Origin of the sequence: Chitinasiproducens palmae (assembly GCF_900095735.1) — a bacterium.
GTDB lineage: Bacteria > Pseudomonadota > Gammaproteobacteria > Burkholderiales > Burkholderiaceae > Chitinasiproducens > Chitinasiproducens palmae.
Map to the genome: position 1 here is coordinate 230,687 of NZ_FNLO01000003.1, position 57,671 is coordinate 288,357.

48 protein-coding genes (1 of these 48 cut by a window edge) are annotated in these 57,671 nt (G+C 67.5%); 21 read left to right on the plus strand and 27 right to left on the minus strand.

Annotated elements, in window-relative coordinates:
* The 8 genes from BLU54_RS06790 to BLU54_RS06825 all read left to right on the plus strand — a co-directional run.
* Positions 1–1,348, plus strand: partial view of a maltotransferase domain-containing protein gene (locus tag BLU54_RS06790; RefSeq protein WP_091906322.1) — the 3' portion only. Its footprint begins 2,021 nt before the window's first position; 1,348 of the gene's 3,369 nt are visible here — the last part of the coding sequence; the start codon falls outside the window, past its left edge; it ends in the stop codon at positions 1,346–1,348.
* A 50-nt stretch (positions 1,349–1,398) separates the two neighbouring features.
* Complete coding sequence (gene treS / locus BLU54_RS06795) at positions 1,399–4,773, plus strand: maltose alpha-D-glucosyltransferase (RefSeq protein ID WP_091906324.1); 3,375 nt, start codon at positions 1,399–1,401, stop codon at positions 4,771–4,773.
* Complete coding sequence (gene glgB / locus BLU54_RS06800; protein WP_091906327.1) at positions 4,766–7,039, plus strand: 1,4-alpha-glucan branching protein GlgB; 2,274 nt, start codon at positions 4,766–4,768, stop codon at positions 7,037–7,039. Before treS ends, glgB begins: the two co-directional genes overlap by 8 nt.
* On the plus strand, positions 7,039–9,240 hold the full coding sequence (gene glgX / locus BLU54_RS06805) for a glycogen debranching protein GlgX (protein WP_091906330.1): 2,202 nt from the start codon (positions 7,039–7,041) through the stop codon (positions 9,238–9,240). Before glgB ends, glgX begins: the two co-directional genes overlap by 1 nt.
* Positions 9,241–9,484: 244 nt before the next feature.
* Complete coding sequence (gene treZ / locus BLU54_RS06810; RefSeq protein ID WP_091906332.1) at positions 9,485–11,314, plus strand: malto-oligosyltrehalose trehalohydrolase; 1,830 nt, start codon at positions 9,485–9,487, stop codon at positions 11,312–11,314.
* Entirely contained in the window at positions 11,311–13,671 is a 2,361-nt protein-coding gene (gene malQ / locus BLU54_RS06815) for a 4-alpha-glucanotransferase (RefSeq protein ID WP_091906334.1), read from the plus strand. The genes treZ and malQ overlap by 4 nt, the downstream gene beginning before the upstream one ends.
* Before the next feature lie 7 nt (positions 13,672–13,678).
* Positions 13,679–16,594, plus strand: coding sequence for a malto-oligosyltrehalose synthase (gene treY / locus BLU54_RS06820; protein ID WP_091906337.1), 2,916 nt, complete (start codon positions 13,679–13,681; stop codon positions 16,592–16,594).
* Positions 16,595–16,813: 219 nt separating this feature from the next.
* Positions 16,814–17,611: a sensor histidine kinase gene (locus BLU54_RS06825; protein ID WP_235837823.1), complete on the plus strand. Its 798-nt coding sequence runs from the start codon at positions 16,814–16,816 to the stop codon at positions 17,609–17,611.
* A gap of 183 nt (positions 17,612–17,794) precedes the next feature.
* Here BLU54_RS06825 and BLU54_RS06830 read toward each other — a convergent pair whose 3' ends face one another.
* The 23 genes from BLU54_RS06830 to BLU54_RS06940 all read right to left on the minus strand — a co-directional run bounded on the left by BLU54_RS06830 (position 17,795) and on the right by BLU54_RS06940 (position 41,859).
* The gene (locus BLU54_RS06830) at positions 17,795–18,985 is read right to left on the minus strand and encodes an O-succinylhomoserine sulfhydrylase (RefSeq protein ID WP_091906339.1); all 1,191 of its coding nucleotides are present in this window, start codon (positions 18,983–18,985) and stop codon (positions 17,795–17,797) included.
* A 274-nt stretch (positions 18,986–19,259) separates the two neighbouring features.
* Positions 19,260–20,804, minus strand: a complete 1,545-nt coding sequence (purF, locus tag BLU54_RS06835) for an amidophosphoribosyltransferase (RefSeq protein ID WP_091906341.1) — start codon at positions 20,802–20,804, stop codon at positions 19,260–19,262.
* A gap of 103 nt (positions 20,805–20,907) precedes the next feature.
* The gene (locus BLU54_RS06840; protein ID WP_091906683.1) at positions 20,908–21,417 is read right to left on the minus strand and encodes a CvpA family protein; all 510 of its coding nucleotides are present in this window, start codon (positions 21,415–21,417) and stop codon (positions 20,908–20,910) included.
* Positions 21,418–21,453: 36 nt separating this feature from the next.
* Positions 21,454–22,281 carry an SPOR domain-containing protein gene (locus BLU54_RS06845; protein WP_091906343.1) on the minus strand — a complete coding sequence of 276 codons (828 nt, stop codon included), beginning with the start codon at positions 22,279–22,281 and terminating at the stop codon, positions 21,454–21,456.
* Positions 22,282–22,446: 165 nt separating this feature from the next.
* A complete protein-coding gene (folC, locus tag BLU54_RS06850; protein WP_091906345.1) occupies positions 22,447–23,766 on the minus strand; it encodes a bifunctional tetrahydrofolate synthase/dihydrofolate synthase in 1,320 nt (439 codons plus the stop codon).
* A gap of 449 nt (positions 23,767–24,215) precedes the next feature.
* On the minus strand, positions 24,216–25,088 hold the full coding sequence (gene accD, locus BLU54_RS06855) for an acetyl-CoA carboxylase, carboxyltransferase subunit beta (RefSeq protein ID WP_091906347.1): 873 nt from the start codon (positions 25,086–25,088) through the stop codon (positions 24,216–24,218).
* Positions 25,089–25,255: 167 nt separating this feature from the next.
* Positions 25,256–26,146 carry a tryptophan synthase subunit alpha gene (gene trpA / locus BLU54_RS06860; RefSeq protein WP_091906349.1) on the minus strand — a complete coding sequence of 297 codons (891 nt, stop codon included), beginning with the start codon at positions 26,144–26,146 and terminating at the stop codon, positions 25,256–25,258.
* Positions 26,133–26,948, minus strand: a complete 816-nt coding sequence (locus tag BLU54_RS06865; protein ID WP_235837824.1) for a DNA-methyltransferase — start codon at positions 26,946–26,948, stop codon at positions 26,133–26,135. Before BLU54_RS06865 ends, trpA begins: the two co-directional genes overlap by 14 nt.
* A gap of 40 nt (positions 26,949–26,988) precedes the next feature.
* Positions 26,989–28,182, minus strand: a complete 1,194-nt coding sequence (gene trpB / locus BLU54_RS06870) for a tryptophan synthase subunit beta (protein ID WP_091906353.1) — start codon at positions 28,180–28,182, stop codon at positions 26,989–26,991.
* Between the two features lie 39 nt (positions 28,183–28,221).
* Positions 28,222–28,878: a phosphoribosylanthranilate isomerase gene (locus BLU54_RS06875; RefSeq protein WP_091906355.1), complete on the minus strand. Its 657-nt coding sequence runs from the start codon at positions 28,876–28,878 to the stop codon at positions 28,222–28,224.
* Positions 28,875–29,786: a tRNA pseudouridine(38-40) synthase TruA gene (truA, locus tag BLU54_RS06880; RefSeq protein ID WP_170845054.1), complete on the minus strand. Its 912-nt coding sequence runs from the start codon at positions 29,784–29,786 to the stop codon at positions 28,875–28,877. The genes BLU54_RS06875 and truA overlap by 4 nt, the downstream gene beginning before the upstream one ends.
* 2 nt (positions 29,787–29,788) lie before the next feature.
* A complete protein-coding gene (locus tag BLU54_RS06885) occupies positions 29,789–31,222 on the minus strand; it encodes a type IV pilus assembly protein FimV (RefSeq protein WP_091906357.1) in 1,434 nt (477 codons plus the stop codon).
* 2 nt (positions 31,223–31,224) lie between these two features.
* Complete coding sequence (asd, locus tag BLU54_RS06890; protein WP_091906359.1) at positions 31,225–32,346, minus strand: aspartate-semialdehyde dehydrogenase; 1,122 nt, start codon at positions 32,344–32,346, stop codon at positions 31,225–31,227.
* Between the two features lie 237 nt (positions 32,347–32,583).
* On the minus strand, positions 32,584–33,657 hold the full coding sequence (leuB, locus tag BLU54_RS06895; RefSeq protein WP_091906361.1) for a 3-isopropylmalate dehydrogenase: 1,074 nt from the start codon (positions 33,655–33,657) through the stop codon (positions 32,584–32,586).
* A 78-nt stretch (positions 33,658–33,735) separates the two neighbouring features.
* A complete protein-coding gene (gene leuD / locus BLU54_RS06900; protein WP_091906363.1) occupies positions 33,736–34,386 on the minus strand; it encodes a 3-isopropylmalate dehydratase small subunit in 651 nt (216 codons plus the stop codon).
* Positions 34,387–34,405: 19 nt separating this feature from the next.
* Complete coding sequence (gene leuC, locus BLU54_RS06905) at positions 34,406–35,815, minus strand: 3-isopropylmalate dehydratase large subunit (protein ID WP_091906365.1); 1,410 nt, start codon at positions 35,813–35,815, stop codon at positions 34,406–34,408.
* A gap of 232 nt (positions 35,816–36,047) precedes the next feature.
* Complete coding sequence (gene gltA / locus BLU54_RS06910; RefSeq protein ID WP_091906367.1) at positions 36,048–37,373, minus strand: citrate synthase; 1,326 nt, start codon at positions 37,371–37,373, stop codon at positions 36,048–36,050.
* Between the two features lie 28 nt (positions 37,374–37,401).
* A complete protein-coding gene (locus BLU54_RS06915; RefSeq protein ID WP_091906369.1) occupies positions 37,402–37,674 on the minus strand; it encodes an FAD assembly factor SdhE in 273 nt (90 codons plus the stop codon).
* Between the two features lie 7 nt (positions 37,675–37,681).
* The gene (locus tag BLU54_RS06920) at positions 37,682–38,386 is read right to left on the minus strand and encodes a succinate dehydrogenase iron-sulfur subunit (protein WP_091906371.1); all 705 of its coding nucleotides are present in this window, start codon (positions 38,384–38,386) and stop codon (positions 37,682–37,684) included.
* 18 nt (positions 38,387–38,404) lie between these two features.
* Entirely contained in the window at positions 38,405–40,180 is a 1,776-nt protein-coding gene (sdhA, locus tag BLU54_RS06925; RefSeq protein ID WP_091906373.1) for a succinate dehydrogenase flavoprotein subunit, read from the minus strand.
* Positions 40,181–40,184: 4 nt separating this feature from the next.
* Positions 40,185–40,553, minus strand: coding sequence for a succinate dehydrogenase, hydrophobic membrane anchor protein (gene sdhD, locus BLU54_RS06930; RefSeq protein WP_091906376.1), 369 nt, complete (start codon positions 40,551–40,553; stop codon positions 40,185–40,187).
* Position 40,554: 1 nt separating this feature from the next.
* Complete coding sequence (gene sdhC, locus BLU54_RS06935) at positions 40,555–40,965, minus strand: succinate dehydrogenase, cytochrome b556 subunit (RefSeq protein ID WP_091906378.1); 411 nt, start codon at positions 40,963–40,965, stop codon at positions 40,555–40,557.
* A gap of 105 nt (positions 40,966–41,070) precedes the next feature.
* A complete protein-coding gene (locus tag BLU54_RS06940; RefSeq protein ID WP_235837843.1) occupies positions 41,071–41,859 on the minus strand; it encodes a GntR family transcriptional regulator in 789 nt (262 codons plus the stop codon).
* 612 nt (positions 41,860–42,471) lie between these two features.
* Here BLU54_RS06940 and BLU54_RS06945 point away from each other — a divergent pair.
* The 5 genes from BLU54_RS06945 to BLU54_RS06965 all read left to right on the plus strand — a co-directional run bounded on the left by BLU54_RS06945 (position 42,472) and on the right by BLU54_RS06965 (position 50,006).
* Positions 42,472–43,452, plus strand: a complete 981-nt coding sequence (locus BLU54_RS06945) for a malate dehydrogenase (RefSeq protein WP_091906381.1) — start codon at positions 42,472–42,474, stop codon at positions 43,450–43,452.
* Between the two features lie 162 nt (positions 43,453–43,614).
* Entirely contained in the window at positions 43,615–44,655 is a 1,041-nt protein-coding gene (locus BLU54_RS06950; protein WP_091906691.1) for an HpcH/HpaI aldolase/citrate lyase family protein, read from the plus strand.
* A 208-nt stretch (positions 44,656–44,863) separates the two neighbouring features.
* On the plus strand, positions 44,864–45,400 hold the full coding sequence (locus BLU54_RS06955) for a hypothetical protein (RefSeq protein WP_091906383.1): 537 nt from the start codon (positions 44,864–44,866) through the stop codon (positions 45,398–45,400).
* A 216-nt stretch (positions 45,401–45,616) separates the two neighbouring features.
* Positions 45,617–48,328, plus strand: coding sequence for an aconitate hydratase AcnA (acnA, locus tag BLU54_RS06960; RefSeq protein WP_091906385.1), 2,712 nt, complete (start codon positions 45,617–45,619; stop codon positions 48,326–48,328).
* Positions 48,329–48,800: 472 nt separating this feature from the next.
* On the plus strand, positions 48,801–50,006 hold the full coding sequence (locus BLU54_RS06965; RefSeq protein WP_091906387.1) for a DUF2863 family protein: 1,206 nt from the start codon (positions 48,801–48,803) through the stop codon (positions 50,004–50,006).
* A 35-nt stretch (positions 50,007–50,041) separates the two neighbouring features.
* Here BLU54_RS06965 and BLU54_RS06970 read toward each other — a convergent pair whose 3' ends face one another.
* On the minus strand, positions 50,042–50,254 hold the full coding sequence (locus BLU54_RS06970; RefSeq protein ID WP_091906389.1) for a hypothetical protein: 213 nt from the start codon (positions 50,252–50,254) through the stop codon (positions 50,042–50,044).
* A gap of 338 nt (positions 50,255–50,592) precedes the next feature.
* A complete protein-coding gene (locus BLU54_RS06975; RefSeq protein ID WP_091906391.1) occupies positions 50,593–50,847 on the minus strand; it encodes a hypothetical protein in 255 nt (84 codons plus the stop codon).
* A 152-nt stretch (positions 50,848–50,999) separates the two neighbouring features.
* Here BLU54_RS06975 and speG point away from each other — a divergent pair, with 152 nt between their 5' ends.
* From speG to BLU54_RS06990, 3 genes are all read left to right on the plus strand, one after another.
* A complete protein-coding gene (speG, locus tag BLU54_RS06980; protein ID WP_091906393.1) occupies positions 51,000–51,524 on the plus strand; it encodes a spermidine N1-acetyltransferase in 525 nt (174 codons plus the stop codon).
* Positions 51,525–51,636: 112 nt separating this feature from the next.
* The gene (locus tag BLU54_RS06985) at positions 51,637–52,140 is read left to right on the plus strand and encodes a YbhB/YbcL family Raf kinase inhibitor-like protein (protein ID WP_091906395.1); all 504 of its coding nucleotides are present in this window, start codon (positions 51,637–51,639) and stop codon (positions 52,138–52,140) included.
* 278 nt (positions 52,141–52,418) lie between these two features.
* Entirely contained in the window at positions 52,419–53,405 is a 987-nt protein-coding gene (locus BLU54_RS06990; protein ID WP_091906397.1) for an amino acid ABC transporter substrate-binding protein, read from the plus strand.
* Between the two features lie 330 nt (positions 53,406–53,735).
* Here BLU54_RS06990 and BLU54_RS23640 read toward each other — a convergent pair whose 3' ends face one another.
* Positions 53,736–53,999, minus strand: coding sequence for a hypothetical protein (locus tag BLU54_RS23640; RefSeq protein WP_170845056.1), 264 nt, complete (start codon positions 53,997–53,999; stop codon positions 53,736–53,738).
* Between BLU54_RS23640 and BLU54_RS06995 the strand changes: the two genes are divergently transcribed.
* The 4 genes from BLU54_RS06995 to BLU54_RS07010 all read left to right on the plus strand — a co-directional run bounded on the left by BLU54_RS06995 (position 53,998) and on the right by BLU54_RS07010 (position 55,809).
* Positions 53,998–54,555, plus strand: a complete 558-nt coding sequence (locus tag BLU54_RS06995; protein WP_091906399.1) for a type 1 glutamine amidotransferase domain-containing protein — start codon at positions 53,998–54,000, stop codon at positions 54,553–54,555. The genes BLU54_RS23640 and BLU54_RS06995 overlap by 2 nt on opposite strands.
* A gap of 121 nt (positions 54,556–54,676) precedes the next feature.
* Positions 54,677–54,838 carry a hypothetical protein gene (locus BLU54_RS23645; RefSeq protein ID WP_170845057.1) on the plus strand — a complete coding sequence of 54 codons (162 nt, stop codon included), beginning with the start codon at positions 54,677–54,679 and terminating at the stop codon, positions 54,836–54,838.
* 43 nt (positions 54,839–54,881) lie between these two features.
* Entirely contained in the window at positions 54,882–55,190 is a 309-nt protein-coding gene (locus BLU54_RS07005) for a DUF1488 family protein (RefSeq protein WP_091906404.1), read from the plus strand.
* 10 nt (positions 55,191–55,200) lie between these two features.
* Positions 55,201–55,809, plus strand: coding sequence for a hypothetical protein (locus BLU54_RS07010; RefSeq protein WP_091906406.1), 609 nt, complete (start codon positions 55,201–55,203; stop codon positions 55,807–55,809).
* A gap of 572 nt (positions 55,810–56,381) precedes the next feature.
* On the opposite strand, the gene BLU54_RS07015 is transcribed toward BLU54_RS07010, so the two are convergent.
* Positions 56,382–56,570 carry a DUF2188 domain-containing protein gene (locus tag BLU54_RS07015; RefSeq protein WP_091906408.1) on the minus strand — a complete coding sequence of 63 codons (189 nt, stop codon included), beginning with the start codon at positions 56,568–56,570 and terminating at the stop codon, positions 56,382–56,384.
* 497 nt (positions 56,571–57,067) lie between these two features.
* Between BLU54_RS07015 and BLU54_RS07020 the strand changes: the two genes are divergently transcribed.
* A complete protein-coding gene (locus tag BLU54_RS07020) occupies positions 57,068–57,520 on the plus strand; it encodes a PA2169 family four-helix-bundle protein (RefSeq protein ID WP_091906410.1) in 453 nt (150 codons plus the stop codon).
* Positions 57,521–57,671: the final 151 nt, after the last annotated feature.

Consider the following 57,671-nt stretch of genomic DNA (forward strand, 5'->3'; position numbering starts at 1 on the left):
CACGCGTCATGGCACTTTCATCGACGTCATTGCGCGCTTGCCGCAGATTGCCGCGATGGGCTTCGACGTGCTGTATTTCCCGCCGATCCATCCGATCGGCCGGGCCAATCGCAAGGGACCGAACAACACCCTCACCGCGGGCCCGGACGACGTGGGTAGTCCGTATGCGATCGGCGACGAGCACGGCGGCCACGACGCGATCCACCCCGAGCTGGGCAGCTTCGACGACTTCCGTGCGCTGCTCGACGCCGCGCACGCGCACGGTCTCGAAGTCGCGCTGGACTTCGCGATCCAGTGCTCGCCCGACCATCCGTGGCTGAAGGAACATCCGACCTGGTTCGCCTGGCGGCCGGACGGCACGCTGCGCTACGCCGAAAATCCGCCGAAGAAATACCAGGACATCGTCAACCCCGATTTCTACGCGGACGACGCGATCCCGGCGCTGTGGCTGTCGCTGCGCGACGTGATCCTGTTCTGGGTCGCCGCCGGCGTGCAGACCTTCCGCGTCGACAATCCGCACACCAAGCCGCTGCCTTTCTGGGAGTGGATGATCGGCGAGGTGCGGCAGCGCCATCCGGAAGTGATCTTCCTGTCCGAGGCCTTCACCCGGCCGAAGGTGATGAACCGGCTCGCCAAGGTCGGCTTCGGCCAGTCGTACACCTATTTCACCTGGCGCGAGACGAAGGACGAACTGACCGAGTACCTGACCCAGTTGTCGACCGGTCCGGAGCGCGAGTTCTTCCGGCCGAATTTCTTCGTCAACACGCCCGACATCAATCCGAAGTTCCTGCAACGCTCCGGCCGTGCCGGCTTCGTGATTCGCGCCGCGCTGGCCGCGACCCTGTCCGGCCTGTGGGGCGTGTACAGCGGCTTCGAACTTTGCGAGGCGGCCGCGCTGCCGAACAGCGAGGAGTATCTCGATTCGGAGAAGTATCAGGTGCGGGTCTGGGACTGGAACCGCGAAGGCAACATCATCGAGGAAATCAGCCTGCTCAACCGGCTGCGTCGGGCCAATCCCGCACTGCACAGCCATCTGAACATCCGCTTTCTGCCCTCGTCGAATCCGAACGTGCTGTTTTTCGAGAAATCGACCCGGGCCCGCGACAACGTCGTGCTGGTCGCGATCACGCTCGATCCGTTCGCCGCCCAGGACGCCGACGTGGAACTGCCGCTGTGGCGCTGGGGCCTGGCCGACGACGCGGCGCTGCGCGCCACCGACCTGGTCAGCGGCGAACGCTTCGAGATGCGCGGCAAGTGGCAGCGTTTGCGCCTGGACCCGGCAGTGCTGCCGTTCGCGATCAGGCGCGTCACTTGCGTGGGAGGCTGGCCGGACGCGCGCGACGCGTGATCGAACCATCGTCAACGCGCGCAGCGGAGCCGGCCTAGGACAAGGAACTCATGAAGAAAAATCTCGAGACGCTCATCAGTGACGATCCGCTCTGGTACAAGGACGCGATCATCTACCAGGTCCACGTCAAGTCGTTTTTCGATGCGAACAATGACGGCGTTGGCGACTTCCCGGGTCTGCTCTCCAAGCTCGACTACATCGCGGAACTGGGTGTCGACGCGATCTGGCTGCTGCCGTTCTACCCGTCGCCACGCCGCGACGATGGCTACGACATCGCCGATTATCGCGGCGTGCATCCCGACTACGGCACGGTCGCGGACTTCAAGCGCTTCGTCAACGAGGCACACGCCCGCGGTCTGCGCGTGATCACCGAGCTGGTCATCAACCACACGTCAGACCAGCATCCATGGTTCCAGCGCGCACGACGCGCGAAGAAGGGTTCGAACCATCGCAATTACTACGTCTGGTCCGACGATGACCAGAAGTACAACGAAACGCGCATCATTTTCTGCGATACGGAAACGTCGAACTGGACGTTCGACCCGGTCGCCGGACAGTACTATTGGCACCGTTTCTACTCTCATCAGCCGGACCTCAACTTCGACCATCCGCCGGTGATGCGCGAAGTGTTGTCCGTGATGCGCTTCTGGCTGGACATGGGCGTCGACGGCTTGCGGCTCGACGCGATCCCGTATCTGATCGAGCGCGACGGCACCAACAACGAAAACCTGCCCGAGACCCACGACGTTCTGAAAAAGATCCGCGCGGAACTGGACGCGCACTATCAGAACCGGATGCTGCTGGCCGAGGCCAACCAATGGCCGGAAGACGTGCAGGAGTACTTCGGGCAAAACGACGAATGCCACATGGCGTTCCACTTCCCGCTGATGCCGCGCATCTACATGGCGATCGCGCGCGAAGACCGTTTCCCGATCACCGACATCATGCGGCAGACGCCGGATCTGCCGGAGGCATGTCAGTGGGCCATCTTCCTGCGCAATCACGACGAGCTGACGCTCGAGATGGTCACCGATAGCGAACGCGACTATCTGTGGAACACCTATGCGAGCGATCGCCGCGCGCGCATCAACCTCGGCATCCGGCGCCGGCTGGCGCCGCTGCTGGAACGCGACCGCCGCCGCATCGAGCTGATCAATTCGCTGCTGCTGTCGATGCCGGGTACGCCGGTGATCTACTACGGCGACGAGATCGGCATGGGCGACAACATCCACCTGGGCGACCGGGACGGTGTGCGCACGCCGATGCAGTGGTCGTCCGACCGCAACGGCGGCTTCTCGCGTGCCGACCCCGAGCAACTGGTGTTGCCGCCGGTGATGGGATCGCTCTACGGCTACGACGCGGTCAACGTCGAGTCGCAGAGCCGCGACCGGCACTCGCTGCTGAACTGGATGCGCAAGATGCTGGCAGTCCGGCGCGCGAAGCACGCGTTCGGCCGCGGCACCATTCGTTTCCTCAAGCCAAGCAATCGGAAGATGCTTGCCTATCTGCGCGAAATGCCGGGCGAGGCGCCGGTCTTCTGCGTTGCCAATCTGTCCAATGCGCCGCAGGCCGTCGAACTGCAGCTGACCGAGTTCGCGGGCCGGGTCCCGGTCGAGCTCACCGGCGATTCCGCATTCCCGCCGATCGGCCAGTTGCCCTACCTGCTCACCCTTCCGCCCTACGGCTTCTATTGGTTCCAGTTGTGTGCCGAGGCGCAACGTCCTACGTGGAGCGCCATGCCATCCGAACAATTGCCGGACTTCCACACCTTCGTGATTCGCAAGGGCGTTCAGTTGCCGAGCGCGAGCGAACAGCAGAAGGTCCTGGAAACCGAAATCCTGCCCGATTACCTGGGCCTGCGCCGCTGGTTCGCATCGAAGGACGCCACGCTCGAACGCGTGCGGCTGATGTACTACACGCCGCTGGTGCGCGGGGAGAACAACCTGCTGCTTGCCGAGGTCGAGGCCGACACGCGCAACAAGCGCGACGGCAGCACGCATACCGACCGCTACTTCCTGCCGCTGGGACTGTCCTGGGATACCTCGGCGACCGCTACCCCGTTGCCGCAGCAACTGGCGCTGGCCCGCGTGCGCAGTGGTCGCACGGTCGGTTTCCTGACCGACGCCTTCTCGCTGGCCGCGCTGCCGTATGCGATCCTCAAGGCGTTCGCCTCGCAGCGCACGGTCGACACGCCGGCCGGCCAGGTGCGCTTCCTGCCCACCGATCGCTTCGCCGAACTCGAGCTGGGCGACGCGGAGTCGCCGGAAATCCGCTGGCTGTCCGCGGAACAGAGCAACAGTTCGCTGGTGATCGACGACACCGCGGTGCTCAAGCTGGTCCGCCGCCTGGTGCCCGGCATTCACCCGGAAGCCGAAATGACGCGCTATCTCACCGAGATCGGCTATCCGAACACCGCGCCGCTGCTCGGTGAGATCGTGCGCGTCGACGCGGAGCAGCAGCCGTGGACGCTGGGCATCATGCAAGGCTTCGTCGAGAACCAGGGTGATGCCTGGAACTGGGCGCTGGACTACCTGAAGCGCGCCGCCGCCGATGTGACGGTGGCCGTCGACGCGGAGCAGCACACGGCCGACCAGGAAGACTATTCCGACTGGCTGTCCGGCTATGCCGCGCAGGCGGCCGTGATCGGACGCCGCCTCGGCGAACTGCACGTCGCGCTGAGCGCGCCGACCGACGATCCGGCCTTCGCCCCCGAGCCCGCGACGCCGGACGACATCGCCGACTGGACCGAGCGATCGCTCGCCTTGCTTGGCCAGGCGCTCGACACGCTGGCCGGCCATCTCGATCATCTCGACGAACATGCCCGCAAGCTCGTCGAGAGCGTGCTGGCACGGCGCGAAGCGCTGGAAGCCACGGTGCGCGGCTTGCTGCCGGCCGATACGGGTGCGCTCAAGACGCGCGTGCATGGCGACTTCCACCTCGGCCAGGTGCTGGTTTCCAGCGCCGACGTCTATCTGATCGACTTCGAAGGCGAGCCCGCCCGCAGCGTCGAGGACCGCCGGCGCAAGACCAGCCCGTACCGCGACGTGGCCGGCCTGATGCGCTCGCTGTCCTACGCCAGCGCGGCCGCGATGCCCAGTGACTCGACGCTGCTGCCCGCGCTCGACCGCCGGCGCGCGATGCTCGAACGCTTCGGCACCGAAGCGCGCGAGCGCTTCCTGGCGGCCTACCGCGAAGCACTGGCCGCCGCGCCGCAGCCGCTGGTCGGTCCGGCCGGCGAACAGGCGCTGCTCGACCTGATGCTGATCGAAAAGGCCTCCTACGAGGTGCGTTACGAGGCGGCGAATCGCCCGAGCTGGATCGGCCTGCCCGCGCGCGGCCTGGCCGGCCTGGCCGCGCGCCTGCTCGGCGACACCCACGACAACACGGCCGCGCACAACGCGACCGACGGAGAACCGAATGCCTGACACCACCAACAAGGCAGGCGCGCAACCCGCCGGGCGCGCCGCGCTGCTGTCCGCGCTCGACGCGTCCTTCTCGCGCGACGAGATCGATGCGCTGCTGCATGCCCGCCACGACAACCCGTTCCGCGTGCTCGGCGCGCATCGCCTCGACGACGGCCGCCGCGTCGTGCGCGCACTATTGCCCGGCGCCCGCAGCGTGCAAGTGGTGGCCCGCGACGATGGCCGTCCGCTTGGCACGCTCACCCACCACGCCGACGATGGCCGCTATGGCTTGTTCACTGGCGAGGTGGCATCCGATGCGCCCTACCTGCTGCGCATCGATTGGGAAGGCACCACGCAGGAAACCGAGGACCCCTACACCTTCGGGGCATTGCTGCCGGACGACGTCCTGCACCAGCTCTCGAACGGCGATGCGGCGGTGGTGAACGAGGCGCTCGGTTCGCGCGCGATGACGGTCGACGGCGTGGCCGGCGTGCGCTTCGCGGTCTGGGCGCCGAACGCGAGCCGGGTGTCGGTGGTCGGCGACTTCAACAGCTGGGACGGCCGTCGTCACCCGATGCGCAAGCGCCATTACGGCGGTGTCTGGGAGATCTTCGTGCCGCGTCTCGGACCGGGCACCCGCTACAAATACGAGATTGCCGGCCGCGACGGGGGCGTGCTGCCGCTGAAGGCCGATCCGCTGGCGCGCCAGACCGAGAAACCGCCCGCGACCGCATCGATCGTTGCCGACCCGACGCCGTTCACCTGGCACGACGACGCATGGCTGGCCGTGCGTTCGGAACGTCAGCGCAGCGGCGCGCCGATCTCGATCTACGAAGTCCATGCCGAGTCGTGGATGCGGATCGAGGAAGACGGCTGGCGCACCTTGAACTGGGAGGAACTCGGCGAACGGCTGATTCCCTACGTCAAGTCGCTCGGCTTCACGCACCTCGAATTCCTGCCGATCGCCGAGCATCCGTTCGGCGGCTCGTGGGGCTATCAGCCGCTCGGCCAGTTCGCCCCGTCGGCGCGTTTCGGCACGCCGCAGCAGTTCGCCGCTTTCGTCGACCGCTGCCACGCCGAATCGCTCGGCGTGATCCTCGACTGGGTCCCGGCACACTTCCCCAACGACGCGCACGGCCTGATCCAGTTCGACGGCACGCCGCTCTACGAACACGCGGATCCGCGGGAAGGCTACCACCAGGACTGGAATACGATGATCTACAACCTCGGCCGTAACGAGGTGGGTGGATTCCTGGCGGCGAGTGCGCTGAACTGGCTCGAACACTTTCACGTCGACGGTCTGCGCGTCGACGCCGTCGCTTCGATGCTGTACCGCGACTACAGCCGCAAGGCCGGCGAGTGGGTGCCGAACGTCTACGGCGGACGCGAGAATCTGGAATCGATCGCCTTCCTGCGCCGGCTCAACGACGACGTGAAGCGCCGCTGCCCGGGCACGATCACGATCGCCGAGGAATCGACCGCCTGGCCGGGCGTCACGGCTCCGGTCGACCAGGGCGGCCTGGGCTTCGACTTCAAATGGAATATGGGCTGGATGCACGACACGCTCGACTACATGTCGCGTGACCCGCTCTATCGCAGCCATCACCACCACGAGATGACGTTCTCGATGGTGTATGCGTACTCCGAGCGCTTCGTGCTGCCGCTGTCGCACGACGAAGTCGTGCATGGCAAGGGCTCGCTGCTCGGCAAGATGCCAGGCGACCGCTGGCAGCGCTTTGCCAACCTGCGTGCCTACCTGTCGTTCATGTGGACCCACCCCGGCAAGAAGCTGCTGTTCATGGGCGGCGAACTGGGACAGCTCGCGGAGTGGAATCACGACCAGTCGCCGCATTGGCATCTGCTCGAGGATGCGCTGCATGCCGGCATGCAGCGCCTGGTCGGCGACCTGAACCGCCTGTACACCAGCGAGCCGGCACTCTATGAGCGCGACGACGACCCGTCGGGTTTTGGCTGGCTGATCGGCGACGATGCGGCGAACAGCGTGTTCGCGTTCCGACGCATCGCGGCAGGCCGCGAACTAGTCGTGGTCGTCAACCTCACGCCGGTGTTGCGCGAGGGCTATCGGGTCGGCTTGCCGCGCGACGGCCACTGGCAAGAGGTGTTCAACAGCGATGCGTCGATCTACGGTGGCTCGAACCGCGGCAACGGCGGCGGCCTGCACGCGGAGCATGACGGACGCCACGGCCAGCCGTTCTCGGCGGCGGTAACGCTGCCGCCGCTTGGTTGCGTGATGTTCAGCTCGGTCGATCCCGGCCACGCGCGCTGATGAGGCATTGGCCGCCCGACAGGCTCGCCGCCGGTCTGCCTTATCCGCTCGGCGCGACCTGGGACGGCCTCGGCTGCAACTTCGCGGTGTTTTCAGCGCATGCCGAGCGGATCGAAGTGTGTCTGTTCGATCCGGCCGGGCGCCGCGAGGTTGCGCGCCTGGCGCTGCCCGAATGCACCGACGACGTCTGGCATGGCTACCTGCCCGGGGCACAACCCGGGCAACTCTACGGCTTGCGTGCGTACGGCCCCTACCAGCCGCACGCCGGTCATCGGTTCAACCCTCACAAGCTGCTGCTCGACCCCTACGCCCGGCAGCTCGCCGGCCGCCTGCGCTGGAGCGACGCGCTGTACGCGTTCCGGCCGACGTCGAGTCGCGCCGACCTTTCGTTCGATCGACGCGACAGCGCACCGGCGATGCCCAAGGCGGTGATCGTCGATCCGGCGCGGCCCGACACCGGCGACCGCCCGCCCGGCCATGCGTGGCAGGACACGGTGATCTACGAGGCGCACGTGCGGGGCGCGTCAATGCTGCGGCGCGACCTGCTGCCGCCCTTGCGCGGCACCTTCGCCGCGCTGGCCGACCCGGTCCAGATCGATCATCTGCATCGTCTGGGCGTCACCGCGATCGAACTGCTGCCGGTGCAGGCCTTCGCACAGGACCGGTTCCTGGTGCAGCGCGGCCTCGGCAATTACTGGGGCTACAGCACGCTGTCGTACTTCGCGCCCGAACCGCGCTACATCGCCGACCAGGCCGGCCATCATGCCGCCGACGAATTCCGTCTCGCCGTTCGACGTTTTCATGCGGCGGGCATCGAGGTCATTCTCGACGTGGTCTACAACCATACGTGCGAGAGCAACGAACTGGGACCGACGCTGTCGTGGCGTGGTCTCGACAACGCGAGCTACTATCGGCTGCTGCCGGGCGAACCGCGGCACTACGAGAACGTCACCGGTTGCGGCAATACCCTCAATCTGTCGCATCCGCGCGTGCTGCAGATGGTGATGGATTCGCTTCGCCACTGGGCACTGGTCTATGGCATCGACGGTTTTCGTTTCGATCTGGGCAGCACGCTCGGCCGCGAGGCGCATGGCTTCGACCCGGGCGCGGGCTTTTTCGATGCGATCCGCCAAGACCCGGTGCTCGCCACCCGCAAGCTCATCTCTGAGCCCTGGGACATCGGCCCCGGCGGCTATCAGTTGGGCGAGCACCCGTCGGGCTTCGCCGAATGGAACGATCGCTTTCGCGACGGCGCGCGCCGCCTGTGGCGGGGCGATCCCTACGCGCGGCAGGAGTTCGCCGCGCGGCTGAGCGGCTCGGCCGACCTCTTCGGGCGCCCGCATCGGCGGGCATGGGCGTCGGTCAATTTCGTCGCTTGTCATGACGGCTTCCCGCTCGCGGATCTGGTCGCTTATGCCCACAAGCACAACGACGCGAACGGTGAAGACGGCCGCGACGGGCACGACGACAACGCCAGCAGCAACTGGGTGCCGCCGGCCGGCAACGATCCCGCGCACGACGGTCCCAGCGACGACCCTGCCGTGAACGAAACGCGCGCGCGCGTGGCGCGGGCGCTGGTGGCGATGCCGTTCCTGTCGCTGGGGACACCGATGATCCTGGCCGGCGACGAGTTCGGACACAGTCAACGCGGCAACAACAACGCGTACTGTCAGGACAACCCGATTTCCTGGCTCGATTGGCAGCAGGCCCGCGGCGAAGCGGCTCGCACGATGACCGATTTCGTTGCGCGTCTGACGGCCCTGCGGCGCGCCTATCCGCTGCTGCGGCGCGATCGCTTCCTGAGCGGCACCGAGACATGGTTGCCGGGCGTGCACGATGTCGACTGGTTCGATCCAGGTGGTACACCGCTGACCCCGGCCGCGTGGCAAGACCCGACGCAGCGCGCGTTCCAGTGCCGGCGCGCCGGTGAATCGCGCACTGGCGGTGTGGATGTCCTCACCCTGCTCTGCAATCCGGAGCCGGTCCCGCTGCCGTTTCGGCTTCCCGAGCCGACGCTGCGTTGGCGCAAGGTGCTGGATTCCGCCGCGCCGGGCGAACCGAGCGGACCGGTCGACGGTACGACCGTGTCGGTGGCCGCGCACAGCGTCGTGGTCGTCGCCGCCGTCGCACGAGACGGCGCGCATCGGCACGGCCACGCCGCGCCGCTCGCGCCGTCCAGCGCATCGTCGGACGCGTCGTGAAGCGCTTTGCGGCGCGCCTCGCATGCGCACCGGCACGCTGCCGCGCGCGGCGGCGGCGCGGCAATTTTGCATGGCCTGGGAATTGCTGCGCTGACGGGTCTCGCACGCCGCCGTTGCCGCTTGCGTGGAGGCCAGCGCATGCCGCGGACGCTTTCCGTCCCGCCGATGCGCCGCTTGGCCATGGCCGAACCGTCCGCGACGATGCAGGTCGTCGCGTTACCCAAAGCATTCAGGAATCGAAAGCATGTCCGTCCAACCGTTGAGCCGGCAGCGCCGGCACTTCGCGCGCACCCTGCCCTTCGGGGCCGAAATCGTCCAACGCGGTGCGCATCCGCGTACGCGCTTTCGATTCTGGGCACCGAGCGCGCAAACCGTTGCCGTCGCGCTCGAGAACGGCCCGAAGCTGCCGATGGCCGCTGCGGGCGATGGCTGGTTCGAGGCCGAGGCCGATTGCGGCGCCGGCACGCGCTATCGTTACCAGGTCGACGATTCGCTGAACGTTCCGGACCCGGCCTCGCGCTTCCAGCCCGACGACCTGGACGGGCCGAGCATGGTCGTGGATCCGCATGGCTACGAGTGGCAGCAGCCGACGTGGGCCGGCCGGCCCTGGCGCGAAACCGTCCTGTATGAACTGCACGTTGGCGCGTGCGGCGGCTATACCGGCGTGCAGGCGCGTCTGCCTGAACTGACGGAACTGGGCGTTACCGCGATCGAACTGATGCCGATCAACGATTTCAAGGGGCGGCACAACTGGGGCTACGACGGCGCGCTGCCGTTCGCGCCGGATTCGGCCTACGGCACGCCCGACGAACTGAAGGCCTTGATCGATGCCGCGCACGGCCTCGGGTTGATGGTTTTCCTGGATGTCGTCTACAACCACTTCGGGCCGACCGGCAATTACCTGCCGACCTATGCGAAGTCGTTCTTCAAGGAAGGGGTCGACACGCCGTGGGGCGCGGCCATCGACTTCGATCGCCAGCAAGTGCGCGATTTCTTCTTCGACAACGCGCTGTACTGGCTCAACGAATACCGCTTCGATGGGCTGCGTTTCGACGCGGTGCATGCAATCAACAATGACGGCTGGCTGCGCGAACTCGCGCAACGTGTGCGCGGCGGCGTCGAGCGCGGCCGCCATGTCCATCTGGTACTGGAAAACGAGGGCAACACGGCATCGCTGCTGGGTGACGATCGTTTCGACGCGCAGTGGAGCGACGACTCGCACAATACGCTGCACGTGCTGTTGACCGGCGAGACCGAGAGCTATTACGAAGCGTTTGCGCAGGACCCGGCACGCAAGCTGGCGCGGCTGCTGGCCGAGGGCTTCGTCTACCAGGGCGAGGCGTCGCCGATCCACGACGGCGAGACCCGCGGCGAGCCGAGCGCGCACCTGCCGCCCACCGCGTTCGTGCTGTTCCTGCAGAATCACGACCAAGTCGGCAATCGGGCCTTTGGCGAACGCCTGACCCGCCTGTGTGCGCCGGATGCGCTGCGCGCCGCGACCCTGCTCATGCTGCTGTCGCCGCAGATCCCGATGCTGTTCATGGGCGAAGAATACGGGTCGGAGGATCCGTTTCTGTTCTTCACCGACTACGAGGGCGAGCTGGCCGACGCGGTACGCGAAGGCCGCCGCCGTGAATTCGCGAAGTTCGCCGCGTTCAACGATCCGGAGCGGCGCGAACGGATCCCGGACCCGAACGACCACCGCACGTTCGCGGCCTCCCGCGCGATGCCGGCCGACGCCAACGGCGCCGGCGAGACCAACGCCACGCTCGATGCCTGGCGGCGCTTCTACCGCCGCGGTCTGGCGCTGCGTCACGCGCAGATCGTGCCGCGCCTGGAGGACGCGCGCGCCACCGGCGCGCGCGCGCTGAGCGACAAGGCGGTCTTTGCGCAATGGCGAATGAACGACGCCACCACGCTGAGCATCGCGCTCAATCTCGGCGATGACGCGCTGTCCCAAGGCGACGGCCTGCCAGGCGAGGTGCCGCCAAACACCTGCCTGGTCTGGCTGGGCGATGCGCTGCTCGCGTCGTCGGCGGAGCTCGGCCGGGACGACGCGGAGACGATGGAATGAGCGGCGCGAAAGCCAAGGCGTCTGCCGAAACGACTACGGCGCGGCCGACGCCGCTGGACGCGCTGGCGCACGCCGCTGGCCTGCTGACCGAGTGGCAGGACGCGGCTGGCCGTACACAGCGGCTGGCGCCCGCCGCGCAGCGCAATCTGCTGGAGCGGCTCGGGCTGCCTGCCGGAGACGATGCGGCCTGCGCGACATCGCTGCGTCAACTCGAAGCCGAGGCACGCGTGCTGCCGCCCCTGGTGACGGCCGAAGTGAACGTCCCGCTGGTCGTGCCGGCACTGCCGCCGGGCCGCGGCTATACGATTCGCTTCGAGGGTGGCGGCAGTCAGGAAGGCAAGGTCGAGGCCGGTGGCGCACTCGCGCCGGTCGCCGAGATCGGCTATCACCGGCTGTCGTGCGAGGACCTGGAGTGCACGCTGGCGGTGGCGCCAGCCCGTTGCTATGCGGTGACCGACGCCTGTCGCGACAGTCAGGATGCCCGCCTCGACATGCCCGACGGCCCCGCCCAGCCGCTCGACCGGCGCCCCTGGGGCATCGGCGTGCAGGTCTACGGTCTGCGTGGCAGCGGCGCGCGGCAAGCGCTGGGTGTCGGCGACTATACGGCGCTCGCGGACTTCGCCGAGCGTGCCGCGCATGCCGGCGCCGCGGCAGTAGCGATCAGCCCGCTGCACGCGATGTTCGCCGCGGCGCCGGAAAAGTTCAGCCCGTACGCACCGTCGAGTCGACTGCTGTTGAACACGCTGCACATCGATCCGGCCGCGACGTTCGGAACGGAATGGGTCGAGCGCGCGATCGCCGAACAGGACTTGAGCGAGTGCTTCGCCGAACTGGATCGCGCCGAGTTCGTCGACTGGCCAGGCGTCGCAGTCGCACGCGACAGCCTGCTGCGCGCCTTGTTCAAACGCTGGCGCGCGACGCCGGACCATCCGTCGCACGAAGACTTCGCGCGCTTCCGGGAGGAAGGCGGCGACACGCTGGAGGATCACGCGCGCTTCGAGGCCATCGCCCAACAGCATCCGGGACACTGGCGCGACTGGCCGGAAGGCCTGCGCGGCCCGCGTGCGCCGCAGGTGGCCAGCTTCGCCTCGACGCATCGCGACGAAGTGGATTACCACGTCTTCCTGCAATGGCTTGCCGACGGCGGCTTGGCGGACGCACAGCGGCGCGCACGCGACAGCGGCATGCCGATCGGCCTGATCGCCGACCTTGCGGTCGGCACCGACGGCGCCGGCAGTCACTCGTGGAGTTTTCCCGCAGCGATGCTGAACGGCTTTTCGGTCGGCGCACCGCCCGACCTGTTCAACAAATCCGGACAGTCGTGGGGACTGACGACGTTTGCGCCGCGCGCCCTCGGCGCGCAGGGCTTCGCGCCATTCATCGCGATGCTGCGCGCCGCGATGCGGCACGCCGGCGGTATTCGCATCGACCACATTCTCGGCCTGCGGCGTCTGTGGCTGGTCCCGGAAGGCGAGGAAGCCAGCCGCGGCGGCTACCTGCGTTATCCGCTCGAAGACCTGCTGCGGCTCACCGCGCTCGAATCGGTGCGGCACCGCGCGGTCGTGGTCGGCGAGGATCTGGGCACCGTCCCGCCCGGCCTGCGCGATGCGCTGGCCGATGCGGGCCTGCTGGGCATGCGCGTGCTCTGGTTCGAACGCGGGGACCTTGACGCGGACGATGCAGACGGCGGCGAGACGGTTCCCGACGTCGACGCGGCGCGGCACGGCGAGGAAGCGGCTGCGGCAACCGATGCGGCAGCGGATGCGGCGCCGGACGACGATACCGACGACAGCGCGGTCAGCGCGTTCCTGCCGCCTGCCGCGTGGGACCGGAATGCGCTGGCGATGACCAGCACGCACGACCTGCCGACGCTGGCGGGCTGGTGGCGCGGTCACGACATCGACTGGCGCGAGCGCGCCGGCCAGATCGATGCCGCCGCGCGTGCCGAGGAGGAACGCCAACGCGCGAAGGACCGCGAGGCATTGCGCGAGGCGCTGGTCGACGCGGGTTGCCTGCCGCCGGCCGGCCGGCGCGCGGCTGCCGACGCCGAGGTCACCGATGGAGTCACCGATGACGTCACCGATGACGTCACCGAAGGCGCCGGCAGCGATGCCAACGGCGACGCGGTCGTAGACGCCGCGTTGACCTTCGTCGCCTCGACGCCGGGCGAGCTGGCGATCTTTCCGCTGGAGGATCTGCTCGGCCTGCCCGACCAACCCAACCTGCCGGGCCCGGACACCGGTCACCCGAACTGGCGCCGCCGCAGTAGCGGCGACACCGCACTGAGTCTCGACGCCGAGGCCGTGCGTCGCCGCATCGCCCTGATCAACCGCGCTCGCGAGCGCTTCGACGCCTGACCGAAACATGATCCACTCGACCCTGCGTCTCCAGTTTCACCGCGACTTCACGTTCGACGACGCGCTCGCTCACGTCGACTACTTCGCCCGTCTCGGCGTCAGCCACGTGTATGCGTCGCCGATCACCCGCGCGGAGCCAGGCTCGACCCACGGTTATGACGTGGTCGACTACGACTGCGTCAATCCGGAGCTGGGTGGCGAGGACGCGCTGCGCCGTTTTGTCGCCGCGTTGCGCGAGCGTGGTCTCGGCCTGATCGTCGACTTCGTGCCGAATCACATGGGGGTGGGCGGCGCCTCGAACGGCTGGTGGCTCGACGTCCTCGAGTGGGGACGCCACAGCGATCACGCACGGCACTTCGACATCGACTGGCATTCCCCGGATCCGGCGCTGCGCGGCAAGATGCTGGCGCCTTTTCTGGGCCGACCATATGGCGAGGTGCTCGCCGCGGGCGATCTGAAGCTGCGCTACGACGAGGACGACGCCCGTTTCGTGATCGACTATTTCACGAATCGCTTCCCGATCTGCCCGAGCGACTACGCGTTCATCCTCGGCAACGGCGCAGCGCTCGCCGAACATGCATCGGCGTTCGAACGCGTTGGCGAGCAGGTCGACCGTGCCGGCGCCGAGCAGGCGCGGCAGCGGCTGCGCGCATTCGCGCGCACCGATGCCGGCCAACAGGCGGTGGCTCACGCGGTTCGGGCATTCGACGCCGGCAATCGAGAAGGCGGCGAGCAACTCCATCGCCTGCTCGAGCGGCAATGCTACCGGCTCGCCTGGTGGCGCACGGCGGCCGACGAAGTCAACTGGCGCCGCTTTTTCGATATCAGCACGCTGGCCGGCATCAAGGCCGAGCGGCCGGAAGTGTTCGACGACAGCCACGCGCTGATCCTCCGTTTGTACCGCGAGGGCCTGATCGACGGCATTCGTCTGGACCACGTCGACGGCCTGGCCGAGCCGCGTGAATACTGCCAGCGCCTGCGCCAGCGGCTCGACGCGCTGCATCCGCAACGCCCGGCCGAACTGCAGGCGCTGCCGCCCTATGTCGTGATCGAAAAGATTCTCGGCCGCGGCGAGCGTCTGCGTGGCGACTGGCAGGTCGACGGCACGACCGGCTACGACTTCATGAACGACGTCGGCGCGTTGCTGCACGACCGCCGTGGCGCGGCGCCGCTTGCCGCGCTCTGGCAGCGCATCTCGGGCCGCCCGGCCGAGTTCGCCGACGAGATGCTGCCGGCCAAGCGCAAGATCCTCGCCGAGAACCTGTCGGCCGAACTGCTGCGCCTGACCCGCGCGCTGCACAAGATCGCGCGTGACGACCAAGCCACCCGCGACTACTCTTGCACGGCGATCCAGCGCGTCTTGACCGAGCTGCTGGTGCATTTCCCGGTGTATCGCGTCTACCCGGTCGACGGCGTGCGCAGCGACGAAGACGAACGCTATTTCGCGGTGGCTCGCGAGGGCGCGCGACAGACCTTGCGCCGCGCCGATCATGAACTGCTCGACGTATTGGACCAATGGCTGGGCCGCGCGGATGCGGCCGCGGGCTTTGCCAGCGTCGCGCAGCGACGCGCAGCGCTGGGTCTCTTCTCGCAATTGACATCGCCGGTTGCCGCCAAGTCGGTGGAGGACACCGCCTGCTACCGCTACGGTCGGCTGTTGTCGCGCAACGAGGTCGGCGCCGATCCAGACGATTTCGCGCTGTCGTTCGAGGCCTTCCACGCCGGCAACGCGGAGCGTGCGGCGCGCTTCCCACGCGCGATGCTGACCACCGCGACGCACGATCACAAGCGTGGCGAGGACGTACGGGCGCGAATCGCGGCGCTCAGCGAAGTGCCTGCCTGGTGGGGCGCGCGCGTAAATGCCTGGGCGACGATGAACGCGGCGGTGCGCCGCGGCGCGGCGGCAGCCGGTAATGCACCCGGTAATGCAGTCGGTAATGCATCCGACAATGCGTCGGGCGGCACGTCTTCCGAAGCGCGCGATCCGGCTGGGGCGCCGCGCACGCCCGACTCATGGGCACCCGGCGCCGGTCCAGAGGCGATGCTGTATCAGATGCTGCTCGGCGCCTGGCCGCTCGATCTGCGCGCGGACGATGCCGACGGCGTGCAACGATTCGCCGAACGCATCTGGGCCTGGTTCGAGAAAGCACTGCGCGAGGCCAAGCTGGAGACCGATTGGTTCGCCCCGAACGAGGATTACGAGAAAGCCAGCCGGGAGTTCGTGTTCGCGATTCTCTCACCTACGCGCAGCGCCGCTTTCCTGGCCAGCCTCGCTGAAGCGGTCGCGGCGATTGCACCGCTCGGCGCGCTCAACGGCCTTGCGCAAACGGTCCTGCGCCTGACCGCCCCTGGCGTGCCCGATCTTTACCAGGGCACGGAATACTGGGACGAGAGTCTGGTCGATCCGGACAACCGGCGGCCGGTCGACTATGCGCAACGCGACCAGACGCTCGACGACCGCGCCCCGGCAGCCGCGCTGGCCAACTGGCACGACGCGCGGGTCAAGCAGGCCGTCGTGCGCCGCGCGCTGCAACTGCGGCAACTGGCGCCGACGCTGTTCGTGGGCGGCCGCTATACGCCCGTGCCGCTGGGCGGTGCGCACGCCGACCGCGCGCTGGCCTTCCTGCGCCAGCACGAAGGCCAGGCCGCGCTGGTCGTCGTCAGCCTGCATGCGGCCCCGCTGCTCGGCCTGCGGGATCAAGCCGACGCGGCAACAGGCCCGGAAGCACTGCCGCGCGTGCCGGCGCAGCACTGGGGCGACACGGCGGTGGTACTGCCCGCTCAAGCTGGCTTGGCGCAGGGTGAATGGTTCGACTGGTTCAGCGACCGCACGCTGGTGGTGCGGGATGGAGCCCGCCTGCCGCTCGCGACGCTGCTCGATGACTTCGGCTTTGCGTTGCTGAGCAACGTACGGCCGCACTGAAGCAGCCCGACTGGAACGGACGGAACCAGCCGGACCCGGACACGGCAGGACGCGGCAAGACGCGGCAGGACCCGGCAAGACGGTCGGACGGGCTGGCCCGGCAAGGCCGTCCCGTCCGGCAGGCCCCGGACGCCGTGCTTATAATGATTTCCAACGTGGCGAAGTCCACGTGTTTTTGTTTTTCCGCTGGCCTTCGGGTCAGCGCACAGGAGCCCGAACTTGTCTTCTTCAACCGGCGATCCCGCCGCGCCGACGGCGCCTTTGACCTCCCAGTCGGCGGTGCCGCCCGCGGATCTCGCGCAGGCCTACGACCGCGAACGCGCCGAACGGGTCCGCGCCGAAGCCGCCGTTTTCGAACGGGACCAGATGCTGTCCATCCTGTCGCATGATCTGCGCGGGCCGCTGAACGCGATCCACAGCTGGAGTCATGTGCTCGAACGCAAGGTGGACCTGAGCGACCCGGGCGTGCAACGTGCGTTGGGCGGCGTACGCACCGGCGTCGAGCAGCAGGTGCGCCTGATTGAGGAAGTGGTCGATGCCACACGTCAGGCGACGCGTCATCTGCAGATCGCGCGTCGGCCCGTGGAGTTGAGCGCCCTGCTCCCCACCGTCGTCGCGAATGTGCGCGACACGGTCGGGCGCGCCCGCAATGTCAGCATCGGGGAACAACCGATGAGCGCCCCGCAGCAGGCGGAGTTCGACGCCGAACGCGTCTGGCAGGCGGTGTGGGTGATGCTGGACTACGGCGTGACGCGGACCGCCTCGCACGGTTCGATCGCGATCGACAGCGCGGCGGGCAGCGGAAACTGGACCGTGCTGGTCGAGTTCACCGCCGAGGACAACGAGGCCGCGCCGATGCGTGCCGATCAACTGCCGCCGGCGCTGACCCTGCCGCTGCGCGTCGCGGAAGCGCACGGCGGGCACCTGACGATGATCCGCAACGAGGGCGCCGCTTTCGCGCAGCAACTGCGCCTGTCCTTGCCGCTCTTTGCGCCGCCGCAGGTGAGCAAGGTCTGAGCGATATTTGAGACGAGGCGGCAGCGCGACGGTGCGCCTGCGAAGCCGCCTCCGCTGCGCGGGAGCGGCCCGCCCGCAACCCGACGGCCTCGTCGAACCCCGGCGCCGTGCACACTGGCGCCGGTGCGCCGCGACCGATCCCGTTGCGCGTCGCCACCAGCCCCTGGCAACGTTCGCGTTCGTTCAGGACGCCGCCAGGCCGCGCGCCAGGTCCGCCTGCAGGTCGGCGACATTCTCCAGACCGACCGCCACGCGCAGCAGTCCTTCGGTGACGCCGGCTGCCTCGCGGGCTTCCGGCGAGATACGGCCGTGCGTCGTCGTCGCCGGGTGGGTGATCGTGGTGCGCGTATCGCCGAGGTTCGCCGTGATCGAACACACGCGCGTGTTGTCGATTATGGCCCAGGCGCGCTGACGCTGGCGCTCCGGCGTGTCGCCCGCCACTTCGAAGGACACCACTGCGCCGCCGGTGCGCTGCTGGCGCATCGCGATCTCGTGCTGCGGATGCGACGGCAGACCCGGATAGAAGACGCGCTTGATGCCAGGCTGCTGTTCGAGCCACTGGGCGAGCGCCAGCGCATTCGCGGACTGCCGCTCGATGCGAATCGCGAGCGTTTCCATGCCGCGCAGCAGTACCCAGGCGTTGAACGCCGACAGCGTCGGACCCGCGGTACGCACGAACGGAAACACCTTCTTCAGAACGAAATCGTTCGAGCCGACGATCGCTCCGCCCAACACCCGGCCCTGTCCGTCGAGATATTTGGTGGCCGAATGCACGACGATGTCGGCGCCGAGCTTCAGCGGCTGCTGCAGCGCCGGCGAGCAAAAACAGTTGTCGACCATCAGCAGGCTGCCCGCCGCGTGCGCGATCTCCGCGACCGCGCGGATGTCGACCACCTCGGTCAGCGGATTCGATGGCGTTTCAAGGAAATACAGACGCGTGTTCGGACGGGCCGCGTCACGCCACGCATCGAGATCGGTGGGATCGACGAAGGTGGTTTCGATGCCGAAGCGCGGGAAGATGCCGCCGATCAGCTGCATCGTCGAGCCGAACAGGCTGCGCGAGCTGACGACGTGGTCACCGGCATTGAGGCTCGCCATGAACACCGAAAGAATCGCGCTCATCCCGGACGCGGTCGCCATGCACGCCTCGCCGCCTTCGAGCGCCGCCAGGCGGTCCTGGAACATCGACACGGTGGGATTGGTGACGCGCGAATAGGTGAACGCGTTCTCCGCGTCGGCGAAGCGCTCCGCGGCCTGCGCGGCGTTCTCGAAACAGAAGCTCGAGGTCAGGAACAGCGCTTCGGCGTGTTCGTTGAATTCGGTGCGACGGCTGCCGGCGCGAACGGCCAGCGTATCGAAATTGAGCTCTTCCATCCTGTTCTCGCAAGGACGCCGGTCCGACGGACCGGCTAAAAAACAAACGGGCCCGCTTGCGAGACGGCACTACGGCAGCATGGCAGCGGGCACGTGTGCGAACACGATGGAAAGCCCCGCTTTAGCTGTTTCGGGACCTTCGTCCCACGTCCGCAAGCTGGTTCAAATCGACGTGCGCGGCGCGCGGCCGCAAGACCGACACGGGGCCGGTCGCTTCTTCGGTACAGCAAGTGCGACGATGCTAGCACAGCGCGCGCTGCGCTGCGCCGTTGCGTCACTCCACCGGCATCTGCAGGTGCAACTGGTTCTGCACCGGCTCGGTCGCGCCGGTGCCGGCCGCGCCGTTCAGTTCCAGACCGTTCGGCAACTGCTTCGCGCGTTCCAGGCTGTCGAGGTAGTCGGCCGTGATGTCGCCGGTGACATACTCGCCGTTGAAGCACGATGCATCGAAACGGCTCAGCTCCGGATTGATGTCACGCACCGCCTGCACCATGTCGTCGACGCGCTGGTAGATCAATGCGTCGGCACCGATGATCGCCGCGACTTCCTCGTCGGTGCGGCCATGGGCGACCAGTTCACCGCGGGTCGGCATGTCGATCCCGTACACGTTGGGAAAGCGCACCGGCGGCGCCGCCGAAGCGAAGTAAACCTTGCTCGCGCCGGCATCGCGCGCCATCTGGACGATCTCCTGGCTGGTCGTGCCGCGCACGATCGAATCGTCGACGATCAGCACGTTGCGGCCCTTGAACTCGACGCCCATCGCATTGAGCTTCTGGCGCACGGACTTCTTGCGCACCGCCTGGCCCGGCATGATGAAGGTGCGGCCCACGTAGCGGTTCTTGAAGAAGCCCTCTCGATATTCGACCCCGAGTTTCGCCGCCACCTGCATTGCCGCTGGCCGGCTCGAATCCGGGATCGGCATCACCACGTCGATCGCGCCCGCCGGCAGTTCCTTCTTGATGCGTTCGGCAAGGTAGTCGCCCATGCGCAGCCGCACGTCGTAGACCGGCACGCCGTCGAGTACCGAATCCGGACGCGCCAGATAGACGTATTCGAAGATGCAGGGGCTCAGCGTCGGCGCTTCGGCGCACTGCCGCGCGCTCAGGTTGCCGTCCAGGTCGACGAAGATCGCCTCGCCGGGCGCGACGTCGCGGACGAACTCGAAACCGATGTTCTCCAGCGCCACCGATTCCGACGCGAGCATCCACTCGGTGCCGCTCTCGGTCTCGTTGCGGCCGATGCACAGCGGGCGGATGCCGTACGGGTCGCGGAAGCCGAGCATGCCGTAGCCGGCGATCAGCGACACCACCGCGTAGGAGCCGCGGGCCCGGCGATGGACGCCGCGCACCGCCTTGAACAGCGCATCGGGGTCCAGCGAATAGCCGGTCGAGGCCCGCTGCAGTTCGTGCGCGAGCACGTTGAGCAGGACTTCAGTGTCCGACTTGGTATTGATGTGGCGGCGATCGATGCGGAACATCTCGTCGCGCAGCTGCGGCGAGTTGGTCAGGTTGCCGTTGTGAGCGAGCAGCACGCCGAACGGCGCGTTGACGTAGAACGGCTGCGCCTCCTCGGCGCTCGACGCGGAGCCGGCGGTCGGATAGCGGACCTGGCCGATGCCGATGTTGCCCGGCAGGTCGCGCATGTTGCGGGTGCGGAACACGTCCCGCACCATGCCGTTGCCCTTGTGCATGAAGAAGCTGCTGCCGTTCGCGGTCGCGATGCCGGCGGCGTCCTGACCGCGGTGCTGCAGCAGCAGCAGGCTGTCGTAAAGGAGCTGGTTGACGGGGGACTTGGAAACTACGCCGACGATGCCGCACATGGCAGAGACCTTTGGAGGACAAGACGTTCAACGGGTGCTGCTGGGACCGGTGCATCGCCGGTGGGCGACACGCCGATCATGCCGCCCGCGGCCGGGCTGGCGTTCACGGGGCAAGCGCCTCGTCGGACACCAGTCCGCTCAATGCCGCGGGCAGATGGGGCTTGGCGGCGCGCAGCGCCTGCGCCGCATAGGGCCGCAGTAGCGATGCACGCCACGTGTCGTGGCGGGGCAACTCGGTATATGTAGCCGCCACGATCATAATCAATACGAGCAATGCGCCGCGCAGCGCACCGAACAGGAAACCCAGCGAGCTGTCGACCGAGCGCAGCCAGGTTGCCCCGACCACGCGACCGAGCAGGGCCGAGGCCGCGCCGCTAGCCAGCATCACCACCGCGACGACCGCCACGAAACCGAGCGCCCACTGCGTCAGCGCGCCGCCCGGCCAGTCGGCCGGCACATAGCGCGCGATCATCCAGCCGTAGCGCGCCGCAAGCCACACCGCAACGACCCAGCCGACCAGCGACAACACTTCCGCCAGCAAGCCCCGCCAGGCGCCGCGCAATGCCGACAGCAGCAGGACCGCGAGGATGACATAGTCCAGGCCGGTCAGCACCGGATGGGCGTCAAGCGACATCTAACGCGCGACCGCTCAATGCGACGCGGTCAGGCCCGCGCCCCGGACCTTGGCCACCGCCGCGCGCGCCGTCTCGCGACTGTCGAACGGCCCCGCGCGCAGCATGAAACGGCCACCCTGCCGCTCCAGATAGGCCGGTACGCCCAGCCCCCTGACCTTCGCTTCCCAGGCGCGGCCGGCGGCCTCGTCGCCGAACGCGCCGAGCTGCACGACGAAGCGGCTGCCGCCGCTGTCGGGAGCGGCCGGCGTGGCCGGCGCAGTCGGCGTCGGCGCCGCTGCGGCATTCTGCTGCGGGGCCGGCGGCGGCGTGCGCGCGGGTCGCTGCGCGGGTTGCTGCGTGGGTGCAGCCGGCGGCGCCGGACGCTGCGCCTGCTGCGCTGCGGCGGGCTGCGCCGGCCGGGCGCCGACCGGCGCCGGCGCGGCGGTTCCGTCGGCGGCACCGGAGACGGGCGGGTTGTCCGGCGCGGCGGCGTCGGTCAGCGCGCGCGCGTCGACATCGCGCTGACGCGGTTGACTCGGCGTACGCGCCGGGATGGTCACCGCGATATCGTTGGCGACCGGCTTCGGATGGGAGTCGAGCAGCATCGGCAGCACCACCACCGCGAGCAAGGCCAGCGCAATCGCGCCGACCAGCCGCCGACGCGCGCGCTGCTTCTCCGGCAAGGTCGGATCGAGCATCGTTTCCTGCCCGACCGTGCGGCGCCGGCCGCGCTCGCGCGCCGCTTCGGCTCCGGCACGCGCATCCGCGGCGGCGGCTTCCCGCGCCAGCGCCGCCTCGCGACGGTCGCCGCGGCTACGGTCGCGCGACTCGCCTCGCTGGCGGCCGAAGGAAAAAAGTCCCATATCTAATCCGATGAAACAGGCCAGGCGGTCCGGCAGGCTGCGGCCCGCGTGCGTCCGGCAACCACGCGCGCCCTCGTCCGCGCGCCCGGACGGGCGACGGGCGACGGTCCGGAGGCGACGGCGCGTGCAGCGGGTTTCGACGCAGCGATGCGCAAGAGCGGGAGATCAGTGTTGGCGGCGTCGGTGCTCTTCGAGCACGCCGGCAACCGTGTAGAAGGAACCGAAAACCACGATTCTATCATTCTCACTGGCGCGCTTGAGCGCGTCTTGATAAGCCAGCGCCGGGCTGTCGTAACGGCGCAGCGTCGACTCCCCGCCGTCGTCGCCATGCGCGGACGTGCGGGCGGCGATGCGGGCGGCCAGGTCCGTCGCCCGTTCGGCGCGGGCGATCGGCAGGTCGCACACATGCCAGTGGTCGATCTCGCCCTTCATGCGGTCGACGATCGCGTCGAGGTCCTTGTCGGCCATCGCGCCGAACACCGCGTAGGTGAACGGGAAGAAGCCCATGCCGCCCAGGTTCTGGGCCAGCACCGCGGCGGCATGCGGGTTGTGAGCGACATCCAGCACCACGGTCGGGCGGCCCGGCAGCACCTGGAAGCGCCCGGGCAGCGTCGCGTTCGCCAGGCCGACGCGCAGGTCCTGCGCGCTGACCGGCAGCCGGTCGCGCAATGCTTCGAGCGCGGCAAGCGCGGCCGACGCGTTGAGCAGTTGATTGGCGCCGCGCAAGGCCGGATAGGCCAGTCCCGCGCGGGACTGGCTGCGGCCCCGGTAGCGCCACTGCTGACGCTCGTTGCCCGGCACGGCATCGACGCCGAAGTCGCGGCCGGCCAGCCAGAGTTCGGCGCCCAGCTGCTCGCCGTAGCGCACCAGCGACGTCGGCGGCTGCGGATCGCCGACGATGGCGGGACGCCCGGCGCGGAAGATACCGGCCTTCTCCAGACCGATCGCCTCGCGCGTATCGCCAAGGTACTGCGTGTGATCGATGTCGATGCTGGTGACGATCGCGCAATCGGCATCGAGAATGTTCATTGCGTCGAGCCGGCCGCCCAGGCCGACCTCCAGGATCACCGCGTCCAGGCCGCTGTGCTGGAACAGACGCATGATCGCCAGCGTGGTGAATTCGAAGTACGTCAACGTCACCGGCTCGTCCAGACCGGCACGCGCCGCCTCGACCGCCTCGAACTGTTCGAGCAGCGCGGCATCGTCGACCGAGGCGCCGTCGATGCGCGCGCGCTCGTTGAACTGCAGCAGATGCGGCGACGTATGGCAGCCGACACGATAGCCGGCCGCGTACAGGATCGCCTCCAGGAAAGCGCAGGTGGAGCCCTTGCCGTTGGTGCCGCCGACGATGAACACCGGGCAGTCGAAGGCGATGCCGAGCGCGTCACGTACGCGCGAGATGCGCGCCAGGCCCATGTCGATGCCGACCGGGTGGGCAGTTTCGAGGTGGGCGAGCCAGGCGTCGAGGGTGTCGAAGCGGATCATCGGCAAGATTCCCGTTGGCGAGCGGTGGAGGCCTGCCGGCACGGCGCGTCGGCAAGGCGAACGAAACAGCGGCAAGCGCGGGCGGCGCCCGGCAAGGCAAGGCGGGCAAGCGGATGCGGCGCAGTCAGCGAGTCATGGGGCATGCGTCGTGGGCCGTGGGCCATTCGTCGTGGGCCATGCGTCATGCGGCACACCCGACGCGGCGCAGCCGGCGACGGGGGCGAGTGCGGCGCGCGCGGCCGGGGCCCGCTTGGGCCCGCTCGGGCCCAGTTGTCTCGCCCGTCATCGTCACCCGCCGCACGGCCGGCCGCGCCAGCAACCACAACCAGCAACCGGCAACGGACAGCGGCCACCGCCAGCCAGCCCGCCACGCGCCGGGCGGACAGCGCAAGCGGGACGCGCGGCGCTGGGCGACATCGTTCCGATGCGCGAGCGCCGCCCGTCGGTCTTCAGACCAGCACGTCGCGCGGCTGGCGGGTCAGCAGTGCGAGCAACTGGGCGACTTCCTCGCGCAGTTGGCGTCGGTCCACGATCATGTCGATCGCGCCTTTTTGCAACAGGAACTCGGCGCGCTGGAAGCCTTCCGGCAGCTTCTCGCGCACGGTCTGCTCGATCACCCGCGGTCCGGCGAAGCCGATCAACGCCTTCGGTTCGGCGATCACCACATCGCCGAGGAACGCGAAGCTGGCGGACACGCCGCCCATCGTCGGATCGGTCAGGATCGAGATGAACGGCAGGCGCGCCTCGGACAGCTTGGTCAGCATCGCGGTGGTCTTGGCCATCTGCATCAGCGACAGCAGGCTCTCCTGCATCCGCGCGCCACCGGAGGCGCTCACGCAGATGAACGGCACGCCCTGGTCCAGCGCTTCCTGCGCGCCGCGTCGGAAGCGCTCGCCGACCACCGAGCCCATCGAGCCGCCCATGAATGCGAATTCGAAACACGCGGCCACCACTGGCAACGCCTGGATCGCACCGCCCATCACGACCATCGCGTCGGTCTCGCCGGTGTCCTCCATCGCTTCCTTGATGCGGTCCGGATATTTCTTGCTGTCGCGGAAGCTCAGCGCATCGATCGGCACCACGCCCTGCCCGATCTCATAACGGCCTTCCGCGTCGAGCAGATGGTCGAGCCGCGCGCGGGCGCCGATGCGCATGTGATGCGCGCACTTCGGGCAGACGAACAGATTGGCTTCGAGATCGTTGCGATACAGCACCGTCTCGCAGGCCGGGCACTTGCTCCACACCCCTTCGGGCATGCTTTTGCGCGCCGCGCGATTGTTCGGCTGAATCTTCGGCGGCAGCAGTTTGTCCAACCAGCTCATGTCGAATTCCTGTCAAGACTTGTCCGGGCGCGCGATGGCGCACGGCGATGATGGCTCGTGTCGGCGTGCGGGCCGGTCCGCGGCGGCAAGCCGCCAGCGCAGCGCCCGCTCGCGAGCACCCCGCCCAGCCCCGTGCACGGCGCCTGTTCACGGCTGGCGCTCACCGCTCAGGCAGCGTCGGCCGGCAGCGCATCGAGCGCCTGGCGCACGTCCGCGACGAACGAGGTGACGGATTGTACGGCATTCGGCACGTCGTGGCCGTCGAGCAGTTGCACCAGGCGGCTGCCGATTACGACCGCATCGGCATGCTGGCCGATCCGGGCGGCCGTCGCGGCATCGCGAATGCCGAAGCCAACGCCCACCGGCAGGCCGACGCGGGCCCGGATGCCAGGGATCGCGCGTGCGACGCTGTCGCTGTCGAGGTGACCGGCACCGGTCACGCCGTTGAGCGAGACGTAGTAGACGTAGCCGCTGGCCTGCCGCGCGACCGCGTCGACGCGCGCCGGCCCGGACGTCGGCGCGAGCAGGAAGATCGGATCCAGGCCCACCGCGCGGATCGCCTGCGCGAATGGCTCGGCTTCCTCGGGCGGGTAGTCGACGGCCAGCACGCCATCCACGCCGGCGTCGGCCGCGGCCGTTGCGAACGCGTCGACCCCCATGCGCTCGATCGGGTTCGCATAGCCCATCAGCACGACGGGCGTGTCCCGGTCGTCGGCGCGGAACGCCGCGACCATCTCGAACACCTTGGCGAGCGTCGTGCCCTGCGCCAGCGCGATCTCGCTGGCGCGCTGGATCACCGGGCCGTCGGCCATCGGATCCGAAAACGGCACGCCGAGTTCGATCACGTCGGCGCCGCCCGTGACCAGCGCGTGCATCACCGCCACGGTGTGGGCGCGCGTCGGGTAGCCCGCCGTCACGAACGGGATCAGGCCGCGCCGACCGGCCGCGCGCAGCGACGCGAAACGCGCCGCTATACGCGACGGGATGCGCGACGGGACGCGCGAAGGCGCGCGCGCAGGAACATGCGAGGAAACACTGGAAGAGTCAGAGCGATTCATCGATGGATGCCTCGGACAGGCGTTCGCGCGCGATCGCGCAATACGCCGGATTGATTTCGTAGCCGATGAAGCGACGGCCGTGTTTCGCGCAGGCCACCGCGGTCGTGCCGCTGCCCATGAACGGATCGAGCACCACGCCGTCCCTCGGGCAGCTTGCCAGCACCATCCGCTCGATGATCTCGAGCGGCTTCTGCGTCGGATGATCGACCCGTTCCGCATGCTGCCGGTGCAGGCGGGAGACCGACCACAGATCCTTCGGGTTGTAGCCCATCTCCAGCCATTTGCTGCCTTCGAAGAGCTTGCGCGAGCGCGCCTTCTTGGTCGCCGCGTCGTAGGGCACGCGCACCGGGTCGAGGTCGAAGTAATACTTCTTGGACACCGCGAACAGCCCGATGTTGTCGTGCACCGACGTGAAGCGCCGCGTCGTGCCGCCCATGCTCGGCACGCGCCGGTCCCAGATGATCTCGTTGACCATGGTCATCCGGCTCTTCAGGAAGCTGAAGATTTCCGGCGAGAACTGCCAGCTGCAGAAGATGTACAGCGACCCGGTGTCCTTGAGCGTCGCGCGCGCCGCGTCCAGCCAGTCGCGCGTCCAGGCCAGATGCGCGTCGGCGGCGAGCTTGTCGGAGTCGTTGCCGTAGTCCTTGCCGAGCCCGTACGGCGGATCCGCGATGATCAGGTCGACCGACTTCGGCGGCAATGCGCCGACGTCGGCGACGAAATCGCGGTTGCGCAGCGACAGCCGTTCGGCCGGCGCGTCGTCCACGGCAACGACCGTTTCGACCGTCAAGTCCTCAGGCATGCCGTCCTGCGGTGCCAACCCGGTAGCGCGCATCGTCGGCTCAGAGCACGATGCCGGCGCGTTCGGCGACCGTGTGCATGTCCTTGTCGCCGCGGCCCGACAGATTGACCAGCAACAGCCGGTCGGCGGGCAACGTCGGCGCCAGACGGATCGCATGCGCGAGCGCATGGCTGGACTCCAGTGCCGGGATGATCCCTTCGACGCGACAACAGGTGTGGAACGCCGCCAGCGCTTCGTCGTCGGTCACCGACACGTACTGCGCGCGGCCCAGGTCGTTGAGCCAGGCGTGTTCCGGCCCGACGCCCGGGTAGTCGAGGCCGGCCGACACCGAATGCGTCTCGATGATCTGGCCGTCGGCGTCCTGCAACAGGTAGGTGCGGTTGCCGTGCAGCACGCCCGGCGCGCCGCCGACGATCGAAGCGGCATGCCGCCCCGTCTCGATGCCCTCGCCCGCCGCCTCGACGCCGATCAGCGCGACCGACGCGTCGTCGATATAGGGGTAGAAAATGCCCATAGCGTTCGATCCGCCGCCCACGCACGCGATCACCGCATCGGGCTGCCGACCGGTCATCTCGGGCATCTGCACGCGGCACTCGTCGCCGATCACGCGCTGGAAGTCGCGCACCAGCATCGGATACGGGTGGGGGCCGGCAACCGTGCCGATGATGTAGAAGGTCGAGTCGACGTTGGTGACCCAGTCGCGCATCGCTTCGTTGAGCGCGTCCTTCAGCGTGCGCGAGCCGGACTCCACCGGCACCACCGTCGCGCCGAGCAGCTTCATCCGGTAGACGTTGGCGGCCTGCCGGCGCACGTCCTCGGCGCCCATGTACACCACGCATTCCATGCCGAAGCGCGCCGCGATCGTCGCGGTCGCCACGCCATGCTGGCCGGCGCCGGTTTCGGCGATCACGCGCCGCTTGCCCATGCGCCGCGCCAGCAGCGCCTGGCCGATCACGTTGTTGATCTTGTGGGCGCCGGTGTGGTTGAGATCTTCGCGCTTCAGGTAGATCTGCGCGCCACCCAGTTCCTCGCTCAACCGACGCGCGTGGTAGATCGGCGACGGACGGCCGACGAAGTGCTTCAGCTCGCGCTCATACTCGGCGAGGAAGTCGGCATCCGCCTGCGCCGCGCGATAGCCCGCTTCGAGCTCGCGCAATGCATGGATCAGGGTTTCGGCGACGAATACGCCGCCATACGGGCCGAAATGGCCCTTTTCATCGGGGAAGGAGTACATCGACGGGACCTGTCGGGATGCGCCGGGCCGCTGGCCGCCCTAGCGCATCGAATCTGCCTGCCGGACCGCGCGCGCGAACTGCGCGATCGCGTCCGGATCCTTGACGCCTTTCTGGCCCGCCCGCTCGACGCCGCTCGACACATCCACGGCGTACGGACGAACGCGGGCCAACGCGTCAGCGACGTTTCGCGCGTTTAATCCACCAGCCAAAACGACCCGAGGCCCGAGCGCGTCTGGAATACATGACCAATCGAAGGAGTGTCCGCCACCGCCGTATCCCGCGGCAGGCGCATCCAGCAGGATGCCGCGCGCCGCCGCGTAGGCGTGCGCCCATTCTAGCAAATCGTCCGGCCGCGTCCCCGCGACGACGCGCAACGCGCGCAGCCACGGCAAGCGCACCGTGTCGGCGAGCGCCGCGCACTGCGCCGGCGTCTCGTCGCCGTGGAACTGCAGCAGGCCGAGCGGCACGCGTTCGGTGACCTCGCGGAGCTGCGCGGCGTCGGCGTTGACGAACAGGCCGACGGCGGTGACGAACGGCGGCAGGCGTTCGACCAGCGCCGCGGCCTGCGCGAGGCCAACATGGCGCGGACTCGACGGATAGAACACCAGCCCGATCGCATCGGCACCGGCGGCGACCGCGGCGTCGACGTCGGCCGGCTGGCGCAAGCCACAGATCTTGATGCGGGTGCGGCTCATCGCGCAGCCTCCGGATACTCGGCCGTTGCCGCGCCGCCCTCGTCCGACCGGTCGCAGCGGTCCAACGCTTCGGACGCGCCTGGCGCGGCCTGCCCGGGCAAGGCAGCCAGCGTCGGACGCGGCAGCGTGAACCTCGACGGATAGCCGACTTCGGACAGGTAGAGGCCGTCCGGCATGAAAGTCGGCGCGGCCACGCCGCGGTCGCGCGCCGCGACGACCTGAGCCAGCCACGCCGGCTCGGCGCGGCCGCGGCCAACCGCCACCAGACAGCCGACGAGGTTGCGCACCATGTGATGCAGGAAGGCGCTTGCGCAGAAACGGAAGCGCACGAATTCGCCATGCGCGACGATGTCGATCCGATACATCGTCTTGACCGGCGACTTGGCCTGGCATTCTGACGAGCGGAACGACGAGAAGTCCTGCGTGCCGAGCAGATGGACGGCGGCCTCGCGCATCGCCGCCACCGACAGCGGCGTATGCACCCAGCCGACGCGGCCCGCCAGCAGGGCGGGCCGGACCGGGCTGACCTGCAGCACATAGTCGTAGGTGCGGGCGCACGCCGAGAAGCGGGCGTGGAAATCGGCCGGTACCTCGGCCGCCCACTGCACCGCGATCGCACGGGGCAGATAGGTGTTGAGGCCTCTTACCCAGGAGAAGTCGGCACGCGACAGTGGCGTCTCGAAGTGTACGACCTGCCCCAGCGCATGCACCCCGGTATCGGTGCGGCCCGCCACCACGGTGCGGATCGGCATCGCCGCAAAGCGCGCCAGGGCCGCCTCCAACGCATCCTGCACGGTACCGCCACCGGGCTGCGCCTGCCATCCCCGGAAGGCCGCACCGTCATACTGGACACCCAGCGCGATCCGCCGCAGCCCGGTTGGCGCGGCGTCGCGATCTGCGTCCGACATGATCAACGCTTGCGCCGCTTCTGGCGCGGCCGTGGTGGCGCCGGACGCGCGGCCGGCTGTTGCACCGAGGCCGGAGCGGGCACGCCGAGATCGAGGTCGATGCCGGCGAATGGATCGGCAGGCTGGCGCCCGGCCGAAGCGGGCTGGGCCGAAGCGGGCTGAGCCGAGGCGGGCTGGGCCGAGGCGGGCTGCGCAGGCGGGCTGGCGGACGCGGCCGGCGCCGCCACGGCCGCATCGGCAAAATCGGCCGCCGCGCCCGGCCGCGCGACGTCGTCCGACGCACCGCCCAGATCGAGCGCATCGGCCGGCACCGCGATCGGCGGCGGACCGTCCCCTCGGCGCGCACGGTCGCGTCGGGCATGGTCGGCGAGCGTCGCGTAGGCGTCGTCGCCATACAGGGGATCGTCCGGGTCCAGCGTCCGGCCCAGTTCCGCCGCACGGCGCCAGAGCTGGCCCTCGCCGTCGGTTTCCTCGAACAACGTGTTGGCATGGCGGCGCACGGCTGCCCGATCGCCGCGGCGCGCGTAGATCTGCACCAGACCGAATAGTGCGCCCACGTCGCGCGGAGAACGGATCAGCTGCGCGAGCAGTGCCTCTTCCTCGCGATCGCGCGCCCCTTCCTGGCGCACTTCGTTGAGCAGACCGATCTCACGCTCGGCCGCATCGCGCCCGGTCGGATTGGCCGGCGGCGGGCTCGCCTTGCCCGATGTCACCGTGCCGCCATTGCCGGTCGCACTGCCGGCTGCACTGCCGGCTGCACTGCCGGCCTCGGCGCGGCGCCGCGGTGCCGCGTCCTTGCGGCGCCAGACGAACAGGGTGAGCAGGATGCACGCGAGCAGGACCGACAGCCACACTGCCGAGAAACGGCTACGCCTTGGCGGCACGGTCGCAGGGGTGCTTGCCGGCGCGCCGCTGGCGACGCCGGTGGCACTGGCAACGCCGGCGCCGCTGGTCGTCTCGACGCTGGACGACGGCACCGACGCGCCCAGATTGTCGGGCACGGGTGCCGCCAGGCCCGCCTCGGGGCTCAACTGCGCGGTCATTTGACCGGTGGTCTGGGCGATCGACTCGGCGAACGACAACTCGTCCTCCGCCGCGCTCGCCGCCGCCGGCGGCGTGGCGGCGGCCGGGGCCGGCAGCACCAAGGTCGCGTCACGCCGCAGCCGATTGCGGTCGCCTCCGATGAAGGCGCCGCGGTTGTTGCGGTAGAGCGTATCGGCCAGTGCCGTCGCGCTCGTTTCGTCGGGACTGAGGGCGCGGGCGATCCGCTCCAGCGAATCGCCGCGCTTCACCGCGTACTGAGTCGCGCCATGCGCAGCCGCGACCCCGGCGCCCACCGGTGCGCCGGAGACCGCCGAGGCAGGCTGCGCCAGCACCTGGGCCGTGCTCAGCGCCAGCGCGACACCGACCGGCCAGCGACGCACGTACGCGCGCATGCTCAACGCTCGAGGAGAATGCGCAGCATGCGGCGCAGCGGCTCGGCCGCACCCCACAGCAGCTGGTCGCCGACGGTGAACGCCGACAGGTAGTCGCCACCCATCGCCAGCTTGCGCAGGCGACCGACCGGCACGCCAAGCGTGCCGGTGACGTGCGTCGGCGTCAGACGGGCGATGGTGTCCTCGCGCCGGTTCGGCACCACTTCGACCCAATCGTTGGCGGCCGCCAGGATGCCTTCGATCTCGTCAAGCGGCACGTCGCGCCGCAGCTTGATCGTCAAGGCCTGCGAATGGCAGCGCATCGCACCGATGCGCACGCACAGCCCGTCGACCGGGATCGAACCCGGCTCGCCGGCGATCTGGCCTAGGATCTTGTTGGTCTCGACCCCGCCCTTCCATTCTTCCTTCGACATGCCGTTGCCGAGATCCTTGTCGATCCACGGAATCAACGCGCCGGCGAGCGGCGTGCCGAAATGCGCGACCGGCATGGCCTCGGCGCGCATCGTCTCGGTCACCTGCCGGTCGATGGCCAGGATGGCCGACGCGGGATCGGCCAGTTCGGCGGCGACCGAACCGTGCAGCGTGCCCATCTGCGCCAGCAGCTCGCGCATGTTCTGCGCGCCGGCGCCCGACGCCGCCTGATAGGTCATCGCGGTCATCCACTCGACCAGGCCGTGCTCGAACAGGCCGCCGAGGGCCATCAGCATCAGGCTGACCGTGCAGTTGCCGCCGATGAAGTCCTTCACGCCGGCGCCGAGCGCGCGGTCGATCACCGCGCGGTTGACCGGATCCAGGATGATGACCGCGTCCTGTTCCATCCGCCGCGTCGACGCCGCGTCGATCCAGTAGCCGTTCCAGCCCGCCGCGCGCAGCTTCGGATACACGTCGCTGGTGTAATCGCCGCCCTGGCAGGTGATGATCGCGTCGCAGCGCTTCAGCGCGTCGATGTCGGTGGCGTCGTACAGCTTGGTCTCGTTTTTCGCGAACGACGGCGCAGCGCCGCCCGCGTTGCTGGTGCTAAAGAAGATCGGCTCGATGAGCGCGAAATCCCCCTCTTCCTGCATCCGTTGCATCAGGACGGAACCCACCATCCCGCGCCAGCCGACCAGCCCTACCGTCTTCATCGTGCCACCGTTGTATGTACTGTCAAAAGAATGCGGCGCGAGGCCGTGCTGCGCCCCCCCACGTGTTGCCGGGCGGCGGAACATCGCTCCGTCGCCCGGCGGTCCTGCCATTCTGCCTCACAGCCGGCGTCGGCCGCGTGCGCGGCCGTCAACCGACGCGAGCGTCGCTTGGCGGCCCGACAGCCGGCCTGCCCGGCGAGTGCCGGGCGCCCGGCACCGCTACTCCCGGGCACTGTCTCATCCACGCAACGCCGCGACCACTGCATCGCCCATCTCGCGCGTGCCGACGCTCGCCTTGCCCGCCTCGGCGATGTCCGCGGTGCGCAGCCCATCGGCCAACACACGCTCGACGGCGGCCTCGATGCGACCGGCGAGGTCGTTCCGCCCGAAACTGTAACGCAACATCATCGCGGCGGACAGGATCGTCGCCAGCGGATTGGCCAAGCCCTTGCCGGCGATGTCGGGGGCCGAACCGTGCGACGGCTCGTAGAGGCCCTGCTTGCGGTCATTCAGCGACGCCGACGGCAGCATGCCGATCGAACCGGTCAGCATCGATGCCTGATCCGACAGGATGTCGCCGAAAAGGTTGCCGGTGACGACCACGTCGAACGACTTCGGCGCGCGCACCAGCTGCATCGCGGCATTGTCGACGTACATATGCGAGAGCTCGACGTCCGGATAATCCTTGGACACCTCGATCATCACCTCGCGCCACAGCTGCGAGGTTTCCAGCACGTTCGACTTGTCGACGCTGGTTACCCGGCGCTGGCGCTGGCGCGCCGCCTCGAACGCCACGCGTCCGATGCGACGCACTTCCGGCTCGCTGTAGCGCATCGTGTCGAAACCTTCGCGCGCGCCCTTGAACGGACCGTCCTCGACTTCGCGCAGGCCGCGCGGCTGGCCGAAGTACACGTCGCCGTTCAGCTCGCGCACGATCAGGATGTCGAGACCCGAGACCACCTCGGGTTTCAGCGTCGAGGCATCGGCCAGTTGCGGGTACAGGATGGCCGGCCGGAAGTTGGCGAACAGACCCAGCTCGCGGCGCAGGCCGAGAATCGCCTGCTCCGGGCGCAGGCGCCGCTCCAGGGCGTCGTACTTCCAGTCGCCAACCGCGCCGAACAGGATCGCGTCGGACTCGCGCGCCAGCGACAGCGTCTCCGGCGGCAGCGGGTGGCCGTGCGCATCGTAGGCGGCCCCGCCCACCTTCGCCTCGCTCAGCTCGAAGCGTTCACCGAGTGCGTTCAATACCTTGACCGCTTCGGCGACGATCTCCGGGCCGATGCCATCACCGGCGAGCACTGCAATCTTCATGTCCGTCTCTCCCATTCTCGTTTGAACGGCCGCGCCGCGCCGCCCCTGATGTACGCGCTCCCGCCCGACGCCGGCGCCTCAGCCGGGCAGCCGATGCGCAAGCCACGGCTGGCGCGCCAGACGCTCGGCCTCGAATGCGCGGATTTCGTCCGAATGCCGCAGCGTCAGGCCGATATCGTCGAAGCCGTTGAGCAGGCAGAACTTGCGGAACGCCGTGATCTCGAACGGGAACGCATCGCCGCCCGGCGTGCGGACCAGTTGCGCTTCGAGGTCGATCACCAGGCGATAGCCGACCGTCGCGTGGGTCTCGTCGAACAGCCGGCCGACGGTGCGCGCATCGAGCACGACCGGCAACAAGCCGTTCTTGAAGCTGTTGTTGAAGAAAATGTCGGCAAAGCTCGGCGCGATCACCGCGCGGAAGCCGTACTGGGTGAGTGCCCACGGGGCGTGCTCGCGCGAACTGCCGCAGCCGAAGTTCTCGCGCGCCAGCAGGATCGTGCCGCCCTGATAGCGCGGCTGGTTCAGCACGAAGTCCTTGTTCAGCGGTCGCCCGCTGTTGTCAGCATCCGGCTGCCCGACATCGAGGTAGCGCCATTCGTCGAACAGGTTCGGACCGAAGCCGGTCCGGCGGATCGATTTCAGGAACTGCTTCGGAATGATCGCGTCGGTATCGACGTTGGCGCGATCCAGCGGCACCACCAGGCCGTTTTCGACAGTGAATTTGTCCATTGTCCTGCTCCTCGTTGGTTCAGCTCATCTGCCGGATGTCGACGAAATGACCTTCGATGGCGGCCGCGGCCGCCATCGCCGGACTCACCAGGTGGGTACGGCCACCCGCGCCCTGCCGGCCTTCGAAGTTACGGTTCGACGTCGACGCGCACCGCTCGCCCGGCTCCAGCCGGTCGGCGTTCATCGCCAGGCACATCGAACAGCCCGGATCGCGCCATTCGAAACCTGCGTCGACGAAGATCCGGTCCAGACCTTCGGCCTCCGCCTGCTGCTTGACGATGCCGGAACCCGGCACGACCATCGCCAGACGCACGTTCGGTGCGACACGGCGCCCGAGACGCTTGACGACGTGGGCGGCGGCGCGCAGATCCTCGATCCGGCCGTTGGTGCAGGAACCGATGAAGATCTTGTCGGGCCGGATCGCCTCGATCGGGGTGCCCGGCTCCAGCGCCATGTACTTCAACGCGCGCTCGATCGCGTCACGGCGCACCGGATCGCTCTCGCGCTCGGGATCCGGCACGCGCGAGTCGATCGGCAGCACCATCTCCGGCGAGGTGCCCCAGCTGACCTGCGGCACCACGGTCGCGGCGTCGAGCTCCACCACGCGGTCGAAATGCGCGCCCGGATCCGAGCGCAGCGTGCGCCAATAGGCGACGGCCGCCTCCCACTGGGCGCCGCTCGGCGAGAACGGGCGATCCTTCAGATAGGCGATCGTCGTGTCGTCGACGCCGATCATGCCGGCCCGCGCTCCCGCTTCGATCGCCATGTTGCACACGGTCATCCGGCCTTCCATCGTCAGCGCGGTGATGGCCTCGCCGGCGAATTCGATCGCATAGCCGGTGCCGCCGGCAGTGCCGATCTTGCCGATGATCGCCAACACCAGATCCTTCGCGCTGACGCCACGCGCCAAGCGGCCATTCACCACCACGCGCATGTTCTTGCTCTTCTTCTGCAGCAAGGTCTGCGTGGCCAGCGCGTGCTCCACCTCGGAGGTGCCGATGCCGAAGGCGAGCGCGCCGAACGCACCGTGCGTCGACGTATGCGAGTCGCCGCAGACGATCGTCATGCCGGGCAGCGTCGCGCCCTGCTCAGGCCCGATGATGTGCACGATGCCCTGCCGCAGGTCGTCCATCTTGAACTGCGTGACACCATACGTGTCGCAGTTGCTGTCGAGCGTGTCGATCTGCAGCTTGGACACCGGATCGGTGATGCCGTGCTCGCGCCCGGTGGTCGGCACGTTGTGGTCGCTGACCGCCAGGTTCGCGCTCAGCCGCCACACCGGTCGGTCGTTCATCCGTAGGCCCTCGAACGCCTGCGGACTGGTCACCTCGTGCAGCAGATGACGATCGATGTACAGGGTCGCCGTGCCGTCGTCTTCCGAGCGGATCACGTGCGATTCCCATAATTTGTCGTACAGGGTCTGGGCCATTTTGGATATATGTAAGAGACAAGCCATACCGCGGGGGGAGCGGCGATTATGCCACGTCGGGAACGGCGTTCCGCCCGGCGGGCCCGCCGCATGCCCACCGTTTGGAGATGTCTGCCGTCGTGGCTTTCGACGGGCAAAAAAAAGCGGTCAGCCGCTGGGCTGACCGCCGGTCAGGTTGGAACCCGAGTCCGTCGGCCGCCCCCAGGCAACCGACGCTCGGTCTACCTGTCGATCAACGCTGGTCGATCGGTTTCACTTCACGGCGGGTTTCGCCGATGAATAGCTGACGCGGACGACCGATCTTCTGCTCGGGATCGGCAATCATCTCGTTCCATTGCGCGATCCAGCCGACCGTACGGGCCATCGCGAAGATGCAGGTGAACATCGACGTCGGGATGCCGAGCGCACGCTGCACGATACCCGAATAGAAATCGACGTTCGGGTACAGCTTGCGCGAAACGAAGTATTCGTCTTCGAGCGCGATCTTTTCGAGTTCCATCGCCAGCTTGAACAGCGGGTCATCGTGCAGGCCCAGCTCGTTCAGCACCTCGTGGCACGTCTCGCGCATCAACTTGGCGCGCGGGTCGTAGTTCTTGTACACGCGGTGGCCGAAGCCCATCAGCTTGACGCCCGAATTCTTGTCCTTCACCTGCTTGATGAATTCGGGAATGCGATCCGGCGTACCGATTTCTTCCAGCATGTTCAGCGCGGCTTCGTTCGCGCCGCCGTGCGCCGGACCCCACAGACAGGCGATGCCCGCGGCGATACAGGCGAACGGGTTGGCGCCGGAAGAGCCGGCCAGACGCACCGTCGAGGTCGACGCGTTCTGTTCGTGATCGGCGTGCAGGATCAGGATGCGATCGAGCGCGCGCACCAGTACGTCGTTGACCGCGTACTCCTCGCACGGGTTCGCGAACATCATGCGCAGGAAGTTCGCCGAGTACGACAGGTCGTTGCGCGGGTACACGAACGGCTGGCCGATCGTGTACTTGTACGCCATCGCGACCAGCGTCGGCAGCTTGGCGATCAGGCGGATCGCCGAGACTTCGCGGTGACGCGGGTCGTTGATGTTCAGCGAGTCGTGATAGAACGCCGACAGCGCGCCGACCGAACCGGTCAGCACGGCCATCGGGTGCGCGTCGCGCCGGAAGCCACGGAAGAAGAAATTCATCTGCTCGTGGACCATCGTATGGCGGGTGATGGTCTCGACGAATTCGGTCTTCTGCGACGCGTTCGGCAGCTCGCCCTTCAGCAGCAGGTAGGCAGTCTCGAGGAAGTCGGCGTTTTGCGCGAGGTCGTCGATCGGATAGCCGCGATACAGCAGCTCGCCCTTGTCGCCGTCGATGTAGGTGATCTCGGAATTGCACGCCGCCGTCGACATGAAGCCCGGGTCGTAGGTGAAGCGTCCGGTCTGGCCGTACAGCTTGCGGATGTCGATCACCTCGGGGCCGATGGTTCCCCCGTAGATCGGCAGGTCGACGCTCGGCGAGCCATCGCTGAACGACAGCGTGGCCTTGCCCTTGTCAGCGGGCTTGCCCTTTTCAACGGTTGAAGTCATAAGCTCCCTCTTCTCGAAGTATGAATCGTTAAACGGAACGCAACATCGACAGCACCCGCGCGACAGCCGGCGTGTCCAGCGCGCCTTGCGGCTCGGTGCGCGCAAGGAACAGGTCCATCAGGTCGTTGTCGGACAGGTCGAGCAGCGCGGTCAAGGCGCCGACGTCCTCGTCGGTCAGCGTCGCTTCGTGACGCTCGAAGAACCGCTGCAGCAGCAGGTCGTTTTCGAGCAGGCCACGACGCGCCCGCCATCGCAGGCGGGCGCGTCGGGCCGGGTCGGACTGGTGGGTCGCTTCGCTCACGACGCGCTCAGATGGCCCGACGCACGATCATTTCGCGGATCTTGCCGATCGCCTTGGTCGGGTTCAGCCCCTTCGGGCAAACGTCGACGCAGTTCATGATCGTATGGCAACGGAACAGCCGATACGGGTCTTCCAGGTTGTCGAGCCGTTCGCTGGTCGCTTCGTCGCGGCTGTCCGCGATGAAGCGGTACGCCTGCAGCAGACCGGCCGGGCCGACGAACTTGTCCGGGTTCCACCAGAAGCTCGGGCACGCGGTCGAGCAGCACGAGCACAGGATGCACTCGTACAGTCCGTCGAGCTCGTCGCGCTCCTCCGGCGACTGCAGCCGTTCCTTTTCGGGCGGCGGCGTATCGTTGATCAGGTACGGCTTGATCGAATGATACTGGTTGAAGAAGTGCGTCATGTCGACGATCAGGTCGCGCACCACCGGCAGGCCCGGCAGCGGGCGCAGCACGATCTTCTCGGGCAGGTCGTTCAGGTTGGTCAGACATGCCAGGCCGTTGCGGCCGTTGATGTTCATCGCGTCCGAACCGCACACGCCTTCGCGGCACGAGCGACGGAAACCGATCGACTCGTCGAGCGCCTTGAGCTTGACCAGCGCGTCGAGCAGCATGCGCTCGCCCGGACCGATGTCCAGTTCGTAGCGCTTCATGTACGGCGCCGCGTCCTTGTCCGGATCGTAGCGGTAAACCTCGAAAATACGTTTGCTCATGATCTTTTCCAGTAGACGTCAGAAGGTACGCGCCTTCGGTGGCACCGATTCGACACTCAGCGGCTTCAGGTTCACCGATTTGTAGTCGAGGCGGTTGCCCTCGCTGTAGAACAGGCTGTGGCGCAGCCAGTTGACGTCGTCGCGTTCCTCGTAGTCGCGATGAGCGTGCGCGCCGCGCGATTCCTTGCGGGCCTCCGCAGCAATCATCGTCGCCTTGGCGACCTCGACCAGGTTGGCCACTTCCAGCGCCTCGACCCGGGCCGTGTTGAACACCTTCGACTTGTCCTTCAGATGGATGTTGTCGGCACGCTGCACGACTTCCTTGATCTTCGAGACGCCTTCGGCCATCAGTTCCGAGGTACGGAACACGCCGGCATGCTTCTGCATCGTCGCGCGGATGTCGTTGGCCACGTCCTGGCAATATTCGCCCGAGGTGGTCGCTTCCAGGCGCGCCAGACGCGACAGCGTGAAGTCGGCGGCATCGGCCGGCAGGTCCTTGTGACCGCCCAGCGACTCGATGTGCTTGACGATGTGATTGCCGGCCGCGCGGCCGAACACCACCAGATCGAGCAGCGAATTCGTGCCCAGGCGGTTCGCGCCGTGCACCGACACGCACGAGCATTCGCCGACCGCGTAGAAACCGTGCACCGGCGCGCTCGGATCGCCGTTCTTGCCGACCACCTGGCCGTGCATATTGGTCGGAATGCCACCCATCTGGTAGTGGATGGTCGGCACGACCGGAATCGGTTCCTTGATGCAGTCGACGTTCGCGAACTTCAGCGCGATTTCGCGGATCGACGGCAGCCGCTTCATGATCGTGTCCGCGCCGATGTGCGACAGGTCGAGCAGCACGTAGTCCTTGTTCGGACCGCAGCCGCGCCCTTCCTTGATTTCCTGGTCCATCGAACGCGACACGAAGTCCCGCGGCGCCAGATCCTTCAGCGTCGGCGCGTAGCGCTCCATGAAACGTTCGCCGTCGGCGTTGCGCAGGATGCCGCCCTCGCCTCGCACGCCCTCTGTGATCAGCACGCCCGCGCCGGCCACGCCGGTCGGGTGGAACTGCCAGAATTCCATGTCCTGCAACGGAATGCCTGCGCGCGCCGCCATGCCCAACCCGTCGCCGGTGTTGATGAAGGCATTGGTCGACGCCGCGTAGATCCGGCCGGCACCGCCGGTCGCGAACAGCGTGCATTTGCCCTCGAGGATGTAGACGTCGCCCGTCTCCATCTCGAGCGCGGTCACGCCCAGCACGTCGCCTTCGGCGTCGCGGATCAGGTCCAGCGCCATCCACTCGACGAAGAAGTGCGTCTTGGCCTGCACGTTCTGCTGATACAGCGTGTGCAGCAATGCGTGGCCGGTCCGGTCGGCCGCCGCGCAGGCGCGCTGCACCGGCTTTTCGCCGTAGTTCGCGGTATGGCCGCCGAACGGGCGCTGGTAGATCGTGCCGTCAGCGTTGCGGTCGAACGGCATGCCGAAGTGCTCGAGCTCGTAGACGGCGTTCGGCGCTTCGCGACACATGAATTCGATCGCGTCCTGGTCGCCGAGCCAGTCGGAACCCTTGATCGTGTCGTAGAAGTGGTAGTGCCAGTTGTCTTCGCTCATGTTGCCGAGCGAGGCGCCGATGCCGCCCTGTGCGGCGACGGTGTGCGAGCGCGTCGGGAACACCTTGGAGAGCACGCAGACGGAGAGTCCGGCGCGGGCCAGCTGCAGCGACGCGCGCAGCCCCGAGCCGCCGCCGCCGACGATGACCACGTCGAACTTGCGACGCGGCAGGGAATGCTTGATGACGGCCATGCTATTAAACTCTCCAGAGAATCTGTGCGGCGTAGCCCGCGGCGGCAACCAGCCAGAGGATGGTCGCGACGTGCAGCGCAAGGCGAAGACCGGCAACCTTGACGTAGTCCATCCAGATGTCGCGCACGCCGACCCAGGCGTGGTAGAACAACGAGAGGAGCGTGACGAAGGTCAGCAGCTTCATCCACTGGTGGGCGAAGATCGACGCCCAGCCGACATAGGAGAAGTTCTGCGCGGCGAAGAACCAGCCGAGCAGCACCAGCGTGAACACCACCATGACCACGGCGGTGACGCGTTGCACGACCCACTCGCGCCAGCCGTAGTGTGCGCCGACGACGCGGCGATGCATTCCGATATTGTTTTTGGCGGCCATCTCAGAACACCCCGAACAGTTTGAGCGCGATCACCAGCGTGATCAGCGTCGAGACCACGAGCACGGTCAGGGCGGTCTGTCTGCCGCCTTCCTTGTTGACCATGCGATGGGTGTCGAGCAGCAGGAAGCGGATGCCGGCGCAGGCATGGAAAGTGTATGCCCAGGCCAGTACCAGAATCACCAGCTTGACGAACGGATGGGCGAAGAAGCCCTTGAGCGCGGCGAAGCTCAGCTCCGAGGTCAGGCTCTGTTCGAACAGATAGAGCGTGAAAGGCAGCAGCAGCACGAGCAAAGCGCCGCTGACCCGATGGAGAATCGACACTTTCCCCGCAGGCGGCAGGCGGTAGCCCCCCAACTGCGCTATACCGATGTTCCTGAACTCAGGTCTCGGTTTCTTCACTGCCTCAGCCATGCTAGACCCCTAAACGTCACTTGAATTCGCAATTTTAGCGCTTTTTAATGGTCGACTGACAGTGCTGTGCGCCGACCTGGAGCGCGTTGGCTGGCGACCCCGCGCTCAGCTCAAATCGTTCTGGTAATGAAAATCGGTGGTCACGTACCACCCCCGGCGTACCTCGACCGGACGGTCGCCGTAGGTATAGGAGAGCCGCTCGACCCGCAGCAGCGGCGCGCCGGGCGGCACGCCCAGCAGCGCCGCGACGTCGGCGTCGGCGGCCACCGCCTTGACGCGCTCGCTCGCCCGGATCATGCGGGTGCCGAATTCCGTTTCGAACATCGCGTACAGCGGCCCCTTGTAGTCGATCAACCGCTCGCTGGTCAGTCCCTTGAACAGCGCACCCGGCAACCAGATCTCGTCGAACACCAGCGTTCGGCCTTCGCCGCGCGTTTCGGCGGCACGGCTTTCGGCGGTGCGGGCGTCGGCCTGGCGCCCGTCGAACTGGAGCACGCGGCGGACCTGCACCACCGGTTCGCCCGCCTTCAGGTCCAGCTGCCGAGCGACATCGGCCGGCGCCCGCAGGCGGCGGCAATCAAGCAGGCGGCTGGTGTGCGACGGAATCCCGCCCTCGTCCGGCAGCAGGCGCAGGAAACGGAACTGCATCCGGTCCTCGTGGTGCGTCGCGACGAAGGTCCCCTTGCCCTGGCGTCGCACCAGCAGGTTGTCTGCGGCCAGTTCGTCGATCGCCTTGCGCACCGTGCCCTGGCTGACGCGATACCGTCCGGCCAGTTCCACTTCGCTGGGGATCGTTTCACCCGGCCGCCACTCGCCGGACTCGAGGCTCTGCGTGATCAGTGCCTTGATCTGCCGGTACAGCGGACTGAAGGTCGGCGACGGCCCCGCCGTCACCGCGGACTCGCCGCGCTCGTCGCCAGGCGCGTTGGCCGGCTGCGGCCCTTCGCCGATCGTCGATTTCAATGCGACCTCGGGCACGCGGCCAAGTGCTGCGCCGCGCCAAGCGCGCCGCGCACGCCCCGCTCGATCGCGGGCATCGCAGCCCGCACGCCGGCCGGCGCGGGCGCAGGCCCCGCCGCGACAGGGGCGCGGCAAGCAGGACGACTGCGGTCGGGTCCAGGCATTTTCATGGCGCGTATTTCATCACAAAGGCGGCGGCTCTGCCAACACTTTTGACTGGCATCTTATGTCTTATATAAGACATATAAAGTTTGACTTTGCCCCCTGCGAATCCTACACTTTGCGCGGTAACCGGGACGGGCCGCGCTTGCCTTGCAACGATACGCCGCGGCGCGCGGCAGTGCCTCAGATGGCAGTGCACGCGAGGCCGCGCCGCGGGCCGTGCGCATGGCACGAGCCGGCCGCGCACCCGGGCAAGGGTTTGCCGGCATTCATGCCGGTAACATGCGGCTCGTAAGATCGAGAGCCGGCCCTTGCCGCGACCCGATTCAACCCGTCAGCGTTTGCTCACGCAGCGTTCATTCACGTCTTCGTAGGAGAGTTCAGATGGCCAAAGCCGCCAAGCGTGTCGCCGTTACCGGCGCCGCCGGTCAGATCGGTTATTCCCTGCTGTTCCGCATCGCCAACGGCGACATGCTGGGCGCGGACCAGCCGATCATCCTGCAACTGCTCGACCTGCCGCAGGCCCAGGCGGCCGTGAAGGGCGTCGTGATGGAGCTCGAGGACTGCGCGTTCCCGCTGCTGCAGGGCGTGGTGGTGACCGACGACCCGAAGGTCGCGTTCAAGGACGCGGACGTCGCGCTGCTGGTCGGCGCGCGGCCGCGCAGCAAGGGCATGGAACGCAAGGACCTGCTCAGCGCCAACGCCGAGATCTTCACCGTCCAGGGCAAGGCGCTCAACGAAGTGGCAAGCCGTGACGTGAAGGTGCTGGTGGTCGGCAACCCGGCCAACACCAACGCCTACATCGCGATGAAGTCGGCGCCGGACCTGCCGCGCAAGAACTTCACCGCGATGCTGCGCCTCGACCACAACCGCGCGCTGTCGCAACTGGCGTCGAAGGCCGGCAAGCCGGTCGCGGACATCGAGAAGCTGGTGGTGTGGGGCAACCACTCGCCGACGATGTATCCGGACTTCCGCTTCGCCACCATCGGCGGCGACAGCCTGAAGACGCTGATCAACGACGATGCGTGGAACCGTGACACGTTCATCCCGACCGTCGGCAAGCGCGGCGCCGCGATCATCGAAGCGCGCGGCCTGTCGTCGGCCGCCTCGGCCGCCAACGCCGCGATCGACCACGTGCGCGACTGGCTGCTGGGCAGCAACGGCAAGTGGGTCACGATGGGCGTGCCGTCGAACGGCGAATACGGCATCCCGGAAGACTTCATCTACGGCTTCCCGGTGACCACTGAAAACGGCGAATACAAGCTCGTCGAAGGGCTCGAGATCGACGCGTTCTCGCGCGAGAAGATGGACGCGACGCTCGCCGAACTGCAGGAAGAGCGCAACGGCGTTTCCCACCTGCTGTAAGCGCCGCAGGGCCGGTTTGCCGGTCCTTGCGCTGTCGCCCGTCGAGCACCGGGCGCGGACGGTGATGCCGGCCGCGTGACCGGTGCCGGCGACGCCCCTCGACAAGTTCCCGGGAGAACGCCGAAGCGCGGCCTCCCCTACTCCCCGGTCCCGATGCAAGCGATGCGTTCCCGGTTGCCAGCCGACGTCCTGTTCGACGACGCGACGCCGCCGCCCGCCCTGCCGGCCTGCGATCACTACGCGGGCACTGAGAAGCTGATGCGCAAGTCGCTGGCGCTGCAGGACGCGCTGGGACCGGTTTTCGACCTGACGCTTGACTGCGAGGACGGCGCGGCCGTGGGCGACGAGGCCGGCCACGCCCGCCTGGTGGGCGCCTTGCTGGCCGAGTCCCGCAGCGGCCGCGTCGGAGTCCGCATTCATGACGTCGGCCATCCGCACTGGCGCGACGACCTGCGCCTGATCCTCGCCGCGGGCCGCGCGCCGGCCTACGTGATGCTGCCCAAGCCGCGCGGCGCCGACGAGGTCCGCCAGGCGGCGCTGGCGCTTCATGAGATCAGCGGCGCGGCCGGTCTGCCGACGCCGCCGCTGCATGCGCTGATCGAGACGCACGGCGCGCTGCGCGAGGTCGACGCGATCGCGGCGCTGCCCGCGGTCGAATCGCTCAGCTTCGGCTTGATGGATTTCGTATCCGCCCACCACGGCGCGATTCCCGCCGAGGCAATGGCCTCGCCGTTGCAGTTCGAACATCCGCTGGTGGTGCGCGCCAAGGTGGCAATTGCCGCGGCCTGTCACGCGCATGGCAAGGTGCCGTCGCACAACGTCTGCACGGAAGTGCGTGACCTCTCCGTCGTGGCGGCCGATGCGCGGCGGGCGCGCGCGACACTCGGTTTCACCCGGATGTGGAGCATCCACCCCGCGCAGATCGAGGCGATCGTCGCGGCGTTTGCGCCGAGCGAGGCCGAGATCGACGTGGCGGCCGACATCATGACGGCCGCGCTGAAGGCGGACTTCGCGCCGATCCGCCACGGCGACCGGCTGCACGACCGGGCCAGCTTCCGTTACTACTGGACCGTGCTGCGGCGGGCCCGCCAAAGCGGCATGACGGTGCCGGCGCATGCCGAGGCGTTGTTCGCGCGGGCGCCGGCTCATGCGGCTCATGCGGCTCATGCGGCTCATGCGGCACGTGCCGGAGACGCGACGTGACGGCGCGGCCTTACCGGACGCGCGGCCCCGGCGAGCCGGCAGCCGGCCGACCGTCCGGGCGTGCGCTTTTTACCGCCTCGCCGAGAGTTTTCGAGATACGCGGGCGAGGATGCGCCACAATGATGCCCCGCGCCGTTGCCGCGGCGGCCGATTCGGCCGCCCTGCGGACGCGGGCCCGCATCCAGTCCACTCGGAGAGGTTTCCTCGGATGAAAAAGAATCTGCTGTTCGCCGCCATCGCCGCCGCCTATCTGGCAGGCGCCGCGGCACCCGCTGTCGCCGCGACCGCCAGCAAGACGGCCGCGAGCAAGAGCACCAAGAGCACCAAGAAGGCACGCGCCAGCAGCCGTGGCCGCAAGGCGGCTGCCGCCGCGCCGGTCGCCGCCGCCGCCGCGATCCCGGCCAACGCCGAAAAATGGTCGTGCAACGAGGCGCGAGCGCTGTACATCGCCGGCGACATGAAGCGCGACCAGATCCTGACGGTCAATTTCGACGGTCACAACTACAAGCTGCCGCGCGTGGCGACCACCACCGGCGCCGACCGCTTCTACGACGCGGCCACCGGCATGGACCTGGTGGTGATCCCGTTCAAGGCGATGCTGTTCAACGACCGCGGCGACCGCACCCGCCTCGCGGACGAATGCAAGACGCAGGCGATGGCGCAGGAAAACGCGCCGGCGCCGACGCAATCGAACGCGCTGCTGCGCGACCCGGTGCAAAGCGCGCCGGCCGCGCCGCGCGAGTGATGCGGTATCGCACGCGCTCGTTGCCGCCCGGCCGTCTGGTCGGCGGCGCGAGCGCGCCCCTGTTTCGACGAGACGCGGCATTGCGCGCGTATGGTGCGCCTCGTCCAGCCGGACCGGACCGTGATCGCGGCTTCGCGCCCGCAACACGGTCCAGCCGACCGCCCTGGGCGGCCGGCGCGGCCAGTTTCCACGCGCTCTAAAAACCAAGGACACACCATGGCCCACAATCTTCACGATACGCTCAAAGAATTCGACAGCGGCGCTGGCACCGGAAAGTACTATTCCCTGCCGCAGCTTGGCCGCTCGCTTGGCGTCGACGTGTCGCGGTTGCCGGTCTCGATCCGTATCGTGCTCGAGTCGGTGCTGCGCAACTACGACGACAAGAAGGTTTCCGAGGAACACATCCGGCAACTGGCGAATTGGGCCCCGACCGCCAAGCGTGTCGATGAGATCCCGTTCGTGGTGGCGCGCGTGGTGCTGCAGGACTTTACCGGCGTGCCGCTGCTGGCCGACATCGCCGCGATGCGTGGCGTCGCCAACCGCATGGGACGCAACCCGAAGGCGATCGAACCGCTGGTCCCGGTCGATCTGGTCGTCGATCACTCGGTGCAGATCGACTATTTCCGTCGTGAAGACGCGCTCGACCTGAACATGAAGCTGGAGTTTTCCCGCAACAAGGAGCGCTACCAGTTCATGAAGTGGGGCATGCAGGCGTTCGACACGTTCAAGGTCGTGCCGCCGGGCATCGGCATCGTGCACCAGGTCAATCTCGAATACCTGGCGCGCGGCGTGCACAAGAAGGCGGGCGAGGACGGCACCGTCTACTATCCGGACAGCCTGGTCGGCACCGACAGCCACACGACGATGATCAACGGCATCGGCGTGGTCGGCTGGGGTGTCGGCGGCATCGAGGCGGAAGCCGGCATGCTGGGCCAGCCGGTCTACTTCCTGACGCCGGACGTGGTCGGCGTCGAGCTCCAGGGAGCGCTGCGCGAAGGCGTGACCGCCACCGATCTGGTACTGACCATCACCGAGATGCTGCGCCGCGAGAAGGTCGTCGGCAAGTTCGTCGAATTCTTCGGCGAAGGCACCGCCTCGCTGGCCGTGCCGGATCGCGCGACGATCGGCAACATGGCGCCCGAATACGGCGCGACGATGGGCTTCTTCCCGGTCGACGAAAAGACGATCGACTACTTCCACGGCACCGGCCGCACGCAGGAAGAGATCGATGCGTTCGAACGCTACTTCAAGGCGCAGGAAATGTTCGGCGTGCCGCTCGCCGGCCAGATCGACTACACCAAGACGCTGACGCTCGACCTGTCGACCGTCGCGCCGTCGCTGGCGGGCCCGAAGCGGCCGCAGGATCGGATCGAGATCGGCAACGTCAAGCAGACGTTCAAGGACCTGTTCTCGAAGCCCGTCGCGGAAAACGGCTTCGCCAAGAAGGCTGCCCAGCTCGACGAAACGTATCGCACCACCGACGGCGTGGCGCTGCGCAACGGCGACGTGCTGATCGCGGCGATCACCTCGTGCACCAACACCTCGAACCCGAGCGTGCTGCTCGCGGCCGGCCTGCTCGCCAAGAAGGCGGTCGAGCGCGGCCTGAACGTGGCGCCCCATATCAAGACGTCGCTGGCGCCCGGTTCGCGCATCGTCACCGACTACCTGACCGCGACGGGCCTGCTGCCGTATCTGGAAAAGCTGGGCTTCGCGGTGGCCGCCTATGGCTGCACGACCTGTATCGGCAATGCCGGCGACCTGACGCCGGAACTCAACGAGGCGATCGTCAGCAACGACGTCGTCGCGTCGGCCGTGCTGTCGGGCAACCGTAACTTCGAGGCGCGCATCCACCCGAACATCCGCGCGAACTTCCTCGCCTCGCCGCCGCTGGTGGTCGCCTACGCGATCGCCGGCAACATCACGCGCGATCTGATGACCGAGCCGGTCGGCCGCGGCAGCGACGGCCGCGACGTCTTCCTCGGCGACATCTGGCCGTCAAGCCAGGAAGTGCACGACCTGCTCAAGTTCGCGCTGAACGCGGAGACGTTCCGCACGAACTATTCGAAACTGACTCGCGAAGGCGATCTGTGGAGCAAGATCGAAGGCGCCGAGGGCCAGGTCTACGATTGGCCGACCTCGACCTACATCGCCGAACCGCCGTTCTTCGACGGCTTCCAGATGACGCCGGCCGCCGCGCTGGCGCCGGTACGCGCCGCGCGGCCGCTGGGCATCTTCGGCGACTCGGTGACGACCGACCACATCAGCCCGGCCGGTTCGATCAAGGAAACCTCCCCCGCCGGCGTGTACCTGAAGGAACACGGCGTGCAGAAGGCTGACTTCAACAGCTACGGCTCGCGCCGCGGTAATCACGAAGTGATGATGCGCGGCACGTTCGCCAACGTGCGCATCAAGAACCTGATGATTCCGCCGAAGGCCGACGGTACGCGCGTGGAAGGGGGGCTGACGATCCACCAGCCAAGCGGCGACGAGATGTCGATCTACGATGCGGCGATGCGCTACATTGCCGCAGGCACGCCGACGGTGGTCTTCGGTGGCGAAGAGTACGGCACGGGCAGCTCGCGTGACTGGGCGGCCAAAGGTACGTCGCTGCTGGGCGTGAAGGCCGTGATCGCACGCAGCTTCGAGCGGATCCACCGTTCGAACCTGGTCGGCATGGGCGTGCTGCCGCTGCAGTTCAAGGAAGCGGACAGCGTGCAGTCGCTGGGCATCAACGGTGACGAGACGTTCGACATCGAAGGCATTGACGGCGACGTGCGCCCGCAGCAGGAAGTCACGCTGGTGATTCATCGCGCCAGCGGCGACGTGCAGCGGGTGCCGGTGCTGCTGCGCATCGATACCCCGATCGAAGTCGACTACTACAAGCACGGCGGCATCCTGCCGTACGTCCTGCGTTCGCTGCTCGCCTGAGCGTCGACGCTCGGTGACAGGCGCCTCGGCGCCCGGCCGGCCGCCTGTGCCGGCCTGCTCCAACCCGGCTGCGGCCGGGTTTTTCGTTTCGGCGTGCCGATGCGCCGGCGCTGGTCTGCGCCGACGACCTTGCCTCGACACCCCGCGCCCCGCGCCTCGCGCCAACCACTGCCCGCCAACGTCCCGCGCGCGGCGCACCGGCAAGGGCGCTCGAACACTCGGCCGGATGGCCGGGACAGCGCCGCCGTCCGCCGGCCCATTGGTCCGAGCATTGCAGTGCCGCCTGGCGCCCGTCCCTTGCAACACGACTTGCAACACGACTTGCAACCCAACTCGCAGCCCTGCCTGCAACCGATATCGCGCACCCGGCGCGCGCGGTGCGGCCCGTCGACCCCGCCCCGCATGCGTGCTTGCGTGACTCCCCGTCGCGATCGGCTAAAATGACGGGTTACGTCTCAACCACAAAGCATTCATGCGCCCGCGCAACGCCAAACGCAATACTCCGGAAGTCGACCGCTTGATCGGGCTCTGCCTTGCCCTCTACGCGTCCGGGAGCCGCGTCGAAGATCGCTTCTGGGAAGAGCGGATCGACGCGATGATCGACGCCGCGCTCAACGGTGGACGGCAAACCATGCTCGATGCCGCCCTCGACGAATTGCAGCGCAACCACCCGCTCGTCTATGGCACGCTCGCCGACATGACCGAAACGCGCAGCGAGTCCTTCCGCGCGTCCCGTGGCGAGGAAGGCGAGTGGGACACGTTGCTGGTCGCCGTGCCGATCCTCGCGTGGACTCGCTACGAGATTCCGTCCGGGCCGATCGGCGACGAGCGACGCCAGTCCCTGCTGACCCAGCTACATGCGCATGTCGTCGCGAGCGACGCACGCCTGGCGCTGGCGCCCTTCCTGTACAGCATCGATCAGCTGCCGCGCCACCATGTGGAGACGTTTCAGCTCGCGCAGAAGCTGGCGCAGGCCGCGCTGCAAGGCAGACAACCGAAGCTGGCCGGCGACCGCGGCGAGGCGACGGCGCCGATCCTGGCCGATCCACGCTTCCTGATCGCCGCCGTTGCGGCGCCGGTCGGCAAGCCGCTGTTCCGCTGGCAGGAAGGCGACGGCGACGTGCGCACCGCGCGCCGGCGCACGCTGGACAACTGGGTTGCACAGGGCGGCAACGCGCTGATCACGTTGTTTCCCGGCTGCGAGATCGAATGCCTGCTGCCCGATGCGTTCCATGCGGCTTGCCGCGAGGCCGACGAGCGCATCCGTCCGCACACGGTCCGTACGGCGGTAACCCATCTGACCGAGACGCTGGGCGTCGACGCATCCACGTTGCGGGCCGTGATCGGCGGCTTCGGTGAACAGCGGATCGACGAATACCGTATCGCGTTCACGCGCCGTGGCTCGAACGACGTGCTGTACGGCGTGGTCTGGCCGCTCTATGGGCGCGAAAGCGGCGAAGTGGCCGAAGAGGACGGCGGCGAGGCGCGCTCCCCGCTGGACGAGATTGGCGTGCTGCTACGTGACATGGGCGTGAACGACATTCGACGGCACGCCGGCCGCCACGAGCCGGAATTCTGCGACGACTGTGGCACGCCGCTGTACCTCGACCCCAACGCGGAAATCGTGCATCCCGAAATGCCGGATGACGCGGTATCGACGCCTTCGCACTTCCATTGATCGGGTAAGGCGGGCTGAAGCGGGCGAACGCCCGCTCAGTTCTGCATCCGCTTGAGCAGGTGCTGCGCCAACGCGCTGGCCTGCGCGAGCGCATCGTCTTCGTCGCACAGGGTCGGCTCGGCCCGGAAGAGTTGCGAGCGTCCGCTCGCGTCGGAAATGGACACGACAGCGCGGAAGCAGCCGTCGTCGAGCGGATTGACGATTGCGTCGGCCACGATGTCGCCCTGGGTGAAGCGGAGTCTGGGCATCGGATTTCCCGTGGAAGGCAAGGCCGGACCCGGATGCTGCAGGTCCGCGGTCCGTGTTCACGGACGACTTCCTTCCATCTTAGACGTAACGCGCGGAACCTGCTGAGCATGGCGCAGTCGGCCCCGACCTTGCGTTTTGCGCGCAAGCGCCGCCCTGCCCGGCGGCACGCCGTCAGCCCGCGTCTGAACGCAGGGCTGGCGTGGTTGGCATCCCTTGCGATCGGCGCGACGCCGCGTCGGCGTCAGTCGACACCGCCGACGACGCTACCGACGTACCACGACACTGCCGACGCTACCGACGTACCGACGACCCTGCCGACGCCACCGCGCACCGCGGCTCAGCCGGCCACGCCCTGGTCGGCAGCCGTGCCTTCGCCCAGATCGGCCAGCAGTCGATGCGCTAGCGCATGGGCTTCGTCGAACGCCTCGGCCTGCGACGACGAGCGGCTCTCGACTTGGTGCGTCCGTTGCGCATCGGCCGGCGCCGCCCCGTCCTGCTCGATCGCGACGAGCCCCTGGAAGGTACCGTCGTCGAGGGCTTCCACCAACACGCGCGCCGTGTAAGGTCCCTTCCGATACGTCGGGTCTTTCATTGTCTCTCTCCGGTAAAGGCTACAAAATCGCCGGGTGCCCGGCGACGTGGCTGCGGCGCGCCACAGCGCCGAAGGCGCCTCGCGCGCTCTTTCATTGCGTCCCGTCCCGCGTCAGTGGCAAGAACCGATCCACTTCCCTTACGTTCAGCACCATGCCCACCCCTCACAACGAAATCGTCCGGCTCCGTCCGCTTGAGCAAACCGACTTGCACTTCGTGCACCAACTCGACAATGACGCGATGATCATGCGTTACTGGTTCGAGGAACCGTTCGAGACACTTAGCGAACTCTCGCGCCTGTACGACGAACACGTCCATGACCAGCGCGAGCGACGCTTCGTCGTCGAGGTCAACGAGAACCCCAACGGCGAGCGCGTCGGTCTGGTCGAACTCACTGAAATCGACCACATCCATCGGCGCGCGGAATTCGCCATCGTGATCTCCCCGGCATCGCAAGGTAAGGGCTACGCGTCCGCTGCGACACGACTGGCCATCCACTATGCGTTCAATGTCCTGAATCTGCACAAGCTGTTTCTCGTCGTGGACGTCGAGAACGCCGCCGCGATCCACATCTACGAGAAAGCCGGCTTTGAGAAGGAAGGCTGCCTGCGCGACGAATTCTTCGCCGACGGCCGCTACCGCACCGCATGGCGGATGGCGATCATCCATCCTTGCTGACGGCGCCACTCTCCTGGACGGCCTTGCTACACTGAACGACATGTGCCGCCCGCCGCCGCGCGGGGGCTCGGTTCCGCAGGACAACAACGAATGTGTCACTAGGAGAGACAGAATGGCTGACTTCCGCATCTGGTCCAACGATTTCGCGGCCGAAGGGTATTTCTCGAAAGACCATGCTTTCGACGACGCGGCGTTCGGCGGCGACGGCAAGAACATTTCGCCCGAGCTGTTCTGGGATGCCCCGCCGGCCGACACGCGCAGCTTCGCACTGACCGTGTTCGATCCGGACGCGCCGACCGGCAGCGGCTTCTGGCATTGGGTCGTGGTCAACATTCCGGCCAACGTACGCTCGCTGCCGCGCGAAGCGGGCCGAGCCGACGGCAGCCTGCTGCCGGCCGGCGCGCTGCAACTGCGCAACGACTATGGCACCGTCGGTTTCGGCGGCTGGGCACCGCCGAAGGGCGACAAGCCGCACCGCTACATCTTCCGCCTGCATGCACTGAAGGTCGACTCGCTGCCGCTCGATGCCAACAGCACCAATGCCGTGGCCCGCTTCATGGCGCATCTGAACGAGCTGGACTCGGCCACGGTAATGGGGCTCTACGAGAATCCGTGACCTGATAGCCTGAGTCGCCTCCCAGCCAGCGTCGCGTCGCCGGCCGCAACGGTGCTGCCGCCGTCTGTCCGGGTCCAGCGTGCGCCAGCCGCCGCCGACCTGTCTAAGGGACGCCCACCCTAGGCGGCGCGCAGATAACGGCCTAAGCTGGTTCGCTGAACCGGGCTGCGCCGGGTGGTGGATCGGCGGGCACCGCGCGCTGCGCGCCTCGCGTGGTCAGCAGTCAACGCGACTGCCCCGCTTGCTCAGTTCATGTCGAGACAACGAAACGAGAAAACATGGATCAGCCCTCTCTTCCCAGCTCGCGCGGGTCTGCCGAATCGACAAGCAAGCGGACAGCCGTCCGCACGAAGGTCCGCCCTGCCGCCGCACTCGCATGCGCGCTCGCCCTGTGCAGCGCAAGCGCCGTGGCCAGGCCGGTTCTCGACACCGTTCGACGGTCCGGAATCCTTACCGTCTCCTATGCGGTCGATAATGCCCCGCTTTCCTACGTGGATGCGCAAGGGCAGCCAATTGGTTACGCGTTCGAACTCTCGCAGCGCATCGGCGCGGCGGTCAGCAAGGCGCTCGGTGGCCGCCGGGTGACGATCAAGCCGATTCGCGTCGACCCCGCGGATCGCCTGCGCCTGGTGGAGGACGGCGCAATCCAGCTCGAATGCAGCGCGACCACGATCACGCCGGAGCGTGCGCGGCGCGTCTCGTTCTCGCCGGCTTTCTATGTCGGCGGCGCCCGGCTGCTCGTATTGCGTGGCAGCGCGATTCACGGCGTCGACGACCTGGGCGGCAAGCGCGTGATCGTGACCACCGGCTCGACGTCGGCGGAGCTGCTGCGCCGCCTGAACCAGCAAAAGCATTTGAATATCGGCGTCCTGCTCGCCGACAACCATGAGCGGGCGATCGAAATGCTGCGGACCCACCGCGCCGACGCCTTTGCATTGGACGACATCCTGCTCGCGGGCTTGATGTCGAACCTGATATCGAGCCGCAAGCGCGACGACTTCGAAATCGTAGGCGCACCGCTGTCCGAAGAGGCGTACGGGTGCATGATCCGGAAATCCGATCCCGGCTTTCGGAAGGTCGTCGACGACGAGATCGAACGCCTGCGCCGTACCGGCGAACTGCGCAAGCTGTACCACCGCTGGTTCGAGACCCCCATCCCTCCCCGCAACGTTTCGTTCGATCTGAAAGCGAATCCCCAAACCGAACGCGCGATTGCACCCGAGGGCGCAGGCTGGCCTGCGGACCGATCGATCCGCAACGACTGAGCCCCTGCCGCGCACGCGGCGGCGCCGCCAGTGATGCCGCTCATGCGCGTGCTTGCCGCCCGTCAGACGCTGCGGTGGGAGCAGGCACCGCATTGCAGCGCGGCCGGCAGTGCCCTCTACCGACCCTCTACCGGCCCTGCACCGGCCCCGTGCGCGTCCGGTACGCGCCCCGCTCACGCCTCACCGTCTGCTCCTCCGCCTGCCTCGTTGCTGACGTGTGCCGGCGTGGCATCGTATCCGGGCCAATGCCGCTGCTCCGCGCCACGACCAACTGTGCCACGCTGGGCGCCGCTGCAACGTCGTTCGCCACTGCAGTAGACGTCCGTGTTTTCACGAAACCGGGCTGCGCGCGGCGCCGCGCGCAGCCCGGCAAGATTCGCCAGCGCATACGGACACCATCGGGACACCATCGCGGAAAGCACCCGCCCGAGCCTGCCGGGTATGGCTGCACAGCCGCTGCTGCGGCGCGCCGCAAACCCGCGCAAGTGAAGACAGCGGGTCCCGCAGGCATAACCCTTGCTGAATGTCTTCCGTCGAATGCTCGCCGAATTTTTGCTGTACGTCGCGGGCAGCAACCGGACTGGGGAGAAACATGGCAAATAATCTGAACGGCGTACGCGTCGCCATTCTGGCCACCGATGGCTTCGAGCAGGCAGAACTGGAGTCGCCCAAGGAAGCTTTGGAACAAGCGGGCGCCACGGTCGACATCGTGTCCGACAAAACGGACACGGTGCAAGGCTACGAACACATCGACAAGGGCCGCGCCGTGCGCGTCGACAAGAGTTTCGAGCAGGCGCAGGCCGACGATTACGACGCGGTCGTGCTGCCGGGCGGCGTGATCAACGGTGATGCAATTCGCATGCTGCCGCGCGCGCAAGCCTTCGTCAAAAGCGCGAACGACGCGAACAAGCCGATCGCCGTCATATGCCATGGCGGATGGCTCCCGATCACTGCGGGGATCGTGTCGGGCAAGACGCTGACGAGTTGGCCTTCGCTGCAGGACGACCTGCGTAATGCCGGCGCGACCTGGGTTGACGAAGAAGTGCACCAGGACGGCAATCTGATCAGCAGCCGGAAGCCGGACGACCTGCCGGCCTTCAATCGCACGCTGATCGCCGCGCTGCAAGGACGCGCACGCAAGACGGCCTGAGGCAACGGCGCGCACCTTTCGCGCGCCCCTTGCGGCTGTCGCACGATGAAGTGAACAAGACCAAGGATCAACCCTTTGGGGCATGTGCCCCGCGGCAACACACTGCTTCCAGGAGAATGCGATGAACATTTTCAGCTACCGTCGCCACCTTCGTTTCCTCAGTTCCGGTCAGCGTCGCCGGTGGTGGGACCAACGCATGTCGCTGCAGCCGCGCGTCGCGATCGGCCGTTCGTACGTGCCGCGCACGATTGCCAGCCAGTTCACTTACGTCAAGGTCAGCTGAATCCGGCCATCGGCGCCTACACGCGTCGCCATCGGAGCCCACGATGAAGATCTCGTTTGCAAAAGAGTCGCCGCGCTTCGACGGTGCAACGTCCACTGTGCGTTTCATCGCAACGGTCGATGGCGTGGATACGGAGTGTGCCGTCTCGTCGGCCGCGTTGCAGGATCATTGTGACGCGAAGTCGGCACTGGAGAACGATGTCATCGCCGCGTTCGAATCGAACCGCGCGCAGATCGAGTCGGCGTGCCGCAATGCGTTGCGTGACAACGGCGGAGAGCCGCTGACGTTGAGCAGCGGCCAGCTCCGCATCGAAAAATTGACGCGACGACACGATCGCGCGTCGCAGACCTGAAGGAGATGCCATGTCGATCATCGTAGCTGGACGATTCGATACCTATCCCGCCGCCCAGGCGGCTGCCGCCCGCCTGTTCGAGAACGGCTTTCTGGAGGAGGACGTCTCCCTGTTTTTCGTCGGTCCTCGCGGTCGCCATGACAAGACGCCGATCGGCGGCGACCAGCAACACGACGAGGGTACCAAGAACGCGCACAAGGGCGCCGGGATCGGCAGCGTGATCGGCGCCGTGGTCGGTGCGGGCATCGGTGCGGCGATGTTCAATCTCGTTAACTCTCCGATCCCGCTGACCGTCGCGGCAGCGGGCGTCGGCGCGTGGGTCGGCTCGCTGCTGGGCGCAATGGTGCGAACGCGCCGTGACACCGCGCATAGCGCACAACGCGAGCCGCAGAACAAGGTACGGCATTCGGGCGTTATCGTGGCGGTGCATGCGAGCGAGACCACGCGCCTGCGCGCGGGCCAGATCCTGGCAGATGCCGGCGCCAGCGATCTCGAACGCGCGAATGGCCGTTGGACTAACGGCGAATGGTCGGATTTCGACCCGGTCCAGCCGCCGCAACCGCTTGACGTTCCTACCCGGTCCACGAAACAGGCGGGAGCGGACGCGATCAAGGTCTGACGTTGCGCCACGCGCGGACGACTGACGCCGTGCCGAAGGCGTCTGGCGCGCCCAGCGAACGACGGCAAGCTGAGAAGAACGGGCTCATGGGTCCGTTTTTCTTTATCGGCTTGGTGACTGCATTCTCGTCATTTCGCTTCGCGCGTCCCTGCATACCCACCCTCGCCTCTCGATTGATCTCCAAGGCAGCGAAGCGGCGGCCGTCATGCAGCAAGGTTCCACCGTAAAAGCGAATGAAGCCGCCACAAGACATCTGTCGGCAACCGCGGCGTTTTAGCGATTGGCGAACGAGTTGCGAACGAATCTCGAACGAATCGCGGGCAAGGGTTTCACCCCTGGTCGGGTTTATGCGACAGTCGCCGCCAAGCGTCGCACAGCGGGTGTCAGCGTGGTAGAGCCCGCAACGTCAACCAGGCGTCAACCACAAACAAAAAACCCGTCGCAAAGCGACGGGTCCGATACTCGTTGTGATCTCCCTGCCGAGGAAGACCATCTGTACGAATCGAGCTGGCTAGATAGCCAGAAAGCGCGGCCTCATATAGCCGCGCGCAGGGAGAAACATAGGCACGCGCTCAGTTGCGCGAGGTGATCCACGCATAGCGACGGTTTTCCGCCACGACATCGCGTGCATATTGCATCGCGTCGTCGACACGATCGAATCTGGCGAGCGGCCGCTTCGCTGTCTGCTGCGTCACTTCCCAACGACCATCCTTACCGCGCATGACACGGAACACCGACTCGTTCGAGGCATCGTAGAACATTTGTTTCTCCCAGGAAGACCAGTTATTGCAAGACGCTGTCCGCGTGCCTTACTTCAAGCACCTTCCGTGCCACCATCTTAAAAATCGGCCGTCTGTGCGCTTTTCCGCAAAAACATCGCGGAAAACCGTCGAAACGAACAAGCCCGAGGCGCCCTTCCGTGGGCCTGTCGCTAATCGGGGCCAGGCGCCGCGAGTGCAGGACTTACACGCTGCCACCGCCGTCTTGAAAAACTTGCGCTGCAGCCAACGGCAGCTTCGCCTTACGGCGCCCTGCACTTGCATTTCTGGGCTCGCAAACTCCGCGCTGTGGGCAAGGTTGCAACGTGACCCGCCAAATCGCTCGCCCAAGCGTTCAATTTCCGTACAGACAATGTGCGAAGGCCAACGACGCAAACAGGCAAGACCACCCGGCAGACACATGGCGGACGGTAGGCACGCCCCCTGCTTAGAAGAAGCCAACGCCGCGACGCGGCCCGACAACGAAGGAGAGAGAAGATATGAGCACCAACGTCACCTCGGTTCTGAACGACCTGATTGAAACGTCGCGCGACGGCGAGCAAGGTTTCCGCAAGTCGGCCGAGCATGCGAAAGACGCGACCGTGAAGACCCTGTTCACTACGCGCGCCGACGATTGCGCCCGCGCAGTGAGCGAGCTGCAAGCGCTGGTCGTGCAACTGGGCGGCAAGCCCGAAACGAGCGGCTCGATCAGCGGCGCGCTGCATCGCGGGTGGACCGAATTGAAGGCCTCGGTGTCGAGCGACGACGACCTTGCGCTGTTGCAGGAGTGCGAACGCGGTGAGGACGTCGCGAAGAAGCGCTATCGCCAGGCCCTCGACTCGGATCTGCCAGCGGACGTGCGCGCAATTATCGAGCGCCAGTACCAGGGCGTGGTCAGCAATCATGACCGCGTTCGCGACCTGCGCGACCAGTATGCTGCGCGCGCCAAGTAAGCAGCCGGTTGGTGAGACCGTCTAAGCCGACGGTCGAGCAATACACGGGCGGCCCGAGCCAATCGGCCGCCCGTGTTGCATTCGGTGGTAGCCAGCGCATCACGTCGCGCACTGCGTACAAACCACGCGCGCCCTGCCGTCGCGCACGCAG

What these genes read in the sequence shown, in the direction of transcription:
- treS (WP_091906324.1), top strand. Translation starts at nt 1,399, where the DNA reads ATGAAGAAAAATCTCGAGACGCTCATCAGTGACGATCCGCTCTGGTAC.
- glgB (WP_091906327.1), top strand. Translation starts at nt 4,766, where the DNA reads ATGCCTGACACCACCAACAAGGCAGGCGCGCAACCCGCCGGGCGCGCC.
- glgX (WP_091906330.1), top strand. Translation starts at nt 7,039, where the DNA reads ATGAGGCATTGGCCGCCCGACAGGCTCGCCGCCGGTCTGCCTTATCCG.
- treZ (WP_091906332.1), top strand. Translation starts at nt 9,485, where the DNA reads ATGTCCGTCCAACCGTTGAGCCGGCAGCGCCGGCACTTCGCGCGCACC.
- malQ (WP_091906334.1), top strand. Translation starts at nt 11,311, where the DNA reads ATGAGCGGCGCGAAAGCCAAGGCGTCTGCCGAAACGACTACGGCGCGG.
- treY (WP_091906337.1), top strand. Translation starts at nt 13,679, where the DNA reads ATGATCCACTCGACCCTGCGTCTCCAGTTTCACCGCGACTTCACGTTC.
- BLU54_RS06830 (WP_091906339.1), bottom strand. Translation starts at nt 18,985, where the DNA reads ATGGAAGAGCTCAATTTCGATACGCTGGCCGTTCGCGCCGGCAGCCGT.
- purF (WP_091906341.1), bottom strand. Translation starts at nt 20,804, where the DNA reads ATGTGCGGCATCGTCGGCGTAGTTTCCAAGTCCCCCGTCAACCAGCTC.
- BLU54_RS06845 (WP_091906343.1), bottom strand. Translation starts at nt 22,281, where the DNA reads ATGGGACTTTTTTCCTTCGGCCGCCAGCGAGGCGAGTCGCGCGACCGT.
- folC (WP_091906345.1), bottom strand. Translation starts at nt 23,766, where the DNA reads ATGATCCGCTTCGACACCCTCGACGCCTGGCTCGCCCACCTCGAAACT.
- accD (WP_091906347.1), bottom strand. Translation starts at nt 25,088, where the DNA reads ATGAGCTGGTTGGACAAACTGCTGCCGCCGAAGATTCAGCCGAACAAT.
- trpA (WP_091906349.1), bottom strand. Translation starts at nt 26,146, where the DNA reads ATGAATCGCTCTGACTCTTCCAGTGTTTCCTCGCATGTTCCTGCGCGC.
- BLU54_RS06865 (WP_235837824.1), bottom strand. Translation starts at nt 26,948, where the DNA reads ATGCCTGAGGACTTGACGGTCGAAACGGTCGTTGCCGTGGACGACGCG.
- trpB (WP_091906353.1), bottom strand. Translation starts at nt 28,182, where the DNA reads ATGTACTCCTTCCCCGATGAAAAGGGCCATTTCGGCCCGTATGGCGGC.
- BLU54_RS06875 (WP_091906355.1), bottom strand. Translation starts at nt 28,878, where the DNA reads ATGAGCCGCACCCGCATCAAGATCTGTGGCTTGCGCCAGCCGGCCGAC.
- truA (WP_170845054.1), bottom strand. Translation starts at nt 29,786, where the DNA reads ATGTCGGACGCAGATCGCGACGCCGCGCCAACCGGGCTGCGGCGGATC.
- BLU54_RS06885 (WP_091906357.1), bottom strand. Translation starts at nt 31,222, where the DNA reads ATGCGCGCGTACGTGCGTCGCTGGCCGGTCGGTGTCGCGCTGGCGCTG.
- asd (WP_091906359.1), bottom strand. Translation starts at nt 32,346, where the DNA reads ATGAAGACGGTAGGGCTGGTCGGCTGGCGCGGGATGGTGGGTTCCGTC.
- leuB (WP_091906361.1), bottom strand. Translation starts at nt 33,657, where the DNA reads ATGAAGATTGCAGTGCTCGCCGGTGATGGCATCGGCCCGGAGATCGTC.
- leuD (WP_091906363.1), bottom strand. Translation starts at nt 34,386, where the DNA reads ATGGACAAATTCACTGTCGAAAACGGCCTGGTGGTGCCGCTGGATCGC.
- leuC (WP_091906365.1), bottom strand. Translation starts at nt 35,815, where the DNA reads ATGGCCCAGACCCTGTACGACAAATTATGGGAATCGCACGTGATCCGC.
- gltA (WP_091906367.1), bottom strand. Translation starts at nt 37,373, where the DNA reads ATGACTTCAACCGTTGAAAAGGGCAAGCCCGCTGACAAGGGCAAGGCC.
- BLU54_RS06920 (WP_091906371.1), bottom strand. Translation starts at nt 38,386, where the DNA reads ATGAGCAAACGTATTTTCGAGGTTTACCGCTACGATCCGGACAAGGAC.
- sdhA (WP_091906373.1), bottom strand. Translation starts at nt 40,180, where the DNA reads ATGGCCGTCATCAAGCATTCCCTGCCGCGTCGCAAGTTCGACGTGGTC.
- sdhD (WP_091906376.1), bottom strand. Translation starts at nt 40,553, where the DNA reads ATGGCCGCCAAAAACAATATCGGAATGCATCGCCGCGTCGTCGGCGCA.
- sdhC (WP_091906378.1), bottom strand. Translation starts at nt 40,965, where the DNA reads ATGGCTGAGGCAGTGAAGAAACCGAGACCTGAGTTCAGGAACATCGGT.
- BLU54_RS06945 (WP_091906381.1), top strand. Translation starts at nt 42,472, where the DNA reads ATGGCCAAAGCCGCCAAGCGTGTCGCCGTTACCGGCGCCGCCGGTCAG.
- BLU54_RS06950 (WP_091906691.1), top strand. Translation starts at nt 43,615, where the DNA reads ATGCGTTCCCGGTTGCCAGCCGACGTCCTGTTCGACGACGCGACGCCG.
- BLU54_RS06955 (WP_091906383.1), top strand. Translation starts at nt 44,864, where the DNA reads ATGAAAAAGAATCTGCTGTTCGCCGCCATCGCCGCCGCCTATCTGGCA.
- acnA (WP_091906385.1), top strand. Translation starts at nt 45,617, where the DNA reads ATGGCCCACAATCTTCACGATACGCTCAAAGAATTCGACAGCGGCGCT.
- BLU54_RS06965 (WP_091906387.1), top strand. Translation starts at nt 48,801, where the DNA reads ATGCGCCCGCGCAACGCCAAACGCAATACTCCGGAAGTCGACCGCTTG.
- BLU54_RS06970 (WP_091906389.1), bottom strand. Translation starts at nt 50,254, where the DNA reads ATGCCCAGACTCCGCTTCACCCAGGGCGACATCGTGGCCGACGCAATC.
- BLU54_RS06975 (WP_091906391.1), bottom strand. Translation starts at nt 50,847, where the DNA reads ATGAAAGACCCGACGTATCGGAAGGGACCTTACACGGCGCGCGTGTTG.
- speG (WP_091906393.1), top strand. Translation starts at nt 51,000, where the DNA reads ATGCCCACCCCTCACAACGAAATCGTCCGGCTCCGTCCGCTTGAGCAA.
- BLU54_RS06985 (WP_091906395.1), top strand. Translation starts at nt 51,637, where the DNA reads ATGGCTGACTTCCGCATCTGGTCCAACGATTTCGCGGCCGAAGGGTAT.
- BLU54_RS06990 (WP_091906397.1), top strand. Translation starts at nt 52,419, where the DNA reads ATGGATCAGCCCTCTCTTCCCAGCTCGCGCGGGTCTGCCGAATCGACA.
- BLU54_RS06995 (WP_091906399.1), top strand. Translation starts at nt 53,998, where the DNA reads ATGGCAAATAATCTGAACGGCGTACGCGTCGCCATTCTGGCCACCGAT.
- BLU54_RS23640 (WP_170845056.1), bottom strand. Translation starts at nt 53,999, where the DNA reads ATGTTTCTCCCCAGTCCGGTTGCTGCCCGCGACGTACAGCAAAAATTC.
- BLU54_RS23645 (WP_170845057.1), top strand. Translation starts at nt 54,677, where the DNA reads ATGAACATTTTCAGCTACCGTCGCCACCTTCGTTTCCTCAGTTCCGGT.
- BLU54_RS07005 (WP_091906404.1), top strand. Translation starts at nt 54,882, where the DNA reads ATGAAGATCTCGTTTGCAAAAGAGTCGCCGCGCTTCGACGGTGCAACG.
- BLU54_RS07010 (WP_091906406.1), top strand. Translation starts at nt 55,201, where the DNA reads ATGTCGATCATCGTAGCTGGACGATTCGATACCTATCCCGCCGCCCAG.
- BLU54_RS07015 (WP_091906408.1), bottom strand. Translation starts at nt 56,570, where the DNA reads ATGTTCTACGATGCCTCGAACGAGTCGGTGTTCCGTGTCATGCGCGGT.
- BLU54_RS07020 (WP_091906410.1), top strand. Translation starts at nt 57,068, where the DNA reads ATGAGCACCAACGTCACCTCGGTTCTGAACGACCTGATTGAAACGTCG.